We start from the raw sequence: 55,677 nt of genomic DNA, 5'->3' as shown, positions 1-55,677 counted from the left end.
GTGTCTCCTCGGCTCGGCGGGTGCCGTACTTCGCGGTGGTGCTCGGGGGTGACGCCTCGTCCTGCGGGGACACCCCTGCCCGTCCCCGCTCCGGCTGCGACGAGGAGGGTTCCCCAAGCAGGCCGGCTTCGGTGGAGGGCGGTGGGGTGGGGACACGGCGGAGTGTCCCCGCAGGACGAGCGCGCGACCCCCGAGTACAACCGCGATCGCTCGAACGCGCCGAGCCGAGGAGACACTCCGGCGGGGCACCACCCCACACAGAACCGACACCGACCAGCAAAATCCAGCCCCGCCGGCGCTTGAGGCGCGGGGTCCGGGGCAGCGCCCCGGCAGCCACCGGCCGGACCGGCCACCCCGGCGGGAGCCGAGGGTCAGGGGAGGACGGCCACCCCGTCCAGTTCGACCAGCGCCGCCTCGTCCCAGAGCCGCACCACTCCCACCACCGCCATCGCCGGATAGTCACGGCCCGCCAGCCGCCGCCAGATGCGGCCCAGTTCACCCGCATGCACCCGGTACGCGGCCACGTCCACCGCGTACACCGTCACCCGCGCCAGATCCCCCGGCGCACCGCCCGCCGCGGCCAGTGCCGACAGCAGGTTCGCGAGGGCCGTCTCGAACTGCTCCGGGAGGGTCTCCCCCACCACCTTTCCCGCGCCGTCCAGCGCCGTCTGGCCCGCCAGGAACACCAGCCGTGCGCCCGTGGCCACCACCGCGTGCGAAAAACCCGTCGCCGGCGACAACTCCGCCGGGTTGATCCGGTCCAGGCTCACCGCCCGGCCCCCAGCGCCCCGTACAGCTCCTTCGCGATGATCGTGCGCTGCACCTCGCTCGCCCCCTCGTAGATCCGCGGCGCCCGCACCTCCCGGTAGAGGTGCTCCAGCAGGTGCCCCCGCTGCAGGGCGACCGCCCCGTGCAACTGCACCGCCTGGTCCACCACGTACTGCGCCGTCTCCGTCGCCAGCAGCTTCGCCATCGCCGCGCGCCGCGGCACGTCCGCCGCGCCCCGGTCGTACGCCCCCGCCGCCGCGTACACCAGCAGCCGGGCCGCCTCCGTGCGGGTGGCCATCTCGGCCACCCGGTGGGCGACCGCCTGGAGGTCGCTGAGGGTTCCGCCGAACGCGGTCCGCCCCGCCGTGTGGGCGAGCGTCGCGTCCAGCGCGGCCCGGGCCATGCCCACCGCGAACGCGCCGACGCTGGGCCGGAAGAGGTTCAGGGTGTCCATGGCGACGCGGAAGCCCCGCCCGGCTTCGCCGAGCAGGTCCTGCGGCCCGACCGGGACCCCGTCGAAGCGGAGGGACCCGATCGGGTGTGGGGAGAGCATCTCCAGCGGCTGCCCGCCGAGGCCCTCACGGTCCGCGGGCACCAGGAACGCCGAAACCCCTCTCGCCCCCGGCCCTTCACCCGTACGGGCGAAGACGGTGTAGAAGTCCGCCTCGGGGGCGTTGGAAATCCAGCACTTCTCCCCCACCAGCCGCCATCCGCCCGCCGGATCCGGCTCCGCGGCGAGCGCCAGCGCCGCCGCGTCCGAGCCCGCCGCCGGCTCGCTCAGCGCGAAGGCGGCCACGGCTCGGCCCGTCCGCACCCGCGGAAGCCACCGCTCGCGCTGTTCCTCGCTCCCCGCCCGCAGGACCGGATACGCCCCGAGCCCCTGGAGGGCCAGTGCCGTCTCGGCCTCCGTGCAGCCGTAGGCGAGGGACTCGCGCAGCAGACACAGTTCCAGTGCACCTGAGGTGAACACCCGCTCCAGCAGGCCCAGTTCACCCAGCTCCGCCAGCAGCGGCCTGTTGACCCGGCCCGGCTCCCCCTTCTCCGCGAGCGGCCTCAGCCGCTGCGCCGACAGTGCGCGCAACCGCCCGCACCACTCCTCCTGGTCCACCCCGAGCGCGAATCCGGTCATCGGACATCCCCGCATCTATCGCGTCCTGTTGACTGCCGTCACCATCACGATACGCTCCAAGGAGTACCTCACGGCGGTCGCCGGGAGAAACGACCGCACGGCCGGCCCACCCGTTCCACCCCGCTCCGGACCGCTGCAAGGGGGGCGAACCCGCCTTGGACCTCAAGCCTTCCGCTCACGTCGACACCTTCGCCCGCGACCGTCTGCCACCCCCGGACGCCTGGCCGGAGCTCCTCTTCGATCTGCCCGAACTGGCCTATCCGGACTCGCTGAACTGCGGCGCCGAGCTGCTCGACGGCACCATCGCCCGGTTCGGTCCCGCGGGCGCCGACCGCCCGGCCCTGTACGACGGCACCGGCGAGGTGTGGACGTACGGCGGTCTGCGCGAGCGCGTGGACCGCATCGCCCACGTCCTGACCGCCGACCTCGGCGTCGTCCCCGGCAACCGGGTGCTCCTGCGCGGGCCCACCCACCCCTGGCTCGCCGCCTGCTGGCTCGCGGTCATGAAGGCGGGCGCGGTGGCCGTCACCGTGCTCCCGCAGCAGCGCGCCCAGGAGCTGGCGACGGTGTGCGAGATGGCCGGGGTACGGCACGCCCTGTGCCATGCGGACGTGCTGGACGACCTGGTGAAGGCGGAGGTCCCGGGCCTGCGGATCACCGCCTACGGCGGCGGCGCCCCGGACGACCTGCTGCGCCTCGCCGAGCGCCACGACGCCCCCTTCCCCGCCGTCCCGACCTCCGCCGACGACGTCGCGCTGATCGCCTTCACGTCCGGGACCACCGGACGGCCCAAGGGCTGCATGCACTTCCACCGCGATGTGCTCGCCGTCGCCGACACCTTCTCCCGCCACGTGCTGCGGCCCCGCCCCGACGACGTCTTCGCGGGCAGTCCGCCGCTCGGTTTCACCTTCGGCCTCGGCGGACTCGTCGTCTTCCCGCTGCGTGCCGGAGCGTCCGCGCTGCTGCTGGAGGACGCCGTGCCGCGCCGGCTGCTGCCCGCACTCGCGGAGCACCGGGCGACGGTGCTGTTCACCGCGCCCACCGCCTACCGCACGATGCTGGACGCCCTCGGCCCGTACGACGTGGGCATGTACGACCTGTCCGCGCTGCGCCGCTGCGTCTCGGCCGGGGAGAACCTGCCCGCCGCGACCTGGCAGGCCTGGTACGAGCGGACCGGCCTGCGCATCATCAACGGCATCGGGGCGACCGAGCTGCTGCACATCTTCATCTCCGCCGCCGACGAGGACGTCCGGCCCGGCGCGACCGGCCGGGTGGTGCCCGGCTGGCAGGCCCGTGTGGTGGACCGGGCCGGGCGGCCCGTCCCGGACGGCGAACCGGGCCTGCTGGCCGTGCGCGGGCCGGTGGGCTGCCGCTACCTGGCCGACCCTCGGCAGGCGGAGTACGTAAAGGGCGGCTGGAACCTGACGGGCGACACCTACGTGCGGGACCCCGAGGGCTACTTCCGCTACGTCGCCCGGGCCGACGACATGATCGTCTCGGCGGGCTACAACATCGCGGGCCCGGAGGTGGAGGAGGCCCTGCTGCGCCACCCGGACGTCGTGGAGGCCGCGGTGGTCGGCCGCCCGGACGAGCGACGCGGACAGGTCGTCGTCGCGTACACAGTGGTCCGCGAGGGGGCGGTGCTGACGGAGGACGCCCTGCGCGCCTTCATGCGGGCGGAACTGGCCCCGCACAAGTGCCCGCGCTCCTTCGTCTTCGTCCCCGCGCTCCCCCGCACCGCGACGGGCAAGCTCCAGCGTTTCCGGTTGCGCGATCAAGGACGGCGGTGTGACGGCCTAGAGTGAAGCCGTGGTCGAGCAGCACACTCCGCGATCCCTGATCGTCACGTTCTACGGCGCCTACGGGCGGGCCTTCGAAGGGCCGGTCCCGGTGTCCGCGCTGGTCCGCCTGCTGGGCGCGGCCGGTGTGGACGCCCCGTCGGTCCGCTCGTCGGTGTCCCGGCTGAAGCGGCGCGGCTTCCTGCTGCCCGCGCGGGCCGCGGACGGAGCGGCGGCGTACGAGCTCTCCGACGGGGCGCGCCGGCTGCTGGAGGACGGCGACCGCCGGATCTACGGCGGCCCGCAGGCGTCGGACGCCTGGCTGGTGGCGGTGTTCTCCGTGCCCGAGCAGGAGCGGAGCAAACGGCACCTGCTGCGTTCCCGACTGGCGGGGCTCGGCTTCGGCGCGGTGGCGCCGGGCGTGTGGATCGCCCCGGCCCGGCTCTGGGAGGAGACCGCCCACACACTGGAGCGGCTGCACCTGACGCCGTACGTGGAGTTGTTCCGCGGCAGTCACCTGGGCTTCGCCCCCACCGCGGAGGCGGTGGCCCGCTGGTGGGACCTGGCGGCGCTGGCCAAGCAGCACGAGGAGTTCCTCGACCTGCACGAACCGGCCCTGCGGGCCCTGCAGACGGGCCCCCGGCCGGCGCCCGAGGAGGCCTACCGCGGCTACCTCTTGGCCCTGGACAGCTGGCGCCGCCTGCCGTACGCCGATCCGGGACTGCCGCGCGAGCTGCTCCCGGCGGGCTGGCCGGGAGACCGGGCGGCGGCCGTCTTCGCGGAGCTGCACGCCCGGCTGCGGGACGCCGGCGCGGAGTTCGTGCAGCTGTAGGGCGTCGTGCGGGCGGCAGCCGACCGGGGGCCCGCGGGAGCGGGGCCGGGGGTCAGCCGCGGCCCGTGGGGGGTTTGCGGCTGCCGGCGCGGTAGGGGGCGGGCCAGGGGGCGGCCGGGCCCTCGTAGGACTGGTCCGCGGCCGCGTGCAGGGTCCAGTGGGGGTCGTAGAGGTGGGGGCGGCCGAGGGCGCACAGGTCGGCGCGCCCCGCCAGCAGCAGGGAGTTGACGTCGTCCCAGGAGGAGATGGCTCCGACGGCGATGACGGGCACGTTGAGGGCGTTGCGGATCCGGTCGGCGTAGGGGGTCTGGTACGAGCGGCCGTACTCGGGGGCCTCGTCGGCGACGACCTGGCCGGTGGAGACGTCGATGGCGTCCGCGCCGCGGGCGGCGAAGGCGGCGGCGATCTCCACGGCCTCCTCCGGTGTGGTACCGCCGGGGGCCCAGTCGGTGGCGGACAGGCGCACGGTCATGGGGCGCTCCTCGGGCCAGACGGCGCGGACGGCGTCGAAGACCTCCAGCGGGAAGCGCAGGCGGTTCTCCAGGGAGCCGCCGTAGGCGTCGTCGCGGTGGTTGGTCAGGGGCGAGAGGAAGCCGGAGAGCAGGTAGCCGTGGGCGCAGTGCAGTTCGAGCAGGTCGAAGCCGCAGTCCGCGGCGCGGACGGCGGCCGCCGCGAAGTCGGAGCGCAGTGCGGCCAGGTCGTCGTGTTCCAGGGCGCGCGGGAGCGCGGAGACACCCGGCCGGTAGGGCAGGGCGGAGGCGGCGACCAGCGGCCAGTTGCCGTTCGGGAGGGGGTCGTCCATGCCCTCCCACATCACCTTGGTGGAGCCCTTGCGGCCGGCGTGGCCGAGCTGGACGCCGAGGGCGGTGCCGGGTGCCGAGGTGTGGACGAAGTCGGTGATCCGGCGCCAGGCGGCGGCCTGCTCCGGGGTGTAGAGGCCGGCGCAGCCGGGGGTGATGCGCCCGTCCTCGCTGACGCAGACCATCTCGGTCATGACCAGGCCGGCACCGCCGAGGGCCCGGGCGCCGAGGTGGACGAGGTGGAAGTCGCCGGGGACGCCGTCCCGGGCGGAGTACATGTCCATCGGGGAGACGACGACCCGGTTGCGCAGGGTGAGGCCGCGCAGGGTGAGCGGGGTGAACATGGGCGGGGTGGACTCGTCGGGGCAGCCGAAGTCCGCTTCGACGGCGCGGGTGAACCGCTCGTCGCGCAGCCGCAGGTTGTCGTGCGTGACGCGGCGGCTCCGGGTGAGGAGGTTGAAGGCGAACTGCCGGGCCGGCTGGTCGACGTATCCGGCGAGTTCCTCGAACCAGCGGCTGCTGGCGGCCGCGGCGCGCTGGGTGCTGGCGACGGCCGGGCGGCGGGCCGCCTCGTACGCGGTGAGGGCGGCCGGTACGTCCCCGCGGGCGGTGTCGACGGCTTCGGCGAGGGCGAGGGCGTCCTCCACGGCGAGTTTGGTGCCGGAGCCGATGGAGAAGTGGGCGGTGTGCGCTGCGTCGCCGACGAGGGCCACGTTGCCGTGCGACCAGCGCTCGTTGACGACGGTGCGGAACTGCGTCCAGGCCGAGCGGTTGCCGCGCAGGGGCCGGCCGCGCAGAGCCTCGCTGAAGATCTTGGCGCAGCGGGCCGCCGACTCGTCCTCGTCGCACAGGTCGAGGCCCGCCGCCCGCCAGACCTCCTCCCGCATCTCGACGATGACGGTGGAGGCGTCCGCGGCGTACGGGTAGGCGTGCAGCTGCATGACTCCGTGCTCGGTCTCCGCGACCTCGAAGCGGAAGGCGTCGAAGGCGAAGTCGGCGGCGAGCCAGATGTAGCGGCAGCGCCCGGGGGTGAGAGTCGGCCGGTAGTGGGCGGCGTCGGCCTCGCGGATCGCACTGTGCACGCCGTCGGCGGCGACGACCAGGTCATGGGTGCCGCGCAGGTCGGTGACGTCGGGGGCCCCGGCGCGGAAGCGGAGGCGGACGCCGAGTCCGGCGCAGCGTTCGTGCAGGATCTCCAGCAGCCGTCGCCGTCCGATGGCGGCGAAGCCGTGGCCGCCGGAGGTCAGCAGCCGTCCGCGGTGGACCACGTCGATGTCGTCCCAGCGGACGAACTCCCGGCTCAGGGCGGCGTGGACGACGGTGTCGGCCCGTTCGATCCCGCCGAGCGTCTCGTCGGAGAGGACCACGCCGAAGCCGAAGGTGTCGTCCGGGGCGTTGCGCTCCCAGACCTCCACCGTGTGGCCGCGGCGGGCCAGCAGTGCGGCGGCGTACAGTCCTCCCGGTCCGCCGCCGACGACGGCGACCCGCAGTGCGCTGCCGTGCTGCACGGCTCGTCACCTGCCCTTCCACTCCGGCGGCCGCTTCCCGGTGAAGGCCGCGTGGAACTCCGCGTAGTCCTGGCCGTTCATGAGCAGGGCCTGGGTGGCCGCGTCCAGCTCGACCGAGGCGGCGAGCGGCATGTCGAGTTCGGCGGTGAGCAGCGCCTTGGTCTGGGCGTGGGCGAGGGAGGGGCCCGCGGCGAGGCGGGCGGCGAGTTCGGCGGCCCGTACGTGGGCCTTGCCCTCTTCGGTGAGTTCGCTGAGCAGGCCGATCCGCTCGGCCTCGGCGGCGTGGACGGGTTCGCCGAGCATCAGCAGGCGGGTGGCGTGGCCGAGGCCGACGACGCGGGGCAGCAGGTAGGCGGCTCCCATGTCGCCCCCGGAGAGGCCGACGCGGGTGAAGAGGAAGGCGAAGCGGGCGGTGGGGTCGGCGATGCGGAAGTCGGCGGCGAGCGCGAGGACGGCGCCGGCGCCGGCGGCCACGCCGTGGACGGCGGCGATCACCGGGAAGGGGCATTCACGGATGGCGCGGACCACCTGGCCGGTCATCCGGTTGAAGTCGAGGAGCTGGGCGGTGTCCATGGCGAGGGTGGCGCCGATGATCTCGTCGACGTCCCCGCCGGAGCAGAAGCCGCGGCCCTCCCCGCCCAGGACGAGGGCGCGTACGGAGCGCTCGCGGGACAGTTCGGCGAGCAGGTCGCGCAGGTCGGCGTAGGCGCCGAAGGTGAGTGCGTTGATCTTCTCGGGGCGGTCGAAGGTGACGGTGGCGACGCCGTCCTGCCGGGTGAGGCGCAGGTGGTGCCATCGTTCGGTCGCTGGTGTGGAACCGGTGAAGGGGCTCACCCCACCGACGGTATCACCGGATTCTGACCGCCGTCAGATAAACGCTACAAGCGCCCCGGCGGGGCGGGCGTCCCGCGATGCGCGGGACGCGCACGCCCCCGTATGACTATGCGTCACCCGGGCCGGGGCGGCCGAGGGTGGCGACGAGTACGGCCTTGATGGTGTGCAGCCGGTTCTCGGCCTCGTCGAAGACGACGGAGTGCTCGGACTCGAACACCTCGTCCGTCACCTCCAGCGATGCGAGGCCGTGGCGCTCGTGCACCTCCCGGGCCACCTTGGTGCCGAGGTCGTGGAAGGCCGGCAGGCAGTGCATGAACTTCACGTCCGGATTCCCGGTGGCCCGCAACACGTCCATCGTGACGGCGTAGGGCGCCAGGGCCGCGATCCGCTCGTCCCAGACCTCCTTGGGCTCGCCCATGGACACCCACACGTCGGTGACGACGAAGTCGACCTCGGCGACCCCCTTGTCGATCTCCTCGGTCAGGGTGATGCGCGCACCGCTGTCCGCCGCGAGCCGGCGCGCCTCGGCGACCACGTGCTCGGCGGGCCAGTAGCTCCTGGGCGCGACGATCCGTACGTCCATGCCCAGCAGCGCCCCGGTCACGAGGTAGGAGTTGCCCATGTTGAAGCGGGCGTCGCCGAGGTAGGCGAAGGAGATCCGGTGCAGCGGCTCGGTGCTGTGCTCGGTCATGGTGAGGACGTCGGCCAGCATCTGGGTGGGGTGCCAGTCGTCGGTCAGGCCGTTGAAGACCGGCACGCCGGAGTGCGCGGCGAGCGCCTCGACGGCATCCTGGCTGTCACCGCGGTACTCGATCCCGTCGAACATCCGGCCCAGCACCCGAGCGGTGTCGCGGACGGACTCCTTGTGCCCCATCTGGGAGCCGGCCGGGTCGAGGTAGACGGTGTGGGCGCCCTGGTCCGCAGCGGCGACCTCGAAGGCGCAGCGGGTGCGCGTCGAGGTCTTCTCGAAGATCAGCGCGATGTTGCGGCCCCGGAGGTGCTGCTGCTCGACCCCGGCCTTCTTGGCCGCCTTCAGGTCGGCGGCGAGCTCGACCAGGCCGCGGAACTCGGCGGCCGTGAAGTCGAGCTCCTTGAGAAAACTGCGGCCTTTGAGGTCGGGGGCCATGGGGTCGCTCCAGCGTCACGGTGACAGGGGGTGCTGGAAGTGTATACGACACCTTGTATTGATATACAGACCGGTGGGTGGTCCGCGGGTGTGATCTGTCCCGGCCCGGCTCCCGGCCCCGGCCCCCGGCCCGCCGGTCAGACGGCGTCCCGCTCCACCGGACAGCTCATGCAGCGCGGCCCGCCGCGGCCCCGCCCCAGTTCACTGCCCGGGATCTCGATCACCTCGATGCCCAGCTTGCGCAGGTGCGTGTTAGTGGTGACGTTGCGCTCGTAGGCGACCACCACGCCCGGTTCGACGGCGAGCACATTGCACCCGTCGTCCCACTGCTCGCGCTGGGCCGAGTGCACGTCCTGGGTCGCGGTCAGCACCCGGATCGCGTCGAGCGAGAGCGCCGCCGCGATGGCCCGGTGCATGTGCTCCGCCGGGTGGTCGGTCACCTTCAGCTCGTTGCCGCCGTCGCCGGGCTCGATCGTGTAGGAGGGGAGCATGCCGAGGCCCGCGTACTGAGTGAACGTATCTCCGTCCACCATCGTCATCACGGTGTCCAGGTGCATGAAGGCCCGGTGCTTCGGCATGTCGAGGGCCACGATCGAGGTCGCCGAGCCGGCGGCGAACAGGCCCCGCGCCAGCATCTCCACCGCCTGCGGCGTGGTCCGCTCGCTCATCCCGATCAGCACCGCGCCGTTGCCGATGACGAGGACGTCCCCGCCCTCGATCGTGGAGGGGTAGTCCGCCTGCCCCTGCGACCAGTAGTGGAAGGCACCGGAGGCGGTGAAAAGCGGGTGGTGCCGGTAGATCGCCTCGAAGTGGACGGTCTCGCGCTGCCGGGCGGGCCAGCGCATCGCGTTGATGGACACCCCGTCGTAGATCCAGGCCGAGGTGTCGCGGGTGAAGAGGTGGTTGGGCAGCGGCCGCAGCAGGAAGTCGTCCAGGTCCAGGACGTGGAAGCGCACGGACACCGGCTCGCCGTGCCGTTCCAGGAACTCCCGCTTGGTCATCCCGCCGACCAGCGCCTGGGCCAACTCCGCCGAGGTCAGCCCGTCGAAGGCGGCCCGCAGGTGGTCGGTGGCGAGCGGACCGTACTCCTTCTCGTCGAACACCCGGTCCAGTACGAGCCGCCTCGCCTCCGGGACGTCGAGGACCTCGCACAGCAGGTCACCGAAGAGGTGGACCTCCACACCCCGGTCCCGCAACACGTCCGCGAAGCCGTCGTGCTCCTGGCGGGCCCGGCGCACCCACAGCACGTCGTCGAAGAGGAGCGCGTCCTTGTTGCCGGGTGTGAGCCGCTTCAGCTCCAGGTCGGGCCGGTGGAGGATGACGCGGCGAAGCCGCCCGGTCTCGGAGTCGACATGGAATCCCATGCCGTACACGTTCGCAGACCGGGCGGCCTTTTGAGGCGGCGTCGGCTCAGCGGGGCAGGGCGACACCGAGAAGGGCCTGCGGCGCTCCGGTGACCTCCGGCGCGAGGAGACCCAGCTTGGGCGCGGTCAGGTTCGGCAGCCCGAAGTTGGACCCGTCCGGCATCGTGAGCGGCGCACCCACGCGCGCGCCGGGGGCGCGCGTACGGACGGTGGTGGCAGGCGCCTCCAGGGAACCCTCGCCGTCCGTCTCCGGGCGGCCCGCCAGGTTCGGCAGCGGGGAGGTCACCAGGGTCTCGCCCAGCTCCGTGGCCACCGGGACCGCCGGGAGCAGCGGAGTGGGGAGCATGTCGCCCTTGTGCATGCGGGGGGCCTCGGGCGCTCCGACGACCGGCAGCGGCACCGCGGTGGCGATCCGCGGGACGTCCAGGCCCGTCGTGGTCTCCACACCTTCCAGCGGGACACCCACCGGCACCCCGTCGGCCACGGCCGGGGTGGCCACACCGGCCGCGGCCATACAGGTCAAGAGCGCCGCAATGCTTCCGCGCGCGGTCATCTTCATAGGTGATGTTCCGTCCTTCCAGGGTGGCGGTCATTCCGCTGCCCTGGATGAACGATCCCGCCGGCGGTTTCCCCGGCGTTCTCCGCGAAAGTTCCCCCATACGACCTAATTCGGGGCCGTACGGGGGCTCCGCCTTTACGCCCGCCCCCGCACGGTGGCCGGCGCCGCCGTGCTCACAGCCGCGGGTCGACCGGCTCCGACTCCAGCGCCAGCACCGCGAAGACCGGCTCGTGGACCCGCCACAGCGGCTCCCCGGCCGCCAGCCGGTCCAGTGCCTCCAGCCCGAGCGCGTACTCGCGCAGGGCGAGCGAGCGCTTGTGCCCGAGGTGCCGCTCCCGCAGCCGCTCCAGCTGGTCCGGGCGCGTGTACTCCGGGCCGTAGATGATCCGCAGGTACTCGCGTCCGCGCACCTTGACCCCGGGCTGGACCAGCCGTCCCCCGCCGTCGCGGGCGTAAGCCTGCATCGGTTTGACGACCATGCCCTCGCCGCCGGCGGCCGTCAGCTCCAGCCACCAGTCGGTACCGGCCCGTACGGAGTCCTCGTCGCCGGTGTCGACCACGATCCGGCCGGTGCCGCGCAGCAGGCCGGTGCCGCCCGGGGCGGCCGGGTCGTCGGCCGCGACCAGCCGGTCCAGCCAGGCCAGCTGCCGGGCGTGGGGGACGGCGGCCAGCGAGGTGCCGGCCGCCGCCAGCAGCTGGAACGGCGCGAACCGTACGCCGTCCAGCCCGTCGGTGGTCCAGCAGTAGCGGCGGTAGGCATCGGTGAACGCCGCCGCGTCGGCGGCGCGGCCGCGCTGGCGCTCCAGCAGCGCGCCGGTGTCGGCGCCGCGCGCGGCGGCCGCCTCCAGGGCCGCGAGGGCATCGGGGAAGACGGCGCGCGAGGCGGCGCCGACGGCCGCGTACTGGCTGCGCAGCAGACCGCCCGACTTCAGCGACCAGGGCAGGAGTTCCCCGTCGAGCAGCAGCCAGTCGGTGCCCAGCTCCTCCCACAGCCCGGCGGCGGTGACCGCCGCGCGCAGCCGCGCCAGGACCTCCTCGGTGACGTCGCCGTCGTGGAAGAAGGGCCGGCCGGTGCGCGTGTAGACAGAACCGGTCGGGCCGTCGACGCCGAACCGCTCGCGGGCCGCGCCGGCGTCGCGGCAGAGCAGGACGGTGGCGCGGGAGCCCATGTGCTTCTCCTCGCACACCACCTGGGCGATGCCGTCCTTGCGGTACTGGGCGAAGGCCTCGGCCGGGTGCTCCAGGTAGCCGTCCTCGCGGGAGGTCGCGGTCGGCGCCATGGTCGGCGGCAGGTACGGGAGCAGCCGCGGATCCACGGCGAAGCGGCTCATGACCTCCAGGGCCGCTGCCGCGTTCTCCTCGCGGACGCCCACGTTGCCCAGGTGCCGCGTCTCGACGACGCGCCGCCCGTGCACGTCGGCCAGGTCGACGGGACGGCCGTCGTGCCCGCCCGGCACCTCGGCGGCCAGCGGCTTGACCGGCTCGTACCAGACCTTCTCGGCGGGTACGTCGACCAGTTCGCGCTCGGGCCAGCGCAGGGCGGTCATCCGGCCGCCGAAGACGGCGCCGGTGTCGAGGCAGATGGTGTTGTTGACCCAGGCGGTGTTCGGCACCGGGGTGTGTCCGTAGACCACGACGGCCTTGCCGCGGTAGTCCTCCGCCCACGGGTGGCGCACGGGCAGGCCGAACTCGTCGGTCTCGCCGGTGGTCTCCCCGTACAGGGCGTGCGAGCGGACCCGCCCGGAGGTGCGCCCGTGGTACTTCTCGGGCAGGCCCGCGTGGCAGACCACCAGCTTCCCGCCGTCGAGGACGTAGTGGCTCACGAGGCCGCGGATGAACTCCCGGACCTCCTCGACGAACTCCTGCGGCTCGCGGGAGAGCTGCTCGACGGTCTCGGCGAGACCATGGGTCAGCTGCACCTTGGAGCCCTTGAGGTAGCGGCCGAGCTTGTTCTCGTGGTTCCCGGGCACGCACAGGGCGTTGCCGGACCCGACCATTCCCATCACGCGGCGCAGGACGCCGGGGCTGTCGGGGCCGCGGTCGACGAGGTCGCCGACGAAGACGGCCGTGCGGCCGTCGGGGTGGACGCCGTCCTCGTAGCCGAGCTTGCCGAGCAGGGTCTCCAGCTCGGAGGAACAGCCGTGGATGTCACCGACGATGTCGAAGGGGCCCGTGAGGTGGGTGAGGTCGTTGTACCGCTTCTCCAGGACGACCTCGGCGTTCTCGGCCTCCTCGACGGAACGCAGCACGTGCACCTTGCGGAAGCCTTCGCGCTCCAGACCGCGCAGGGAGCGCCGCAGGTCGCGGCGGTGCCGCTGGATGACCGCGCGGGGCAGGCCGACCCGGTCGGGGCGGGCGGCGTTGCGCTCGGCGCAGACCTGCTCGGGCATGTCCAGGACGATGGCGACGGGCAGGACGTCGTGCTCGCGGGCGAGCGCGACCAGCTGCCGGCGGGCGTCGGCCTGGACGCTGGTGGCGTCGACGACGGTCAGGCGGCCGGCGGCGAGGCGCTTGCCGGCGATGTAGTGCAGGACGTCGAAGGCGTCCCGGCTGGCGCTCTGGTCGTTCTCGTCGTCGCGGACGAGGCCCCGGCAGTGGTCGGAGGAGATGACCTCGGTGGGCTTGAAGTGCTTGCGGGCGAAGGTGGACTTGCCGGATCCGGTGGCGCCGATGAGGACGACGAGGGACAGGTCGGTGACGGGAAGTGTGCGCTTGTTCTCGGTGGTGGTCATGCTGCCTCGCCCTCCTTCGGGGAGTCGGTGGTGGTGCCGGGGGTGGCGGTCTCGGCGGTGGCCCGGGTGAAGACGGCCATCTGCGTCGGCGGCCCGACCTCGGGGTCGTCGTCGCCGACGGGGACGTACGCGACCGTGTAGCCGAAGCGCGCGCCGACCCGGCCCGCCCATGCGCGGAACTCCGCGCGGGTCCACTCGAAGCGGTGGTCGCCGTGCCGGACGTGCCCGGCCGGCAGGGTCTCCCAGCGGACGTTGTACTCGACGTTCGGGGTGGTGACGAGGACCGTGCGGGGACGGGCCGCGCCGAAGACCGCGTACTCCAGCGCGGGCAGCCGCTCCAGGTCCAGGTGCTCGATGACCTCGCTCAGCACGGCGGCGTCGTAGCCGGCCAGCCGTTTGTCGGTGTAGGCGAGCGAGCCCTGGAGCAGGGTGACACGCGAACGCTGCCGCTCACCCATCCGGTCCAGCCGCAGCCGCCGGGCGGCGACGGTCAGGGCGCGCACGGAGACGTCCATGCCGACGATCTCGGTGTAGGCGGGATCCCCCAGCAGTGCCTGCACCAACTGGCCCTGGCCGCATCCGAGGTCCAGCACCCGCTGGGCTCCGGCGGCGCGCAGAGCGGCGAGGATCGCCCCGCGCCGCTGCACGGCGAGCGGTACGGGCCGCTCCTGCGTGTCGCGGGTCTCGTCGACCGCGTTGTCGAGTTCCTCGACCTCGCTGCCGTCGGACTCGGCGAGCCGCAGCAGCTCCAGGCGCTCGATGGCGTCCTGGGTCAGCCGCTTGTGGCGGGCGAGGTAGCGCGAGGTGATCACTGCGTGCTCGGGGTGCGCGGCGAGCCAGCCGTCCCCGGCGCGCAGCAGTTTGTCCACCTCGTCGGCGGCTATCCAGTAGTGCTTGGCGTCGTCGAGGACCGGCAGGAGCACGTAGAGCTGGCGCAGGGCGTCGGCGAGGCGCAGCTCGCCCTCCAGCACGAGGCGTACGTAGCGGGAGTCCCCCCAGGCCGGGAACTGCTCGTCGAGCGGCACGGCCTCGGCCTGTACGAGGTCCCAGCCGAGCGGGCCGAACAGCCGGTGCACCATGGCGGCGCCGCCGCGGGCCGGCAGTACGGGGATCTCGATGCGCAGCGGGCGCTCCCGGTCCGGGAGTTCGGGGCGCAGGACGCACTGCCCCTTCAGGGCGGTGCGGAACACCGCGCCGAGCGCGACGGCGAGCAGCGAGGACGCGGCGTACGGCCGGTCGTTGACGTACTGCGCGAGCGCGGCGTCGGGCGCTCCGCCGCGGCCCTTGCCCTTCCCGCGGCGGACGAGCGCGACGGGGTCCACCTCCAGCAGCAGGGCCGCCGTGCACCGCTGGGCCGTCGCCTCGGGGTAGAACACGTGGGCGGTGCCGTGGGACTGGCTCTCCACGCGGACCCGGTCGGGGTGCTTGTGCAGCAGAAAGCCCAGGTCAGTGGCCGGACTTCCGGCGGTCCCGGTGGTGGTGATCGTAAGGAACATGCGCTTCAGCATGACGGCCGGCCCCTGCCCCGGCCAACGGATTTTGAACCTGGTGGTGCCCGGCACCGGCTGCCCCGCACGGCCCGGCGCCCAGCTGCACCCGAGGCCCGCGGCGCCCGCGCCCACCCCCGCGCCCGCTCCCGCGCCGGCCCGGACGACCGCCCCGGCGTCCGACGGCGACGACACGGGCGGGGACGGCAGCGTCTCCTACGCGAACTGCGCCGCCGTGCGGGCGGCGGGCGCGGCCCCGATCCGCCGGGGGGACCCGGGCTACGGGCGGCACCTCGACCGCGACGGCGACGGCATCGCCTGCGAGCGTCAGAGCCTGTCCGACAGATGGTGTCGGGTGTCCTGGCGGTCCCGGCTCCGAGGGGCAGGCGGGTCCCGGGCCGGACCCTACGGCCGGGTCGTTCCGCCTGGCACCGGCGTGGCCTGGTGGTAGGAGAGCCGGAACTGCCCGGCGGCGTCGCGGCGCCAGATCGACGAACGGCGGGCGTGGCGGTCCTCGATGCGGGTCTCGTAGGTGAGGTGGACGATCCCGGGGGCGAGGACCGTGCCCTCGAAGCGCTCTGCGGTGATGGGAGTGCTGCTCTCGGAGCCGCCGTGAAGCGTGGGCAGGGCAGCGACCATCTCCTCATGCGTCCACCGCCGTCCGGAGGCGCCGACCTCGATGAAGTCGAGGTCGAAGAGGGCTTCGGCGAGGGGGCCGGAGAGGCGGACGGAGGGGTCGTGGAGGCGTTGCTCCAGGACGATCGCCTCGGTGACGTCGGGATGCTGTTGGAGGGCCTCGGGCACGTGTTGGTTGTTCTGGATCATGGCGCCATGATGCCCGGGCGTGGCCGGCGGGCCTTGGCTGCTTTCAACGGTCGTGGGCGGCCGTGGCGGAATCACCGGCCGGTGATCAACGGGGTGCTGCGGCGGTTGCGGACCGGTGCTCGGGTCCACCGTGCCGCACCCATCCTCTGGCTCCGCGAACCATCCAAGATCCTTCGTCAGGCGCCCCCCCAGGGCTCTCTGCCGGGTCGTGACCGACCCGCGCCGTCCGGCAGGATCCGACAGAGGCGACCCGGCCCGGGCCTGGCCTGTCCGTGTCGGGAGGTGTCCGCGGGGGAGCGCCGGCCGCCCGGCGGCAGGCGGGGGATTCCGAACTCCCCCTAAGCCCGACGGCCGCGCCCGCCGTGTTCCTGGGCCAGGTGCGCGATGTCGGTGGGGCCGATGCGGCAGCAGCCGCCGATGAGGCGGGCTCCGGTGCGGTGCCAGGCGGCCGTGGGCCAGGGGGGCGTGACGGCGGGTGGGTGCCAGGTGGCGGTGGCCGCGTCCCAGACTGAGCCGTCGTTGGGGTAGGCCAGCAGGGGCTTGGTGGTGACCGTGGCCGCCGCCTCCAGGGCGGGCAGGACCTCCGCGGGGTCGCAGCAGTTGACGCCGACCGCGACGACCTGCGGGGCGCCGGCGGCCAGGGCGAAGGCTTCGGGCAGCGGACGGCCCGAGCGGGTGCTGCCCCCGGCCACGGTGTAGCTGAGCCAGGCCGGGGCGCCGGTCTCCGCCAGCACGGTGATCACGGCCTCGGCCTCGTCGGGATCGGGGAGGGTCTCGACGGCCAGGACGTCGGGGCCCGCGGCGAGGAGGGCCTCGATGCGGGGGCGGTGGAACGCCGCGAGCGCGCGCACGCCCAGGCCGTACCGGCCCCGGTACTCGGAACCGTCGGCGAGGACCGCTCCGTACGGGCCCACCGAGGCGGCCACCCACACGTCGTGGTCGGCGGCCTCCGCGGCCCGGGCGGCGAGCGCGACGCTGCGGTGCAGCAGGGCGGTGGTGGCGTCGCGGTCGCGGCCCCGGGCGGCGAATGCCCCGTAGCCGATCTGGTAGCTCGCGGTGATCAGCACCTCGGCGCCCGCCTGCGCGTACGCCGTGTGGGCGGCCTCGACCTGCTCCGGCCGCTCGTCGAGGACGCGGGCGGTCCAGAGGCCGCCGGTCAGGTCGCAGCCCTGGGCGGTGAGCTGGTTGCTGAGCCCGCCGTCCAGGACGACGGTCCGGTCGGCCAGGGCTTCGGCGAGCGGGCCGGACGCGCGCGGCATCGGTGTCCCCCGGCCCTAGCGGACCTGCGAGAGCACCTGGGCGGAGATCAGCTCCAGGTGGTCGAGGTCGTCGAGGTCGAGCAGCTGGAGGTAGATGCGGGAGGAGCCGATGGCCGCATAGGCGCCGATCTTGTCCACCACCTCGGCCGGGGAGCCCGCCAGACCGTTGGCCTTGAGCTCGTCCACGTCACGGCCGATCGCGGCGGCCCGGCGGGCCACCTCGGCGTCGTCCTTGCCCACGCACACCACGAGGGCGTTGGAGTGGAGGAGTTCGCCGGGGCGGCGGCCGGCCTGCTCGGCCGCCTCCCGGACCCGGCCGAACTGCCGCTCGCTGTCCGCGATCGACGCGAACGGCATGTTGAACTCGTCCGCGTACCGCGCGGCGAGCCGCGGGGTGCGCTTGGCTCCGTGCCCCCCGACCAGGACCGGGACCTTGGCCTGGACGGGCTTGGGGAGGGCGGGCGAGTTCTCCACGCGGTAGTGCTCCCCCGCGTAGTCGAAGGCGGCGCCCGGCGCGGTGGCCCACAGGCCGGTGACGATGGCCAGCTGCTCCTCCAGCCGGGACATCCGGTCCGCCGGGAAGGGGATCCCGTAGGCCTTGTGCTCCTCCTCGAACCAACCTGCGCCCAGGCCCAGTTCGACGCGGCCGCCGGACATCTGGTCCACCTGCGCCACCTGGATGGCGAGCACGCCGGGCAGCCGGAAGGTGCCGGCCGTCATCAGGGTGCCGAGGCGGATCCGGCTGGTCTCGCGGGCGAGGCCGGCGAGGGTGATCCAGGCGTCGGTGGGGCCGGGCAGGCCGTCGGCCGCTCCCATGCGCAGGTAGTGGTCGGAGCGGAAGAACGCATCGAAGCCGAGGTCCTCGGTGGCCTTGGCGACGCTCAGGAGGGTGTCGTAGCTCGCGCCCTGCTGGGGTTCGGTGAAAATGCGAAGATCCATACCTCCATCCTGCCCCGCCCGCCCCGCCATGGTGAATCTCCGTCAACCCCTCGTGTCGGGCCGCGAGGGCGCCAGTGACCGGCCCCGACGGAGATCGTTGGCCCGGACGGCGCCGGACCGCCCGGCCCGCGCGCCGGCGGCTTTCCCGCCGGTGCGGCCACCGCCCCCTTCCCCCTCGGAAGGGCCAGGGCCGAGGAGGCCGCCATGTCCCACGAGGACGTGCCGGAGACCCCCCGACAGACCGGCTGGACCGGGCAGGCAGGACATGACGCACCGCCGGAGCCCACGGCGCCCGCCCGGAGCGGCGGCGCCCCGAAAGGCCTGCTGCAGCAGATGGAGGAGCTGATGGCCGCGCTGAACGCCGACCTCTCCCAGCTCGACGCCGATCTCCAGTCCTCCGCGGTCCGCACCGCCGACAGCGAGCGCCCGTCCCCCCGGCCCTCCTGACCGTGATGCCGGTGCCGCCGCACCCGGCGGGACCCCGGCAGGTACCGCACACGCCCTCTACCGGGCCCGGCCGTGCTTCGCGCCCCTACCCGTGCCTGTACCCGCACTCCGTGCCCCGCCGGCCCTGTCCCACCGACGCGATCCCCGGACCGCCGCCGGTCCGGCCGCGGCCCGGTCGCGGGCCGTGTCCGGCTCAGGCCACGCCCGAGGCGGAGCCCCGTTCGCGCACGGTCATCCGGCGCAGGATCGCCCGCACCCGGTCGCTGGACTCGTCAGCCGCGTCGATCGACTCTATGCACTGCCAGTACAGGGCTTCGTCGTCGGTGCCGCACGCCACCCCGACCAGGGCTATCCCCACTTCGCCGAGCAGCGCCTGGAGTCCCAGCAGCGCCTGCCGGACGTCCGCCACCCCGCTCAGCTGTGCCGCCCGCGGCGGGTACGCAGGCGCGCTGCCCTCGCCGCGCAGGGCCGCCCGGTCCAGCACGCCGCACCCTCTGCCTCCCGCTTCCCCCAGTCCCCGTGCCTCCGATCTCAGCTCCGGCGGCCCGGTGACCGCCAGCCAGCTCCCTATCCCCTGTGCGAGGGCCTGGGCCTGCCAGGCCTCGCCCACCATGTCCCACGCAGCCCCGCTCTGTGCCAGCGCGTGCCGGCCGGCCGCGATGAGCCGTACCGCATCCATACGCCGTCCCCCGTCCGCACGACATCCCGCCGTCCTCACCACTACCCAGAGTGAGGGCAACGGGCCGGTAAAGCCAGGGGTATTCGGAAAATGTGGACAGAATCGTGATTGTGGAAGAGTCCATCACTCCGAAGAGTGACGATTCGGTGTCGGATCACCCGTTGGAGGGAAACGCAGTTCATTCCTCTCGATCTTCGCGGCTAGCGCATCCAGCACATCCACCCCGAGAACCTCACAGAACTGCAGCAGGTACGCGAGCACGTCGGCCACCTCGTCGGCCACGCGGTGGGCGGATTCCGGGTTCTCCATGACGTTCGCCGACTGCTCGGGCGTCAACCACTGGAAGATCTCCACCAGTTCGGAAGCCTCCACGCTCAGCGCCACCGCCAGGTTCTTGGGTGTGTGGTAGGGCTCCCAGCCGCGCGCCGCCGCGAACCGGGCGAGCCTGCGCTGCAGCACGTCCAGCCGCTCCTCGGGCCGCCCGGGCGGCCCGGCCTCACGCGACTGCGACTGCGCCCCTGTCTCCGTCTCGTTCATGCCGACAGGTCTACCACCGACACGTCCGGCAGGAGGCGGGCGGCGGCCGCGGTCCCCTCCCCCACGGCCGCCACCAGCCGGACATGGCCGCGGCCGCAGGACAGCAGCGCCAGCCGCAGCAGTTCGGTGCTCTGGCTCGCGTCCAGCCCGCGGTCGAGGCCGTCGGCCAGCACGGTCAGCGCCTGCCGCGCGGACAGCAGTTCGGCGGCCGGGTCCATATCCAGCACGCCGGGACCGGTCAGCAGGACCAACGCCAGGGCCAGGAAGCGGAGTTCACCCGCCCCCAGGCGCGCGAGCTCGGTGGCGGGGCGGCCGGGCCCGCGGTCCAGGACGGCGGTGACGGCGCCGTCCTCGGGAGCGCGCACGTCCAGCCCGGCGACCGGACCCGCGCAGCCGGTGCGGGCGGCCTCGGCCAGCAGCGCGTGGCGGGTCCCGCATTCGTGGCGGGTCCGGCGCAGTACGTCGGCCAGGTTGGCGCAGTCGCCCAGCAGCCGGCCCTCGCCGCGCGCCACGGGCGCCCGCATCCGGTCCGGTCGGGGGTCGCAGGCGAACACCGACCGCAGGGCCACCACCACCTGCTCCGCGGCCGCCAGCACCTGCCGCTGGCCCGCGGTGGAGCCGGCGACCCGCAGCGGGAGCAGTGCGGTGCCCAGCCGGTCGTCGGGCAGCGGGGCGCGGGTGACGCCGACGGCGCCCCCGGTCAGCCAGGCGGCCTGCACCGAGCGCCGGCCCGGGTCGCGCAGGGCGGTGGCGAAGAGGACCTGCCCGCCCTGGGAGAGCCGTTCGCCGACGATCCGCAGGCCGGGCTCGGCCTGGACGGCGAGATCGAGCCGGACCGGTCCGGCCGGGCCGTCGACCGTGCAGCCGAGGCGGAAGCCGCGTCGCCGCTGCGCGTCGGGGAGCGCCCGGTCGGGGATACGGGCGGTGGCGTCCGGGAAGGCCTCGTCGAGGGTGGCGCCGGCGCCGAGGCCGGCGAGGGCGGCATAGGCGTCCAGCGCCTGGGACTTGCCGCTACCGCTCGGCCCCGCGAAGAGGGTGACGGGTCCGAGCGGGAAGGCCGCGGACCGGTGCCTGCCGAAGGCGGACAGCCGCAGCTCGGTGAGCACGGGCCGCGCGCACGGCTGCCGCTGCGCGGGCTCGGCGGGCGGACCGGAGCCGCGGCGCACCGCCTGCGCCGGCACGGCCGGATCGCCGGGGGCTGCGGCATCGCGCGGGGTGCCGGGCCGGCAGGGCGGGTCCGACGGGCTCCGGGGCACCGGCGGCGCGGGATCCGGTCGCGCACCGGCTGCGGGCACGGCCGGTGCACCGACCGGGGCGGTCCGGGCCGGGACGGGAGCAGGAGCCGGCGGCTGCGCGGCGGAGGGCTCGCCGGCCGCAGCGGTCTCGGGCACATGGGTACGGGTGTCGCCCAACGCGACGGCGGTGGCGTCCATGCGCCGGACGGTACGGGCCGCGGGGCCACCCGCGGCCCCGGCGAACCGTTCCTTCGTACGGACCTTCCTACGATCGGGGGACGGCGGCGGCCGCGATCCCCTCGACCTCGGTCCCCACGGGCGCCAGCAGGAAGACGTTCCGGTCGACCCGGTGCATCCCGCTGCCCAGCCCGAAGACCACCCCGCTGCTGAAGTCCAGGATTCGCTTGGCCACTTCACTGTCCGCACCGGTGAGGTCGAGCAGGACCGGGATCTGCGCGATCAGGTATTCGGCCACCTCCCGCGCGTCCGCGAAGATCTGGACTCTGATCACCACGAAGCGCCGCTGCTCCGCCGCCGCCCCGGGCGACTTGGGGATCGTGCGGTGGTCCACCCGGGAGGGCCATTCGTTGCGACTGCGCAGAGGTACCACCTGCGCGAGCCCCTCCCACTGTTCGTCGGTGACGTCGTACCTGCTCACCGGGCCGCCTCGGCCGCGCGCTTCATGTGCATCCCCCCATCCTCTCGCGTTTCACCCGTTCAGCCCAACAACGACACGAACCCCGCCGGGTACGCTCACGCATCAGGATGGATTAGGTTAGGCTTACCTAACACGCTGGAGATGGAGAGACCGCATGCGCCTGTTCGGTGACCCCGCCACGTCGGCCGCCCTGCCCACCGCCGCCGAGCGGATCCGATCGATCCTGGCCGCCGCCCACTCCATGACGGTGGTCACGGACGGACTGCGCACCGAGGTCCGCCACCTCGACGGCGGCGACCCCATGGGCCGACTGCACCTGCACCCCGCCGAGCCCGGCGGCCACGCCGAGTACCGGCCCGCGAGCCACCTGGAGTTCACCGACGTCGCCCCCACCCCCGTACGGGACCGGGTGCGGGCCCGCGTCACCGTGACGGGCCGGCTGCTCACCCCCTACTCCGACCTGTCCGCCGGTTCCGGCGCCGACTCCACCTGCATGGAGTTCGAACGGGCCGAGCTGCGGACGGCGGAGGGCGTCGTGCACGTCGGCCTGGAGGAGCTGGACGCGGCCGACCCCGACCCCCTCGCCCCGTACGAGGCGGGCATGCTCACGCACCTCCTCGACGACCACCGGGACCTGGTCACGCTGCTGCTGCGGCTGGTCCGGCCGGCGACCGCGGCCGCGGTCGTGCGGGCCCTGCCGCTCGCCATGGACCGCTACGGGATCACCCTGCGGCTGGAGGAGCGGCGCGGCCACCGCGACGTGCGGCTTGCCTTCCCCTCGCCCCTGGACGACGTCGAGCAGTCGGGCGCGCAGATGCAGGCACTGTTCAGCGCGGCTCGCCGCCGCTCGCACCGCAACACGCTGCCGGCCTGACCCGCCCGCGGCCGGCGGTCCGGGGCCCTTCGGCGTACGGATCGTCGTCGCCGCCCTCGGCCTGCGGGTCGTCGGCACGCGGCCGGTCAGGCGGTCGTCCGGTACGGGGCGTGCGTCACGAGGCCGCCGCCGCGTACCGGTTGGCGGGCCGGGGCAGGCCGTAGTTCTCGCGCAGGGTGCGGCCGGTGTACTCGGTGCGGAAGAGTCCGCGGCGCTGCAGGATCGGCACGACGTGGTCGACGAAGTCGGTCAGCCCCGTGGGCAGTACCGGCGCCATGATGTTGAAGCCGTCGGCGGCGCCCTGCGTGAACCACTCCTGGAGCTGGTCGGCGATCTGCTCGGGCGTGCCGGCGTAGACCCGGTGGCCGCGGCCGGCGCCGAGGCGGGCGATGAGCGCGCGCAGGTCGAGGCGCTCGCGGCGGGCGAGTTCGGCGACGAGCGTGAAGCGGCTCTTGTTGCCGTTGATGTCCCGCTCCTCGGGCAGGTCGGGCAGCGGGCCGTCGAGCGGCAGGCCGGTGAGGTCCACGCCGAGCATCCCGGAGAGCTGGGCGAGACCGTACTGCGGCACCTGGAGGTCGGTGAGCTCCTGCTCCAGGGCCCTGGCCTCGGCCTCGGTGGATCCGATGACGGGGGCGATGCCGGGCAGGACGAGGAGGTCGGACTCGGCGCGGCCGTGCCGGGCCAGCCGGGACTTGAGGTCCTTGTAGAAGGTCTGGCCGTCGGCGAGGGTCTGCTGGGCGGTGAAGACGGCCTCGGCGTACTGGGCGGCGAACTCCTTCCCGGACTCGGAGGACCCCGCCTGGACGAGCAGCGGGTGGCCCTGGGGGGAGCGCGGGACGTTCAGGGGGCCGGCGACGCCGAAGTACTCGCCGCGGTGCGCGGCGGGGTGCAGCTTGTCGGTGTCGGCGTAGATGCCGGCGTCCTTGTCGAGGACGATCGCGTCGTCCTCCCAGCTGTCCCAGAGCTTGGTGGCGACGTCGAGGAACTCGCGGGCCCGGTCGTAGCGCAGAGCGTGCTCCAGGTGCTCGTCCCGGTTGAAGTTGCGCGCCTCGTCGAGGGTGCCGGAGGTGACGATGTTCCATCCGGCCCGGCCGCCGCTGATGTGGTCGAGCGAGGCGAACGCGCGGGCGACGTTGAAGGGTTCGTGAAAGGTGGTGGACACGGTGGCGATGAGGCCGATGTGTTCGGTGACGGCGGCGATGGCGGACAGCAGCGTGAGCGGCTCGAACCCGCCGAGGGCGTTGTAGCGGGCCTTGCCCCACAGGGCGAGACCGTCGGCGAAGAAGACGGAGTCGAGCCGGCCGCGCTCGGCGGTGCGGGCCAGTTCCTGGAAGTAGGCCGGGTCGGTGACGCGTTCGGGGCTGCTGGCCGGGTGGCGCCAGGCGGCGTCGTGGTGGCCGGCGTTCATCAGGAAGGCGTTGAGGTGCAGGGTCCGGGGAGCGGTCATGGCGGGGTCCTCGTGGTTCGGGTCGCGGCGGGGGCGCGGCGGAAACAGGCGCGGGTGCGGGGTGCGGCAGCGCATGCGGGTGCCGCAGCGGGTGCGTCGGGTCGGGTCCGGGCGCCGCTTCAGGACGGGACGCGCCAGGTGCTCAGTCGGCGTTCGATCGTGACCAGCAGCTGGTTGAAGGCGACGCCGATGGCGGAGATGGTGACGATGCCCGCGTACATCTGCGGGATCGCGAAGTTGAACTGCGAGGCGTTGATCAGGTAGCCCAGGCCGGCCTTCGCTCCGATCATCTCGGCGGCGACGAGGACCAGGATGGAGACGGCGCCGGCGAGCCGGATACCGGTGAAGACGGCCGGTACGGAGGCCGGCAGGATCACCTTCTGGAAGAGCCTGGGGGTGGACAGGTCCATGGAGCGGGCCAGCCGGACGAGGGTGGGGTCGGCGTTCCCGACGGCGCTGATGGTGTTCAGCAGGATCGGCCAGACGCAGGCGTAGACGACGATCGACACCTTCGAGGTCTCGCCGATGCCGAGCAGCAGGACGAACACGGGCAGCAGGGCCAGTGCGGCGGTGTTGCGGAACACCTCCAGCAGCGGGCCGAGCAGCGCGGCGACCGGCCGGTACCAGCCGATGAGCAGCCCCAGCGGGACGGCCACGACGACGGCGATGCCGAAGCCGCCGAAGGAGCGGACCAGGCTGGCCCAGGTGTGCCGGCCGAGCTGGCCGTTACCCAGAAGCTCCCACCAGGCGGCGGCCACTTCACTGACCGGCGGCAGGAAGGTGGGGTCGGCCAGGCCGAGCCGGGGTGCGGTCTCCCAGACGGCGAGGAGCGCGAGGACCGCCGCGGACCGCACGGCGAGGGCGCGCAGCCTGCGCCCCAGTGACCGGAGGGGGCGCCGCCGGGCCGGGCGGCCGTCGCGCGCGTCCCTCGGCCCCGCCGGGCGGGCGGCGCGGCCGGAGCCGCGGGCGTCCTGTGCGGGGGGAGCCGGCGTCGTCGCCGTGGTGAACGCGGCGACGGGGGCCGCCGCGTCGGCGGCAGCCGCGCCGTCGGGGACCGTGGTGTCGGGGGCTGCGGTGTCGGTTCCGGTGCTCATACGGAGGCCTCCTCCTTCTCCAGTTGCCGGGCGCGGGCCACCTCGTCGTGGAGGAGGGTCCAGAGCTCGTGGCGGTAGCGGGCGAACTCGGGACTGGACCGCAGTTCCTCGCCCTGCGGCCCGGCAGCGGTGCCCGTACCGGGGCGCGCGCCGAAGGCGACGGGCACGATCTCCTTGATCCGCCCCGGGCGGGAGGTCATGACGGCCACCTTCTGGCCCAGGTACACGGCTTCCTCGATGCCGTGCGTGATGAAGACGACGGTCTTGCCGGTGCGCTGCCAGATGCGGCGCAGCTCGTCCTGGAGGGACTCCCGGGTCTGCGCGTCGAGGGCGGCGAACGGCTCGTCCATCAGCAGCACGTCCGGGTCGTACGCGAGCGAGCGGGCGATGGCCACGCGCTGGCGCATGCCGCCGGAGAGCTGGTGCGGGTGCCGGTCCTCGAAGCCGCCCAACCCGACGAGGTCCAGGTACTCCCGTGCTCTGGCGGAGCGTTGGCGGCGCGGTACGCCGGTGGCCTCCAGGCCGAACTCGACGTTGCCGAGGGCCGTCCGCCACGGAAGCAGGGCGTACTGCTGGAAGACGATCCCCCGGTCGAGGCCCGGCCCGGTGACCGGCCTGCCGTCGAGCAGGATCCGCCCGTCCGTCGGGGTGGACAGTCCGCCGAGGAGGTCCAGGAGGGTGGACTTGCCGCAGCCGCTGGGGCCGACGACCACGAGGAACTCGCCGCTGCCGACCTCCAGGTCGATGCCGTCGAGGGCGGTGAAGTCCCCGAACGTCTTGCGGACGCCCTCAAAAACGATCTTCGCCATGGCCGTCGTCACCCCTTCCCGTGTCCGTTGAAGTCGTTGGTGTAGAGGTCGGCGGCCTTCAGCCGGCCCTCCTTGATGTCGCCGCGTTCGGCGAGCCAGTCCAGCCACACCTGGAACTCCTTGTCGGACATCCGGCCGCCGGGCTCGGCGACGCCGTAGGAGCGCCAGTACTTGAGGGTGGCGGTGTCCTCGTTGCGGCCGCGCCGGGTGACGATGTCCGTCATGCGGGCGATGACCTCCTCGTGCGGGGTGGTGCGGGACCACTCGATGGCCTTGGCCACTCCGGTGACGAAGGTGCGGACGGTGTCGGGGTTCTCCCGGACGAAGCGCTTCGTCATCACGTAGCTGCCCGCGCTGAACGGGCCGAGCAGCTCGAAGTCGGTGAAGAGCGGGCGGATCCCGCCGGCCGCGAGGGCCTTGTCCCGCAGTACACCGCCGAGCACGGCGACGTCGATCTGCTTCTGTCTGAGGACCTGCTCGGTGTTGACGGGCGGTACGACCAGGGATTCGACCTTGGCCGCGTCCGTCTTCGACACCCCGTTGCGCTTCAGGTAGATCTCCAGCATGGCATGGGCGTGTGCACCCAGGGTGTTCATGCCGACCTTCTTGCCGATCAGGTCGCGGGCGGACCGCAGGGGGCTGTCCTCCAGCACGTAGTAGCCGCTGTAGGAGTGCCGGTCGGAGCCGTAGTAGGAGATGACGGAGGTGATCGGCGCCTTGCTGCCGGCCAGTTTGACGATGGCTCCGTTGAAGGCGCCGCCGAAGTGGATCTGGCCGGTGGCCGCCGACTGGATGTCCTGCGGGCCGCTGATGGTGTTGCCGATCCACTCCAGCTCGACGTCGCCGAGGTGGCCGAGGTCGGCGGCGAGTTCGGGAAGCGTGACGGCTCCCACGCTGCCCTGGTACTTGAGGGTGGTGACCTGGCCGCCGGAACCGGAGCCGGATCCGCCGCGGGCGGTGGCCGTGCCGCAGCTCACCGCGGCCGCCGAGATGCCGAGCAGGGTCAGGAACTGGCGCCGGGAGGTGGTGGTCGGGGTGCGTGCTGCGGGCATGGCGGATCCTTGTCGGTACGGGTCGTCAGGGGCGGGGCCGGCTTACGGGGCGACGGTCAGCGGGCTGTCGGCGAGCAGCGCGGTGCCGGCGAGGGAGGGGGTCTCGGCCGGCGACGGGGTGGTGGCGGTGGCGTGCAGGGCGTCGGCGAACTCGTCGACCGCCTGGAGGAGGTCGATCTCCGCCTCGGGCCGCAGCCGGTCGGGGCCGGAGCCGCGCTCGACGCAGGAGTCCAGGACGAACCGGCCTGCGGTGACGTGCCGGGCTCCGAGCGCGGAGAGCACGGGGCGCAGGGCGTAGTCGATGGTCAGGACGTGGGCGAGGCTGCCGCCGGTCGCGAGGGGCAGAACCGTCTTGCCGACCAGGCCGTCCTGCGGGAGCAGGTCGAGGAAGGCCTTGAGCAGGCCGGTGTACGAGGCCTTGTAGACCGGCGTCGCGATGATCAGGCCGTCCGCCTCGGCGACGGCTTCGAGGGCGCGGCGGATCTCGGGCTCGCCGCGGCGGGCCGCGAGCAGGTCGGCGGCGGGGAGTTCGCGCACGGCCAGGCGGCTGGTCTCGAAGCCGGGCCGGGACCGGGTCAGGTGGCGCAGGGCATGCTCGGCGACGACGGCGGTACGGGAGTGGGCCGAGGGGCTGCCGGTGAGGGCGAGCAGCTTGGGCTTCGCACGGTGCTGGCGGGCGGGGGCGGGTGCGGGCACGGGGGCTCCTTGGGCGGCGTACGGTGTGTGCCGGATCAGACGGCGGGGGCGTCGGAGGTGGAGGCGCCGGAGGCGATGCCGAAGGCGGGGTCCGGGACGGCCTCCGGGCTGATCAGGCGGGAGGGGGTGCCGTCGGGGCCGACCGGGACGTCGCCGTCGACGGTGACGCGGCGCAGGATGCGCTCGTGGTCGTCGGAGTCGTCCACGCCGTAGTGCTGGGTCGCGCGGTTGTCCCAGATGGCGACGTCGCCGGGCTGCCACTGCCGGCGGACGGTGTTCTCGGGGCTCTCGATGTGGGCCTGGAAGAGGTCGAGGAGGGTGCGGCTGTCCCGGCCGGTGAGGCCCTGGATCCGCTGGACGAAGTTGCCGAGCAGCAGGGTGCGTTCGCCGGTCTCGGGGTGGACGCGGACCACCGGGTGCTCGGTGAGGAACGTGGTGGAGGTGAACACCTCGCGGTACTGGGCCAGGGCCTCGGGGAGGGCGTCGGGCCTGAGGGCGGCGTAGTCGTACTCGTTGGAGTGGATCGCGCGCAGGCCGTCGGCGAGGGCGCGCAGCGGGGCGGGGAGTCCCGCGTAGGCGGTGGCCGTGTTGGCCCAGAGGGTGTCGCCGCCGTACGGGGGGATGGTCACGGCGCGGAGGATGGAGAAGGCCGGGTAGGCGGGGACGAAGGTGACGTCGGTGTGCCACTGGTTGGCGCGGGCGCCGTGGTGGGAGTCGATGCCGAGGGCGTAACGGCCGTCCGCGGAAGGGACGGTGGGGTGCGCGACCAGTGCGCCGAGCCGCTCGGCGAAGGCCTCGTGGGCGGCCTCGTCGAGGTGCCCCTGGCCGCGGAAGAAGACGACCTTGTGGGCCAGGAGGGCGTCCCGGATCGCGGCGACGTCGGCCGCGGGCAGGTCGCCGCCGAGCCGGACGCCGGTGATCTCGGCACCGATCCGTCCGCCGATCTTCGTGACGGTGAGGGTGGGGGTGGGGGTGGGGGTGGCGGTGGCCATGGTGACTCCTCGGGTACGGAGCTGCGGAGTGGTCTCCGCAGCGGATGCGGTACTGCGGGTGCGGGGGTGCCGTGGGGGGCGTGCTGTGCGGGTTCGGCGGTCGTGTACGGGCCACGGGTGGGCGGTGGTGCTGCGCCGCGAGCGGGTGCAGCAGTGCCCGGTGCGGTGGTCCGGATTCAGGGGCGTGGGTGGTGCTGTGCGGGTGACGGGGGTGCTGTCGTGCAGGCGGATCACGGGAGCGGGTGCGGGGCGTCGTGGGCCGGGGGTGTTCCGGTACGGCGGTGGACCGCTGGGTGCGGGTGCAGTGCGGAGGGGCGGTGGCCCGGGTGGGTGGTGGACCGAGGGCGCGCAGGCCCCTCGGGCCCGCGGACCGGTGGCCCGGTGGCCGCCGCCCGGGCCGGCCTGCCCGACGGCCACCGGGCCCGCAGGTCACCGGGCCCGTGGAGGTCCGGATGGGGGAACCGCCCGGCGGGCGCACCACCGGCTGTCGTGCGAGCGGGCCGGGGTCCGCCGCGGCCTGTGCACCGTTCGGACGATGAGAACCGTGCGGCCGATGAACCGGGCGTCCGACGGACACCGGACCACCGACCAGCCGGTCCGGGAAGCAGCGGCACGACCGGGGTCCAGGGGGCCGTCCGGCCCTGCACCGCTGCTGCCGCTCCGCCCGGACGGGGATCGGCTTCGACTGATGGTCACCGCACCGCGGGCCGACCGGCCGGGCCGGCCGGGTTGCGGCCGCCGGGGGTGGTGCGCGGGCCGGTTCGGCCCTGGCGCCATCGGGCCGCCTCGGGCCGTGGATCACCGGGGGTGGTCAGGGCCGTCGGGTTCGACGCCGTCGGCCGGTGGCCGGTCGGTCGGTCGGGTCAGGGGCGACAGGGGGCCGGACAGCGGCCCGGACACCGGCCCGGCGCGGTGCAGGGGCCGGGAGTGCGGAGCCGCGGGGCGAGAGGTTCGTTCGCGGACATGTCCCGGAGCGTGTCAGTGCCTCCGACCGGGGTCAACCCCCGTCCACGGCTACCGCCCGCACCCCCCGCCGGACCGCGCGTGCACCCCGTACACCCCTTACGACCTGCCATTTCCCCGAACGCCGCCCAGCAGGCCCCCCGGCCTCCGCGGCCGAAAACCGTGGCCGGATTTCACGCCCCCGCAATGCGGCCGCCACGCGTTCGCCGGATCCGGAGGGCGAGGCGGCCGCGGATCCCGCTCGACCTGCACCGGTGCCGTCGGCGGGCCGTCGCCGTCGGGCTGCACGCCGGCGTGCCCGCGGTGTGCCGCCCGCGTGGTGGCCGGGCCGCATTCCTTCTGTCGGATGTCTGCAATCCGGCGGTCCCGGTCGTGACCGCACCGGCGAGCGTCCTGTGCGCGCGGTACCCGCAGGAGCCGCGGACGGCCGCGCGGGACCTCGCGCACGTCCGCGACGCCCCGAGCGGACCGCGGTCCCGCCGACGGGTCCGGCGGCGCCCCCTGGAGGCCGCCGCAACCGTGCTGCTCAGCCGGGTCTTCCAGGACCCCCTCCGTACGCTCCGAGAGGGGGAGATCACACCCGCCGGTATGGTGCCACCTGAGCGCGCTCCCCTACATTCGAGCCATGACGGTCCTGCCTGACGACGGGCTCTCCCTGGCCGCCGAGTTCCCTGACGCGACGCATGAGCAGTGGCAGCGCCTTGTAGAAGGCGTACTGCGCAAGTCGGGCAAGGAAGCATCCGGCGAGGCCGCAGAAGAAGCGCTGTCCACCCGACTCCAGGACGGGCTCACCACCCGCCCGCTGTACACCGCGCCGTCCGACGCGACGGCCGCCGACACCGGTTTCCCCGGCTTCGCCCCCTTCGTCCGCGGAGGCAGGCCGGAAGGCACCACCGCGAACGGCTGGGACGTGCGCCAGCGCCTCGTGGGCGGCGATCCGCAGCGCCTGAACGATGCCGCCCTCGCGGACCTGGAGAACGGCGTCACCTCCCTCTGGCTCACCGTGGGCCGCGGCGGCATTCCGGTCGACGCCCTCGCCCGCGCCCTGGACGGGGTCTACCTGGACCTCGCCCCGATCGCCCTGGACGCCGGCGCGCAGTACGCCGAGGCCGCCCGTGCGCTGCTCGACCTGTTCGCCGAGCGGTCGGTGGCTCCGGAGGCCGTGCGGGCCTCGCTGGGCGCCGACCCGCTGGGCCACGAGGCCCGTACCGGCGAGGCGCTGGACCCGGCCGCCGCGGTGGACCTGGCCCGCGAGGCCGCCGCCGGTTTCCCGGGGGTCCGCGCCCTGACCGTGGACGCCCTGCCGTACCACGAGGCCGGCGGCAGCGCCGCCGAGGAGCTGGGGCTTTCGCTGGCCACCGGCGTCGCCTACCTGCGCGCCCTCTCCGCAGGTGGGCTGAGCGTCGAAGCCGCGCTCGGACAGCTGGAGTTCCGCTACGCCGCCACCGCGGACCAGTTCCTCACCATCGCCAAGTTCCGCGCGGCGCGCCGGCTGTGGGCCCGGATCGCCGGGGCCTCGGGAGCCCCGGAGGCGGGCGCCCAGCTGCAGCACGCCGTGACCTCGCCGGTGATGATGACCCGCCGCGACCCGTGGGTGAACATGCTGCGCACCACCGTGGCCTGCATGGCCGCGGGTGTCGGCGGTGCCGACGCGGTCACCGTGCTCCCCTTCGACCACGAGCTGGGCCTGCCGGACGCGTTCGCGCGCCGCGTCGCCCGCAACACCTCCACCATCCTGCTGGAGGAGTCGCACCTGGCCCGGGTGATCGACCCGGCCGGCGGCTCGTACTACGTCGAGCGCCTCACCGACGAACTCGCCCACGCCGCATGGGAGTTCTTCCAGACCGTGGAGAAGGCGGGCGGTCTCGCCGCCGCCCTGCGCTCGGGGCTGGTCGCCGAACGCCTCGCCGCCACCTGGGCGGAGCGTTCCCGGAAGCTGGCCAGCCGCCGCGAGCCGATCACCGGTGTCAGCGAGTTCCCGCTGCTGTCGGAGAAGCCGGTCGTCCGCGAGGCCGCGCCGGCCGCTCCTGCGGGCGGCCTGCCCCGCGTTCGGCGCGACGAGGCGTACGAGGCCCTGCGCGCCCGCAGCGACGCGCACCTGGCGGCAACGGGCGCCCGCCCGAGGATCTTCCTGGCCGCGCTGGGCCCGGCGGCGGCGCACACCGCGCGCGCCACCTTCGCCTCGAACCTGTTCCAGGCGGGCGGTGTCGAGCCCGTCCACGACCCGGTGTCGGTCGACCCGCGGACGGCCGCCGCGGCGTACGCGGCGAGCGGCGCGGACGGCATGGCCGTGCTCTGCTCCAGCGACGCACTGTACGAGGAGCAGGCGGCTGCGGTGGCCGATGCCCTGCGCGCCGCAGGTGCCTCCACCGTCTTCCTCGCCGGCCGGCCGGGCACTGCCGAGGCTTCCGTGGACGAGTACGTCTTCGCCGGCTGTGACGCCGTCGCCGTGCTGTCCTCCGTACTCGACCGGATGGGAGTGCCCGCATGAGCATCCCCGATTTCTCCGAGCTGGCGCTCGACCCCCTCACCGCCTCCGGGGCCACCGAGGAGCAGTGGCGCTCCGCGGTGAAGGAGTCCACCGGCACCGCGGCCGCCGACCTGCTGTGGGAGACGCCCGAGGGCATCGGCGTGAAGCCGCTGTACACCGGGCGGGACGTGGAGGGTCTGGACTTCCTGCGGACCTACCCGGGCGTGGCCCCCTACCTGCGCGGCCCGTACCCGACGATGTACGTGAACCAGCCGTGGACGATCCGGCAGTACGCCGGCTTCTCCACGGCCGAGGAGTCGAACGCCTTCTACCGGCGCAACCTGGCGTCCGGCCAGAAGGGCCTGTCGGTGGCCTTCGACCTGCCGACGCACCGCGGATACGACAGCGACCACCCGCGCGTCACGGGCGACGTCGGCATGGCGGGCGTGGCGATCGACTCGATCTACGACATGCGGCAGCTGTTCGACGGGATCCCGCTGGACCGGATGTCGGTGTCGATGACGATGAACGGCGCGGTGCTGCCGGTCCTCGCGCTGTACATCGTGGCGGCGGAGGAGCAGGGCGTCTCCCCCGACAAGCTCGCCGGGACCATCCAGAACGACATCCTCAAGGAGTTCATGGTCCGCAACACCTACATCTATCCGCCGAAGCCCTCGATGCGGATCATCTCCGACATCTTCGCGTTCACCTCGCAGAAGATGCCGCGGTACAACTCGATCTCCATCTCGGGCTACCACATCCAGGAGGCCGGTGCCACGGCCGACCTGGAGCTGGCGTACACCCTCGCGGACGGTGTGGAGTACCTGCGGGCGGGGCAGGCGGTGGGTCTGGACGTGGACGCGTTCGCGCCGCGCCTGTCGTTCTTCTGGGCGATCGGCATGAACTTCTTCATGGAGGTCGCGAAGCTGCGCGCAGCCCGTCTGCTGTGGGCGAAGCTGGTGAAGCAGTTCGACCCGAAGAACGCCAAGTCGCTGTCGCTGCGCACGCATTCGCAGACCTCGGGGTGGTCGCTGACCGCGCAGGACGTCTTCAACAACGTGACGCGCACGTGCATCGAGGCGATGGCGGCGACGCAGGGCCACACCCAGTCGCTGCACACCAACGCCCTCGACGAGGCGCTCGCACTGCCGACGGACTTCTCGGCGCGCATCGCCCGCAACACGCAGCTGCTGCTCCAGCAGGAGTCGGGAACCTGCCGGTCGATCGACCCGTGGGGCGGCAGCGCGTACGTCGAGAAGCTGACGTACGACCTGGCGCGGCGGGCCTGGCAGCACATCGAGGAGGTCGAGGCGGCCGGCGGTATGGCGCAGGCCATCGACGCGGGCATCCCCAAGCTGCGCGTGGAGGAGGCCGCGGCGCGCACGCAGGCGCGGATCGACTCCGGCCGGCAGCCGGTGATCGGCGTGAACAAGTACCGCGTGGAGAACGACGAGGCCATCGAGGTCCTCAAGGTCGACAACTCCTCGGTGCGCGCCCAGCAGATCGCCAAGCTGCGGCGGCTGCGCGAGGAGCGTGACGAGGCGGTCACGCAGGACACGCTGCGGGCGCTGACGAACGCCGCCGAGCGGGGTGACGGCAACCTGCTCGCGCTGGCGGTGGACGCGGCGCGCGCCAAGGCGACCGTGGGTGAGATCTCGGACGCACTGGAGAAGGTGTACGGGCGGCACGCGAGCCAGATCCGTACGATCGCGGGCGTGTACCGCAACGAAGCAGGCGAGTCGCCGTCGGTGGAGCGCACCCGGGCGCTGGTGGACCGGTTCGAGGAGGCGGAGGGCCGTCGTCCGCGCATCCTGGTGGCCAAGATGGGCCAGGACGGTCACGACCGCGGCCAGAAGGTGATCGCGACCGCCTTCGCCGACCTGGGCTTCGACGTGGACGTCGGCCCGCTGTTCCAGACCCCGGCGGAGGTGGCCCGCCAGGCCGTCGAGGCGGACGTCCACGTGGTGGGCGTGTCGTCGCTGGCGGCCGGTCACCTGACCCTCGTCCCGGCGCTGCGCGAGCAGCTGGCGGAGGAGGGCCGCGAGGACATCATGATCGTGGTCGGCGGGGTGATCCCGCCGGCCGATGTCCCGACGCTGCTGGAGATGGGCGCGACGGCGGTGTTCCCGCCGGGGACGGTCATCCCGGACGCAGCCCACGACCTGGTGACGCGGCTGGCCGCCGACCTGGGCCACGAGCTGTAGGCGGGCGCCGGTGCCGAAGATCGACATCGAGGCCTACGCGAAGGGGGTGCTCGACGGCAGGCGTGCGGTCGTCGCCCGCGCGATCACCCTCGTCGAGTCCACCCTGCCGGCTCACCGGGCGCTCGCGCAGAGCCTGTTGACGCAGCTGCTGCCGCATGCGGGGCGGGCACGCCGGATCGGCATCAGCGGGGTGCCGGGGGTGGGCAAGTCCACCTTCATCGACGCCTTCGGCACGATGCTGACAGGGCTCGGCCACCGGGTGGCGGTGCTCGCGGTGGACCCGTCCTCGACGCGTACGGGCGGCTCCATCCTGGGTGACAAGACCCGGATGGAGCGGCTGTCGGTGGATCCGGCGGCGTTCGTGCGGCCGTCGCCGTCGGCGGGCACGCTGGGCGGCGTCGCCAAGGCCACCCGTGAGTCGATGATCGTGATGGAGGCGGCGGGCTACGACGTGGTCCTCGTCGAGACGGTCGGTGTGGGCCAGTCGGAGACGACGGTGGCGGGGATGGTCGACTCCTTCCTGCTGCTGTCCCTGGCCCGGACGGGCGACCAGCTGCAGGGCATCAAGAAGGGCGTCCTGGAACTGGCGGACGTCCTGGCGGTGAACAAGGCGGACGGCCCGCACGAGCGGGACGCGAAGGCCGCGGCGCGGGAGCTGTCGGGCGCGCTGCGGCTGATGCACCCGGTGGACGCGGCGTGGACGCCGCCCGTACTGACGTGCAGCGCGCGGGAGTCGGCGGGGCTGGACGAGGTGTGGAACCGCCTGGAGCAGCACCGGACGCTGCTGGAGGCGGGGGGCCGGCTGGCGGCGAAGCGGGCGGCGCAGCAGGTGGAGTGGACCTGGTCGATGGTCCGCGACGAACTGCTGGAGCGCCTGCGCGCGGACCCGGCGGTACGCGACCTGGCACCGGCCCTGGAGTCCGAGGTGCGGGCGGGGACCCTGACCCCGACCTCTGCCGCGGACCGCATCCTGTCGGCGTTCGGCAGGCCGGGCGCCTGAGGTGGGTGCGGCGGCCCGGCGCCCCTGCGGGGGAGCCGGGCCGCCGTGTCACGCCTCGACGAGGACCGGGGCGGTCGGGGTGAGGGACTCGCGCAGGATGCGGGCCTGTTCCGGGGTGTCGTCGGCGGCGAGGAGGGCCGAGAGGACGGCGATGCGGGCCTGGCCGGCGCGGAGGGTGCCCGTGGGGACGGCGCCGGCGGCGACGAGGTCCACCGCGCCGCCGTGCGTGTAGATCTCGGTGACCGGACCGGCCATGACCCGCGTGGTCAGGGCGACGAGCACGCCGCGGGCGACCGCGGCCCGGACCGCCTCGACGATCTCCGGGGTGGCGTTGCCCGCGCCGGTCCCGATGAGGACGACGCCGCGGGCGCCGGCCTCGACGGCGGCGTTCAGGAGCACGGGGTCGGCGTCGGCGTGGTGCATCACGATGTCGACGCGCGGCGGGAGTTGGGGCATGGCGGGCAGCGGGAGCGGGGCCGGGCGCCGGGGGGTGCGCAGGAGGGTGACCTTGCCGAAGCCGACCTTCCCGAGCAGGTCCTGGGAGGGGTCGGCGAACGCGTCGAGGTCCACGGCCTGCGTCTTGACGGTGCCGCGGGCGGCGTGCACGCGTCCGGCGAAGGCGATCAGGACGCCGAGGCCGCGGGTGGTGGCGGCGGTGAGCAGGGCGTCGTACAGGTTTCCGGGGCCGTCTCCGTCGGCCGTGCCCATGGGCCGCTGCGATCCGGTGAAGACGACGGGACGCGGGTCGTGGTGGTGGAGGTCGACGAGGAACGCCGACTCTTCGAGGGTGTCGGTGCCGTGGGTGACGACGATGCCGTCGACGCCGGGGTCGGCGAGCACCTCGTGCACGGTGCGCAGGAGGGTGAGCTGGTGGGCCGTGGTGAGGCGGGGGCTGTTCACGCTGAACAGGTCGACGACCTCGACGGTCATGCCCTCGGGCAGCGGCGCCGTGGCGATGACCTCGTTGCCGTCGGCGTCCGCGGCGAAGCCGGAGCCCTGCCAGCGGCTGGCTATCGTGCCGCCGGTGCTGATGACGACGATCCGTCCCATGCTGGGTGCCGCCCTTCCGTCACTCGTACATATGTGCTCAAAGCAGCAATGATAGAGCGATCTTCACGCAATAGGCTTGCGTCTTCCATCGAGGTGTTCGCGAGACCTTGGGTGATAATTGCGCCATGGACGCCATCGACCGCGATATCTTGCGCGAGCTCCAGGCCGATGGGCGGCTGAGCAACCAGGAACTCGCCCACCGCGTGGGGCTGACCCCGTCCCCGTGCATGCGCCGGGTGCGGCAGCTGGAGCAGGACGGTGTGATCCAGGGCTACCGCGCCGTGATCGACCCCGAGGCGGTCGAGCGCGGTTTCGAAGTGCTCGTGTCGGTCGAGGTGCGCCGCGACCGGGAGGCGGTGGAGGCCTTCGAGGCCGCCCTCCAGGACATCCCCGACGTGATCGAGGCCTACCGCCTCTTCGGGAGCCCCGGCTGCCTGCTGCGGATCGCCGTCGCGGACCTGCGCGCGTACGAGCGGCTGTGGATCGAGAAGCTCACCGCCCTGACCGGTATCACCGAGGTCAACTCGCAGATCATCATGAAGCGCATCAAGGAGCCGACGGGCCTTCCGGTCGACCGCTGACCCGTCCGGCCGGCGGGAACGCCCGTGCGCCGACGGCCCTTTCGGGTCGTCGGCGCAGGCGTCGCGTCCCGCCGGGCCGGGGTCAGCGCAGGGCGCCGGCCTCCTGCTCGCTGCGCTGGTGGGGCAGGACCGGGGTGGTGCGGTTGAGCTTCTCACCCTCGACGTCCATGTTCGGCAGCATCCGGTCGAGCCAGCGGGGCAGCCACCAGGCGGACCGGCCGAGCAGCGCGAACAGGGCGGGCACGAGGGCCATGCGGACGACGAAGGCGTCGAAGAGGACGGCGACGGCGAGGCTGAAGCCGACCATCTTCACGAAGACGTTGTCCTCCATGATGAAGCCGGAGAAGACGCTGACCATGATGATCGCGGCGGCGCCGACCACCCGGCCGCCGTAGCGGAATCCGGTGACGACCGCTTCCTTGGGCTGCTCCCCGTGGACGTAGGCCTCCCGCATCCGGGTCACGAGGAAGACCTCGTAGTCCATCGCGAGGCCGAACACCACACCGATCATGAAGATCGGCAGGGTGCTCATGATCGGACCGGGCTGTTCGACGCCGAAGAGGTCCCCGAGCCAGCCCCACTGGAAGACGGCCACGACCGCACCGAGGGCCGCGCTCACGGAGAGCAGGAAGCCCAGGGCCGCCTTGAGCGGGACGAGCAGCGAACGGAAGACCAGGACGAGCAGGAGGAAGGCGAGTCCGACGACCAGCCCCAGGTAGGGAAGCATCGCGTCGTCGAGGGTCTGGGAGAAGTCGATGAACAGGGCGGTCTGGCCGGTCACCAGGATCTCGGCGCCGCCGTTGCCCGCTCCGAGGGTGCCGGCGGCGCCCCGGATGTGCCCCACGAGCTCCTCGGTCTCGGTCTCGGTGGGTCCGGTCTTCGGGATGACCGTGAGCACCGCCGTGTCGCCCTTGTCGTTGGGCGTGGCCGGGGTGACGGTGGCGACGCCCTCGACCGCGGCGAGTTCCTTGCCGACGCCGCCGGCGGCGGCCGCGGCGTCCTTGGCCCGGACCGTGACCGTCAGCGGACCGTTGAACCCGGCGCCGAAGGACTCGGACAGCATGTCGTAGGCCTTGCGCTGGGTGGTCTCCGGCGCCATGGTGCCCTCGCCCGGCAGGCCGAGCTGGAGGCTCGCCGCCGGTACGGCGACGGCGCCGAGGCCGACGACGCCGAAGAGGAGGACGACGAGCGGTCGGCGGACGACGAAACGTGCCCACCGGGTGCCCAGGTTCGGCTTGTGGCCCTTGGCGGCCCGCTGGTCGGCCTTGCGCTGCTGGCGCTCGGTGAGCGGCTTGCCGCTGTACTGCTTGCGGTCCCGACGGGGCATGACCTTGATCGGTGCGAAGCCGAGGAGGGCCGGGACGAAGGTGATGGCGATGAGGACCGCGACGGCGACGGTGCCGGCCGCGGCGAGACCCATCTTGGTGAGCATCGGGATGTTCACCACGGTGAGGCCGGCCAGGGCGACGATGACGGTGAGCCCGGCGAAGACGACGGCGGAGCCTGCCGTCCCGACGGCCCGTCCCGCGGCCTCCTGGCGTTCGCGGCCCTCGGCCATCTCGGAGCGGTAGCGGGAGACGATGAACAGGGCGTAGTCGATGCCGACCGCGAGGCCGATCATCAGCGCGAGGGTGGACGTGGTGCTGGACAGGCCGAGGGTGCTGCCGAGTGCGGTGATGGCCGCGCCGCCGATGGCGACGCCGAGGATGGCCGTGAGCAGGGGCATGCCCGCGGCGATCATCGAGCCGAAGGTGAGGACCAGGACGATCGCGGAGATCAGGATGCCGATGCCTTCGGCTCCCCCGCCCGGTGCTCCGTCGACCTTGACGGCGTCACCGCCGGCCTCGACGACGAGGCCGCTCGCCCGGGCGTCCGCCAGGACCTTGTCGAGGCCGTCGTGGGCCTTGTCGTCCAGTTTGAGCGCGGTCAGCTTGTAGGTGGCGACGGCATAGGCCGTGGTGCCGTCCTGGCTGATGGCGTTGGTCTGGAAGGGGTCGGACGCGGAGATCACGTCCGGTGCCTTGCCGAGCGCCCCGACGAGGGTCTCGACCTTGGCCTTCTGGGCGGGCTCGGAGAGCTTCTCGCCGCCGGGCGTACGGACCACCACGCGGGCGGTGGCCCCGTCCACGCTCATGGCCGGGAACTTTTCCTTCAGCAGGTCGAAGGCCTTCTGGGACTCGGTACCCGGCATCGAGAAGGTGTCGGCGGGCGGCGCCGGCGCGGTGGAGGCCGCGAAACCGACCCCGACCAGGACGGCGACCCACAGCAGGGCGACCAGGCCTCGTCGCCGGAAGGCGAAGCGGCCCACTTTGTAAAGGAAGGTGGCCATAGCGAAAAGAACTCCTGTGCGAATCAGGGGGCGAGCGGGGCGGTCGGTGCATTCGGGGGGTGGTCGGCACGGTCGGCCGGAGGTCCGGCCTCGGAGGGCGCCGTCCGTGACGCCATCATGGCACAGACATGGCGCCACTGTCGTGCCATTTCCGCGCCACCGAGGCGGAGTGGCCGGAAGAGGCTGCTCGGTGCACGGCTTCACGCAGCCGCCGGCGCAGGCGGGCGACCACCTGCGACCTGGGGGATCGCCGCCACGGGCACGGTCCGGTTCACCCAGCCGACCGACAGTCGGGGCGAGTTGGTACCGGCCACGGCGCCCGCGCCAGCCGGTGCCGTACGGCGCCATGGGGCGGAGCCATGTGACGCCATCATGGCGTCATCTCCAGGCGGCGGCGCAGCCGGTTCTCCTCCGGCAGCGCCGCCACCGGCCGGTCTGCGGCTGCGGCCCGGCGCGGCCGGCCCGCTCACGGCCGCGCCTCGTCCGGCTCCGGATCGGGCACGATCACCGTGCCCGCCCCCTCGTCCGTGAACATCTCCAACAGCACCGCATGCGGAACGCGCCCGTCGATCACGCGCGCGGCGCCGACGCCACCGCGCACGGCGCGCAGGCACCCGGTCATCTTGGGGACCATCCCGTCGGCGAGCTCGGGGAGCAGCTTCTCCAGTTCGCGCGCGGTGAGCCGGGTGATGACCTCACCCCCCGCCGGCCAGCCCGCGTACAGGCCCTCGACGTCGGTGAGCATCACGAGCGCCTCCGCCTTCAGCGCGGTGGCCAGAGCGGCCGCCGCCGTGTCGGCGTTGACGTTGTAGACGTGGCCGTCCTCGGCACTGCGGGCGACGGACGAGACGACCGGTATCCGGCCGTCCGCGAGCAGCGCCTCGACGGCGCCGGTGTCCACCCGGGTGATGTCGCCGACCCGGCCGATGTCCACCGGTTCACCGTCGACCCAGGGCACGTGCCGGACGGCGGTGAGGGTGTCGGCGTCCTCACCGGTCATGCCGACGGCCAGCGGGCCGTTCGCGTTGATCAGCCCGACGAGCTCGCGCTGGACCCGGCCGGCGAGCACCATGCGGACCACGTCCATCGCCGGTGGCGAAGTGACCCGCAGTCCGGCTCTGAACTCACTGGCCAGGCCGCGCCGTTCGAGTTCGGCGCCGATCTGCGGGCCGCCGCCGTGGACGACCACCGGCCTGAGGCCCGCGTAGCGCAGGAAGACGACGTCCCGGGCGAAGGCCGCGGTCAACTGCTCGTCGACCATGGCGTGCCCGCCCAGTTTGATCACCACGGTGCGGTTCTGGTGACGGGTCAGCCACGGCAGCGCGTCGCAGACGGACCGCGCCTTGTCCAGGGCGGACCGCTGATGGCGGGTCAGCCGGATCTCATGTGCGGGGGAAAGGGAACGGCCGGTCGCGCTGGCGACGCTCATCGGCACAACTCCTTCTGTGGAGGGCTCGGCTCCGGCTCCCGGGGACGTGAAGGACCACGGCACGGGGCCGTGGTCGCCCGTCCAGCATTGCGCGCGAGAAGGCGGGACGGGAAGTGCATTCCCGGGAACTCGACCGGAACCGCGGACATTCGGTGCTCGGTGTCCGGCACCGTTCAGGCCGTCCCGTCAACAGGACGACGGGACGGGCGGGCCGAAGGGACCGGAGGTGCACCGCATGCGGCCGACGGTCTCCACGCGGCGTCCGAAAGGTGCCATGATCGGGCACGGCGGTCTCGCCAACTCCCTCCCCATTGATGGATGACGGTCCTTTCCCGGCCGGGAAGCGGGCCGTGAACGGCTTGAATTGGAGTGGATTCATGAGCAGCAACCCGTTCGACGACGCCGACGGCCGGTTCTACGTCTTGGTGAACGACGAGGGGCAGCATTCGCTGTGGCCGTCGTTCGCCGAGGTGCCCGCCGGCTGGCGCGTCGTTTTCGGCGAGGAAAGCCGCCAGCTGTGCCTGGAGCACGTCGAGGCGAACTGGACCGATCTGCGGCCGAAGAGCCTGCGCGACGCGATGGACGCCGACCGGGTGGCCGTCGACGCCGCGTGAGCGTACGGCACGGCTCCGCGCATTCCGCATGCGTCTGAACGCACGGACCGGGGAACGCGGAATGCAGAAAGCGGAATGCGGGTGACGTCGGAAAGGGTGGGCCCCGGTGCTGTTCGTCCAGCACCGGGGCCCACCCTTCGGTCGTGCCGGGCGTACGGGTCAGGCCCGCACGGCCGTGCCCGCGGCCTCGACGGCCCGGGTCCCGGCCAGCTCCTGCTCGGCCCTGCGCAGGACGATGGAGTCGGCGATCTCCCCGCTGCGCACGGCGATGTTGGACAGCAGCGACGACGACAGGCCGTGGGTGTGCTCGGTGCCGCCCTGGAGGTAGATCCCGCAGGACGGCCCGGACGCGGTGACGAGGCGGTAGTCGCGCTCCACCCGGTGCCGGCCGCTCTCGTCCCGCAGGAAGTGCCGGTCGAAGTCGCCGAGCAGGCCGGAGGGGTCCATGCCCTCGTAGCCGGTCGCGAACACGAGCGCGTCGACGTGGAGTTCCTGGGGCTCGCTGTCGAGCAGCGAGCGCAGGGTGAGCCGCGTCTCGTTGCCGACCCTCGCGACGTCGGCGACCCGGGTGAGGTTGAGGAAGTGCAGGCGCTTGTCGCCGCGCACCTCCTCCTCGTACGAGCGCTGGTGCAGGGCGCGGATCACCTCGTCGTCGACGACGGAGTAGTTGGTGTTGCGGTGGTAGTGCCAGAAGGCCTCCCGCGCCTGATCGGTGCCGAAGTAGTACTCGTCGACGGCCGCCGGGTCGAACACCTGGTTGGCGAAGGGCGTGTCGTCCGCCACGGAGTAGCCGTAGGACGGGATGACGGCGCTGACCCGCGCGTGCGGGAGCATGTCGTACAGGAAGCGGGTGATCTCGGCCGCGCTCTGGCCGGCTCCGACCACCGCCACGCTCTTGAGTTCGTCGGGGTCGAGGCTGCGGAACCGCTCCAGGAACTGCGAGCTGTGCCAGACCCGTTCGTCGGCGGTCACCCCGGCCGGGAGGCGGGGCACCAGGCCGGTCGATATCGCCACGTTGCGCGCCCTGACCAGCCGGACGTCGCCGCCGGCGCCCCGCACCTCCAGCCGGAGGTGCTCGGGGGATCCGGCGCCGGCGTCACCGGAGGGCCGGATCGCGGTGACCTCGCAGCCGTAGGACACCCGGTCGGCCAGGCCCGCCGCCGCCCATTCCAGGTACTGGTGGAATTCCTGCCGGGTCGGGAAGAAGTCCTGGTTGTTGACGAACTGCACCAGGCGGCCGGCCTCGTGCAGATACGAGACGAAGCTGAACCTGGACACCGGATTGCGGAAGGTGGCCAGGTCCTTCAGGAAGGAAATCTGCATGGTCGTCGACGGCAGCAGCATATTGCGATGCCATCCGAACGACTCCTGACGCTCGAAGAACGCGGCCTTGACCGGACGCTCCGGAACGTTGGCCCGGTGCTCTTCCAGAGCGATGGCGAGCGACAGGTTGGACGGGCCGAAGCCGATGCCGACCACGTCGTGAATCTCTTGGTCATGCGTACCCGTTGTACCCATAGACAATTCTCCCGCTAGCGTCTTGGAATCTCGTCCGGTGATCCGGGAGACCTTTGTTCAGTATTGCGCCGAAGAACGTCCCGGCGCCAACCTGAAGGCATCAGCAAAGCAATCCGAACGGCCTTTGATGCGGACCGGATACGGAAGACCGCGTATCCCCGTCCCGGTGACGGGACAGCGATACGGCCGGTCCGGATTTCCATGCATTCGAGTACCGCGTGCCGACCGAGAGGTGAATTCCGGATGTTCGTCCCGAGCAACTACCGTGAACCGGACAGTTCATGGATGACCGATCTGATGCGCGACAATCCCCTGGCACTGGCCGTGACGAACGGGACGGCCGACTGCGGCCCGTTCGCCACCCATCTTCCGGTCATCGCCGATCCGCAGGCGAACGAGGAATGGGCCCCCGATCTGTCCGGCGGCAGGCTCCTCGGCCACATGAACAAGGCGAATCCGCACTGGGCCGCACTGAAGACGGGCGGTGTGGTCCTACTGGCCTTCACCGGCCCGCATTCCTATGTCTCTCCCACGGTGTACGAGAAGTCACCGGCGGCCCCGACGTGGGATTTCACCTCCGTGCACGTGCGCGGCGTGGTGGAGAAGATCGAGTCGAGCGAGGAGACGATGCAGGTCGTGCAGTCCACCGTGCGCGCCTTCGAGGAGGCGAAGTTCGGAACGGGCTGGGACATGACCGACTCGGTCGGCTACTTCCACCAGCTGCTCCCCGGCGTGGGCGCCTTCCGGATCACGGTGACCGGCGCCGAGGGCATGTTCAAGCTCAGCCAGGAGCAGCCGGCCGAGGTGCGCGGCCGGGTACTGGACTCCTTCACCCGCAGCGGGTGCACGCGGCAGCGCGACACGGCCGACCTCATGCGGCAGCTGCCCTGATCCGCGGGCGGCGGCCCGCCGGGTCCCCGGGCCCGCACTCCCCCGCGAGTGCGGGCCCGAGGGCCCCACGGCCGTGGGCGGCGTTCAGGCATCGGGGGCCGGTCCCTGGGGGGCCGCCGCCTGCGGCAGCCCCCTGCCCGCGGCCGGCTTCGGCCCTTCGAGCTCCAGCGGTCCCGCGGGCCCGGCCGGTATCCCCGTCGGCTCCGCGGGCGTCCCCACCAGTTCCGCCGGCCCCTGCACGGCTTCGCCCAGCCTGCCGAGCTCCGCCAGGGCCTGCTGCGCCGCGCTGTCCAGGGTGACGAGCACCCACCGCTCGAAGTCCACACCGGCCTGCTCGGCCGCCCGGTGCCACCACTGCAGGCGGCTGCCGGGCACTTCGAGCCTCCGCGTCGGTTCCGCGGAGATCCGGGGCTGCGTCCGGTTCTCCCGCGCGGCACGGATGGCGCTGCGCAGTTGCTTGGTGGTCCACCGGCGCTGCTCGGCGCGGTCGAGCCAGGCCTCCTGCTCGTCGTGCGGCAGGGACGCCAGCTCGGCGTGGTGCTGGAAGCTGAGCGCGCCGCGCCGGCGGCCGAAGTCGAACCGCCGGGACACCCACGCGTAGTTGCGCAGGGTCTGGTACTGGAGCCCCGCGGCCCGGATCCCGCGCTGGTAGCGGTCGGTGTAGTGGTCCTTGCCGTACACGAGCCAGTCCCCGAGCCACCACGAGGAGGAATCCACGATTCCGGACAGCTGTCGGCCGGCCTTCTCCCAGTCGTCGAAGGACATCCCCGCCGGCATCTGCAGTCCGACCTTCGTGGTCAGTACCTGACCGCGCCGCGGATCCTCGCCCACGGCCCTGCGCGGCCTCGGCGCCTGGTCGGGGCCCGTGCGGATCTGCCCCGTTCTCGATCCCTCGATGTCGCCGGCCTGAATCACCATCATGCCTCCCTGAGACGGGGTCCACAGAACAGGTGTGGAGGCTCGCAGCACGTGCTAAAGGCGTGCCAAAGTCGCCCGCGGCCCGCAGCGGAGCGTCCTGTCGACGGGACGGCCGGCCGCCCCGTCGAACAACTGAGCAGTCGTTGCCCGCCGGCTCCGCCTGTCGCCGCCGTTCTGTTCTCCGCCTCCGGGGCGAGCGGTATGTTCATTCTCGGCCAGAGTTTCTCCGCAGCGGCTCAGCAGAATTCCCATCGCCGCCGGCTCGGCTTTTCTCGCGAGGCATCACAGGTGAAGCGGAACGGCTATGGCCATTTCCTCTCGTCCGCACTGCGCCTCCCTATTCAGCTCATTCAGTCGATTCAGCAGGAGCAGGAGGATCGGAAGATGACGCACTCCCCGGCCCACAGGGCGCCCGTCTCGTCGCGCGCGGCGCGGCTCAAGGGCAGCGGCCTGACCGAGGTGTTCATGCTGGCGCGGACCCGTGACGCCGTCGATCTGGCCGTCGGCACCCCCGGCCACCCCAAGACCTCCGCCGACATGATCGAGGAGGCCGCCCGGGCCGTGCGGGCCGGCCACAACCAGTACGAGCACCCCAACGGCGACGCCCTGCTGCGCCGGCGGATCGCGGAGTCCCTGGGGACCCCGACCGACCCGGACACCGAGGTCACCGTCACCGCGGGCGCGACGGAGGCCCTCTTCGTCGCCCTGCTGGCCACCGTCGACCCCGGTGACGAGGTCATCCTGCTCGACCCGGGCTTCGACCACTTCACCGCCGCCGTCGAACTGACCGGTGCCGTACCCCGGTACGTACGGCTGCACGCGCCCGAGTGGCGCTTCGACCCCGCCGAGCTGGCCGCCGCCTTCTCCCCCCGCACCCGGGCCGTCCTCCTGAACACCCCCGGCAACCCGACCGGCCGGGTCCTCACCGCACAGGAGCTGGACGAGATCGCCGCGCTGTGCGAGCGGTGGGACGCCACCGTGATCTCCGACGAGGTCTACCGGTCCTTCACCTTCGACGGCCGCCCCCACGTCTCCGTCGCCGACGTGCCCGCACTCGCCGGGCGCAGCATCGTCGTCGGGTCCCTGTCGAAGAGCCACGCCGTCAGCGGTTGGCGGCTGGGCTTCCTGCGGTCCGATCCGGTGCGCACCGCCGCCCTGCGCCAGGTGCACGAACTCACCACGCTGGGCGCCGCCGTCCCGCTCCAGGTGGCCGCGGGACGCACCGCCCACCGCGTCGACCTGCCGGCCGCCTCGGCCGAGATGGCCGAGCGGCGCGACCTCGCCCAGGACGTCTTCTCCCGCATGGGCATGAAGTTCGCCCCGGCGGAGGGCGGCTGCTTCCTCTTCGCCGACATCTCCCCGCTCACCGGCGGCCGGCAGGACAGCCTCGGCTTCGTCCGCGAACTCCTGGACCGCACCGGCGTGCTGGTCGTTCCCGGCACGCCCTTCTTCGCCGATCCCGCCGCCGGGGAGCAGTACGTGCGCATCGCCTTCAACCGGCAGGCCCGCGTCCTGCGCGAGGCCGAGCGCCGCCTCCTGAACACCTGACCACCGAACCACAACGGGGAGGAAAGGCATGAAGCACCGCAGCGCCGGCCCGCTGGGCCCGCTTCCGGAGTTCCTCGGTCAGTACGTGGCCGGGGAGGGGCAGGTACCGGACGGCATCGACGTCGTCCCGTTCTTCACGCCCGCCGGGGACAAGATGTGGCTGGTGTGCGACTACGCGCTGGCCCGCCGGGTCCTGACGGACCGGCGGTTCAGCCGCGCGGAGGCCGTCACGCCGCGGGCCCCGAAGCTCAACGACGCCCAGCCCGTGCCGAATTCCATGATGAGCATGGACGGAGCGGACCACTCCAGGCTGCGGCGCGTCGTGACCAAGGCGTTCACCACGGGCCGCGCCGCCTCCCTGGCGCCGGCCGTCGAGGAGCTGGCCGACCGCCACCTCGACGCCCTGGCCGCGTCGGGGCCCGGCTCCGATCTGATCGAAGTGCTCGCCGCACCGCTGCCGCTGGCCGTGCTGTGCTCGCTGCTCGGGATACCGCCCGAGGACGCCGCCCGCTTCCGCGACTGGGTCGAGGTCCTCTTCGACATCTCGGCCAGCACCCCGCAGGAGAAGGCCAGGCGCCGCCTGGAACTGATCGACTACATGGCCGACCTGATCGACCGCAAACGCCGCCGGCCGCAGGACGACCTCCTCACCTCCATGATCGCGGCGCACGAGCAGGGTGACCTGTCCATGGGCGAACTGCTCACCATGGGGCTCACCCTGCTGATGGCCGGCTACGAGACGGTGGTCGGACAGCTCGGCCTGTCGGTGCACGCCCTGCTCCGCGACCCGGCCGCGTACCGGGAGCTGTGCGGGCGGCCCGACCGGCTGGCCCCGACGGTCGAGGAGCTGCTGCGGCTGACCCCCTCGACCCCGATCAGCTTCCCCCGGGTCGCGGTGGAGGCCGTACCGCTCGGCAGCGTCACGGTCCAGGCCGGGGAGGGCGTCATCGTCTCCCTGCTGCACGGGAACCGGGACGGCAAGACCTTCGCCGAGCCGGAACTGCTGGATCCGCAGGGGCACGACGCCGCGCACCTGACGTTCGGCCACGGGGTGCACCGGTGCCTCGGCGCACCGCTGGCCAGGCTCCAGCTGCAGATCGTGCTGGAGCGGCTGATGCGCCGGTTCCCCACCCTGCGGCCGGCCGCCGGCCCCGACGCCGTGGTCTGGAAGGACGGCCTCGGAACGCGGGGGCTGGCGCGGCTGCTCGTGGACTGGTGACCGAGCCGCCGCGCGCGCCGCGGGCCGGTCGTACAGGCGGGTCGCCTCCCGGGTGTTCCGGGCGTCCCCCTCGAAGTGCTGCTCCCCGGAACACCTTTGGACTTGGAGTGAGGATCCGCATGTCTGTCGAGACCACCCGCCGCGACGCCGAGTTCGCCGGGGCCGTCGGGGAGCCCGTCGCCGTCGTCGGACTGTCCTGCCGCGTCCCGGGAGCGGACGGGCCCGTCGAGGGCTTCGACCCGTCGTTCTTCGGGATCGAGCCCGCGGCTGCCGCATCGGTGGACGCGCGCCATGGGCTCCTGCTGCAACGCTGCTGGGAGGCCCTGGAGGAGTCCGGTACCGTGCCGGGCTCGCTGCGCGGGGCCGCCGGTACGGGTGTCTTCCTCGGCCAGGACGACGAGGGCGGGGGCGAGGGGCCCGCCGCCGCGGTCGCGGCCGTGTACGGCCTGACCGGTGCGCACCGGACCGTGTACGCGGGAGCGGCGTCGGCCCTGGCGGCGGTGCATGCGGCCGTCGGGAGCCTGCGCAGCGGCGAGAGCACGATCGCCCTCGCGGGCACCGCGGACGGGGCCGTCGTCGTCCTCAAGTGCCTCGCGCGGGCCGAGTCCGACGGCGACCGGATCCTCGCCGTGCTCGCTGCCACGGGCCCCGCCACCGGCTCCGACCCCGCGCCGGACGAGGGCTCCGGGGACGGCGGCGCCGGTGACCGCCTGGGTGAGGTGCTGCGGGCGGCCGGCGCCGGGCGGCGCTCGGTGGTGCGGGCGGCCGACGGCGACGGAGCCGTGTGGGCCGTCGAGGCCGACGGCCCGCCCCGGGAGCGTGCGCAGGACCGGGCCGACAGGCGGCCGGCCGCCTATCGGGGAGGGGTGGTGCCGTGGGTGCTCTCCGGGCACACCCCGGGCGCCGAGCGGGCCCGGGCGCACCAGCTCCTCGCCCGGCTCACCGAGGACACCGGCACTCCCTCCCCCGTGGCCGACATCGGGCACTCCCTGGCCGTGTCCCGTACCGCGTTCGCGCACCGCTCGGTCCTGCTGGCCGCGACGGGGGCGGAGTTCGCCGAGGAACTGGCCGCGCTCGCCGAGGGCCGCCGCGGACCCGGACGGGTCGGCGGCACGGCCGCCCCGCGCGAACGGGCCGTCTTCGTCTTCCCCGGCCACGGCGCGCAGTGGCCCGGCATGGCCGCCGACCTGCTCGACGGCTCCGACGTCTTCCTCTCCAGTGTCCGGGCCACCGCCGAGGCCCTCGCCCCCTACGTCGACTGGTCCCTGGAGGACGTGCTGCGCGGGGTGCCCGGCGCGCCTTCCCTCGACCGCGTCGACGTCGTCCAGCCCGCGCTGTTCGCGGTCTCCCTCGGCCTTGCCGCGCTCTGGCGCTCCTTCGGCATCGAACCGGCCGCCGTCGTCGGCCACAGCATCGGCGAGATGGCCGCGGCCGTCGTCGCGGGCGGGCTGACCCTGGCGGACGGTGCCCGGGTCAGCGCCCTGTGCGGGCGGGCCCAGGCACGGCTCGCCGGCCGCGGCTCCATGCTGTCGGTGCTCCTGCCCCTCGACGAGGTGCGGTCGCGGACGGCGCCGTACGCAGGACGGCTGTCCGTCGCGGGCGTCAACGGCCCGCAGTCCGTCACCGTCTCCGGTGCGCTCGACGCCGTCGAGCAGCTCGGCGCGGAACTCACCGCCGACGGCGTACGGGTGCGGCGGGTCGCCATCGACTACGCGGCGCACTCCGCGCACATCGACGAGATCCACGACGAGCTGCTCACCGTGCTGGCCCCGGTCCGGCCGCGCCGGGGCACCGTCCCCTTCCACTCCGGGCTGACCGGCGCGCTGCTGGACACCCGCTCGCTCGACGCCTCGTACTGGTTCCGCAGCCTGCGCGAGCCCGTGCTGTTCGAGCGCTCGGTCCGGTGCGTCGCCGACCACGACCTGTTCGTCGAGGTCGGTCCCCACCCGGTGCTGACCCTGCCGCTCGGGCAGACCCTGGAGGCCACCGGATCCACCGCCGCCACCCTCGGATCGCTGCGGCGCGGTGCGGACGGCCCGCAGCGCTTCCTGACGTCCGTGGCCGAGGCGTACGCGCACGGGGCCCCCGTCGACTGGAGCCCCGTCTTCTCCGCGGACTGCGCGGTCGTCGGCCTGCCCACGTACCCGTTCGGCGCCGACGCCACCGCCGCCCGCGACCCCTTCGGGATGGGCGGGGACCCGGAGCGCACGGCCCGCTTCCTCATGGACCTGGTGCGCAACGAGGTGGCCCTGGTCCTCGGGCGCGGCACGGGTGCGGACGTCGACCCGGCCCGCACCTTCCAGGAGCTGGGCTTCGACTCGGCGACCGCCGTGGAACTGCGCAACCGGCTCGTCGCCGCCACCGGCCTGCACCTGCCCACCACCGTGCTGTTCGACCGGCCCACCCCCGAGAAGCTGGTCGCCCGGCTCGCCGAGCTGTCCGGGACGGCGCTGCCCGCGCACCAGCCGGCCTCCCGGGCCGTCGCACGCCGCGACCACGGCTCCGACGAGCCGATCGCGATCGTGTCCATGGCGTGCCGTTTCCCCGGCGGGGTGACGTCCCCGGAGGACCTGTGGAAGCTGCTCGTGGAGGAGCGCGACGCGGTCTCCGACTTCCCCGGCAACCGCGGCTGGGCGCTGGAGACCCTCTTCGACGGGGACCCCGACCGCGCCGGCACCTCGTACACCCGCCAGGGCGGCTTCCTGCACGACGTGGACCGGTTCGACGCCGAGTTCTTCGGGATCAGCCCGCGTGAGGCCGCCGCCATGGACCCGCAGCAGCGCATGGTCCTCGAAACGGCGTGGGAGGCCGTGGAGCGCGCCGGGATCGACCCGGCCGAGCTGCGCGGCAGCGGGACCGGTGTGTACGTGGGCGCGATGGCCCAGGACTACGGCCCGCGCCTGCACGAGGCGGGCGAGGGAGTCGGCGGTTACCTGCTGACCGGCACGTACACGAGCGTGGTCTCCGGCCGCGCCTCCTACACCCTCGGTCTGGAGGGCCCGGCCGTCACCGTCGACACGGCGTGCTCGGCATCGCTGGTGGCACTGCACACGGCGGCCCAGGCGCTGCGGGCCGGCGAGTGCGAACTGGCGCTGGCCGGCGGGGTGACGGTCATGGCGACGCCGGGCATGTTCGTCGAGTTCAGCCGGCAGCGCGGACTGTCCGTGGACGGCCGCTGCAAGTCCTTCGCGGAGGCGGCGGACGGTACGGGCTGGGGCGAGGGCGTGGGCATGCTGCTCCTGGAGCGGCTCTCCGACGCCCGGCGCAACGGCCACGACGTCCTCGCGGTCATCCGCGGATCGGCCGTCAACCAGGACGGCGCCAGCAACGGGCTGAGCGCCCCCAGCGGCCCCTCCCAGGAGCGGGTCGTCCTGGAGGCCCTCGCCGCCTGCGGCCTGTCCGCGGCGGACGTCGACGCGGTCGAGGCGCACGGCACGGGGACCCGGCTCGGCGACCCCATCGAGGCGCAGGCGCTCCTTGCCACCTACGGCCGGGGGCACGACGCCGAGCGGCCGCTGTACCTGGGCTCGCTGAAGTCCAACATCGGGCACACCCAGGCCGCCGCCGGCGCGGGCGGCGTCATCAAGATGGTGATGGCCCTCCGCCACGGCCTGCTGCCGCGCACCCTGCACGTGGACGCGCCCACCTCGCACGTGGACTGGTCGAGCGGAGCGGTCGCGCTGCTGACCGAGGCCACGCCGTGGCCGGAGACCGGCCGGCCGCGCCGGGCCGGCGTCTCCTCCTTCGGAGTCAGCGGCACCAACGCCCACCTGGTACTGGAGCAGGCGGCGGAGCCGGCCGCCGACACACCCCCGCACACCGACACACCTGCGCACGCCGGGACCGCGCCCGTGCCCTTCCTCGTCTCCGCGAAGACCGAGCAGGCGCTGCGGGCCCAGGCGGGCCGGCTCCTGGAACACCTGAGCGCCGACCCCGGCGCCCGGCTCGCGGACGTCGGCCTCTCCCTCGCCGTGGGCCGCGCGCACTTCGACCGGCGGGCCGCGCTGGTGGCGGCCGACCGTGCCGAGCTGGAACAGGGCCTGCGGGCCCTGGCCGACGGCGGCACCGCCCGCGGGCTGGTGACCGGGCAGAGCCGGCCCGCGGCCCGGCCCGTGTTCGTCTTCCCCGGCCAGGGCGCGCAGTGGGCGGGCATGGCGGCCGGCCTGCTGGAGTCCTCCCCCGTCTTCGCGCGCCGGATGGCCGAGTGCGCCGAGGCCCTGGACCCGCTGGTGGACTGGTCGCTCCTGGACGTGGTCCGCGGCGCGCAGGGGGCTCCCGGCTTCGAGCGCGTGGACGTCGTCCAGCCCGTCCTGTGGGCGGTGATGGTGTCGCTGGCGGCGGTGTGGCGCTCGCTGGGCGTCGAACCGGCCGCCGTGGTGGGGCACTCGCAGGGCGAGATCGCGGCGGCCTGCGTGGCGGGCGTGCTCAGCGTCGAGGACGCGGCCCGGGTGGTGGCGCTGCGCAGCCGCGCCCTGACCGTGTTGTCGGGCCGGGGCGGCATGATGTCCGTGGCGCAGCCGGCCGCGTGGGTGCGGGAGCGGCTCGGCGCCTGGCCGGGCAGGATCTCCGTCGCCGCGGTCAACGGACCCGCCCAGACCGTGGTCTCCGGCGATCCGGAGGCTCTGCGGGAACTGCTCGCCCAGGTCAAGGAGGAGGGGGCGCGGGCCCGTCTGGTCGACGTGGACTACGCCTCCCACTCGGCCCACGTCGAGGAGCTGGAGGGTGAACTGGCCCGGCTCCTCGACGGCATCGAGGCGGGCCCGGGCGACGTAGCGGTGCACTCCTCGCTGACCGGGGCCCTGCTGCCCGACGCGAGCGTGATGGGCGCCGGCTACTGGTACCGCAACCTGCGCGAGACCGTGCAGTTCGAGCAGGTGGTCGGGCAGCTGATCGCTGCCGGGCACCACACCTTCATCGAGGTCAGCCCGCATCCGGTGCTCACCATCGGAGTGCAGGCGGCACTCGACGCCGCGGGCGTGCGGGGCGCCGCCCTGGGCACGTTGCGGCGCGACGAGGACGAGGCCGCGCGGCTGCTGCTCGCGCTCGGCGAGGCGCACTGCCACGGCGTCGGCATCGACTGGTCCGCCGTGTTCGCCGGTACGGGCGCCCGGCGGGTGCAGCTGCCGACGTACGCCTTCCAGCGGAGCCGGTTCTGGCTCGACACGCCGGTGACGGCGGACGACCCGGCCGGTCTGGGCCTCACCGCGGCGGAGCACCCGCTGCTGGGCGCGGTGACCAGCCTCGCCGACCGCGAGGGGGTGCTCTTCACGGGCCGTGTCTCCCGCCGTACGCACCCGTGGGTGGTGGACCACGCGGTCCTCGGCACGGTGCTGCTGCCCGGCACCGCCCTCGTCGACCTGGCCGTCTCCGCGGGCGACCGCTTCGGCCACGACCAGCTGCGGGAGCTGGTCCTGGAAGCGCCGCTGATCCTCCCGGAGGAGGGCGGCGTCCACCTCCAGGTGGCGCTCGGCCCCGCCGAGGAGTCCGGCACCCGGTCCGTCACCGTCCACTCCCGCCCCGAGGGCGCGGCCGACGCGGAGTGGACCCGGCACGCCTCGGGCGTCCTGGCAGCCGGCGAGCCGCCGGTGCCCGCCGCCGCGCCCGCCTGGCCGCCGCGCGGGGCACGGCCGGTCCCGCTCGATGACGTCTACGACCGTCTCGCGGAGCGCGGTTACGAGTACGGGCCGGTCTTCCAGGGACTGGAGCGGGTCTGGCTGTCGGAGCCGGGTGCGCACTCCGGTGCGGCGGGCGGGGAGCGGTTCGCCGAGGTCTCCCTCACGCCGGAACAGCACGCGGACGCCGCCTTCGCGATCCATCCGGCGCTCCTCGACGCGGCCCTGCACGCCGTGCTCCTGGGCGACGGCACCGAGCTGACCATCCCGTTCTCGTTCAGCGGGGTCACCCTGCACGCCTCGGGCGCGACCGCGCTGCGCGTGCACGTCGTTCCGGTCGACGCGAACACCGCCGCGCTGACGGCGACCGACCCGGAGGGCCGGCCCGTCGTCACGGTCGACCGCATCACGCTGCGTCCGGCCGGCGACCTGCGTGCGGCCGCGCAGGGCGCGGGGCGCAGCTCCGGCCTGCACCGGCTGGTGTGGCAGCCCCTCCCGCGGACCCAGGACGAACGGACCGCCGAGACCGCCGCCGGGCTGTGGGCCGTGCTCGGCTCCGACCCGCACGGGCTGGCCGGGGCCGTCGCCGGCGACACGTACGCCGATGTGGCGGAACTGCGGGCCGCACTGGGCGACGGCGCCCAACTGCCCTCCTCGATAGCCCTGTCCGACGAGTTCCCGGACGCGCACGAAGCGGTCCGCCGCACGCTCGCCCTCCTTCAGGAACTCCTCGGCGACAGCGAGCTGGACTCCACCCGGATCGTCCTGCTCACCCGCCGCGCCACCGCGCTCACCACCGACCAGGACATCCGCGACCTCCCCGCGGCGGCCCTCACCGGTCTCGTCCGCACCGCGCAGAACGAGTACCCCGGCCGTCTCGCCCACCTCGACATCGACGAAGCCGACCCCGGGCGGCTCGCCGCCGCGGCCCACACCGCGGCCACCGGCCCCGACACCCAGTTCGCCCTCCGCGACGGCCGGCTCCTCACCCCCCGCCTCGACAGCGTCCCCGCACCCACGGCCGAGACCGGCCTCGACCCCGAAGGCACCGTCCTCATCACCGGCGGCACCGGCGGACTCGGCCGGATCCTCGCCCGCCACCTGGTCACCCGCCACGGCGTCCGCCACCTCCTCCTCACCAGCCGCAGCGGACCGGACGCCCCCGGAGCCGGTGAACTCACCGCCGAACTCACCGCCGCCGGCGCCCACGTGACCGTCGCCGCCTGCGACACCGCCGTGCGCCAGTCACTGCAGAACCTCCTCGACACCATCCCCGTCCAGCACCCCCTCACCGCCGTCTTCCACGCCGCAGGAGCCCTCGACGACGCCACCCTCGGCAACCTCACAACTACGCCGCCGCCAACACCTACCTCGACGCCCTCGCGCACCACCGCCGCCACCACGGCCTCCCCGCCACCAGCCTCGCCTGGGGCCTGTGGGACACGGCCAGTGCCATGACCAGCGGGCTGAGCGACCTCGACGTCAAGCGGTGGGCCCGCAAGGGCGTGCTGCCGATCTCCGCCGAGCGCGGTATGGACATCCTCGATGCGGCCCTCACCTCGGCGGAGCCGCTGCTCGCCGCGGCCGACCTGGACCTGCGGGTCCTGCGCTCCCCGGACCGGTCCGCGCCGGCCCTGCTGCGCACCCTCGTCCCGGTCCCGCGCCGCCGGGCCGCCGCAGCCGCGGCTTCCCCCGCGGGCGGTACGGGCGGCGGCTCGTGGTCCGAGCGCACCGCCGCGCTCACGCCGGCCGAGCGGCTGCGTACGGTGGGCGAGCTCGTACGGACCACGGTCGCCGCGGTCCTCGGCCTCGCGGGCCCCGAATCCGTCGACGAGGACACGGCGTTCAAGACCCTCGGCATGGACTCGCTGACCGGGTTGGAGCTGCGGCGCCGGATCGTCGAGGTCACCGGGATCACACTGCCGGCGACCGCCGTCTTCGACCACCCCACGCCCACGGCCCTGGCGGCGTTCCTGGCGGGCGGACTCGCCGGGCCGGCGGGAGCGGCCGAGACGGCTCGTGGCGGGCGGCAGCCCGCGGTGCGCGACGCCTCCGACCACCAGGACCCGATCGTGATCGTCGGCATGGCCTGCCGCTACCCGGGCGGCACCCGCTCCCCGGAGGACCTGTGGCGGCTCGTCGCCGACGGCACCGACGCCATCGGCCCCTTCCCCACGAACCGCGGCTGGGCCCTGGACCGCCTCTTCGACGGGGACCCCGAACGTGCCGGCCACTCGTACGCCCGCAACGGCGGCTTCCTCTACGACGCCGACCGTTTCGACGCCGAGTTCTTCGGGATCAGCCCGCGCGAGGCCGCCGCGATGGACCCGCAGCAGCGCCTGCTGCTGGAGACCAGCTGGGAGGCGGTGGAGAGCGCGGGCATCGGGCCGGCCACCCTGCGCGGCACCCGTACCGGTGTCTTCAGCGGTGCGATGTACAGCGAGTACGCCTCCCACCTGCGCAACGCGCCGGAGGCGGTGGAGGCCTACCGTACGACCGGCAACACGCTCAGTGTGGCGTCCGGCCGGGTCTCGTACGCCCTGGGCCTCCAGGGTCCGGCGATCACGGTCGACACGGCGTGCTCGTCCTCGCTGGTCGCCCTGCACCTGGCCGCGCAGGCCCTGCGCCAGGGCGAATGCGGTCTGGCCCTCGCGGGCGGCGTGACGGTGATGGCGGTCCCGGACCTGTTCGTGGAGTTCAGCCGGCAGCGCGGGCTGGCGGCGGACGGCCGCTGCAAGTCCTTCGCGGACGCGGCGGACGGCACCGCCTGGAGCGAGGGGGTGGGCGTGCTGCTCCTGGAGCGGCTCTCCGACGCCCGCCGCAACGGCCACCGCGTCCTGGCCGTCGTCCGCGGCTCGGCCGTCAACCAGG

The 55,677-nt window shown here is 73.6% G+C and carries 41 protein-coding genes and 1 pseudogene; 15 read left to right on the top strand and 27 right to left on the bottom strand.

Features of this window, described 5'->3' with window-relative positions:
* Positions 1 to 371: 371 nt before the first annotated feature.
* Positions 372 to 770 carry a RidA family protein gene (locus IF89_RS0128355; RefSeq protein WP_030774033.1) on the bottom strand — a complete coding sequence of 133 codons (399 nt, stop codon included), beginning with the start codon at positions 768 to 770 and terminating at the stop codon, positions 372 to 374.
* The gene (locus tag IF89_RS0128350; protein WP_030774030.1) at positions 767 to 1,897 is read right to left on the bottom strand and encodes an acyl-CoA dehydrogenase family protein; all 1,131 of its coding nucleotides are present in this window, start codon (positions 1,895 to 1,897) and stop codon (positions 767 to 769) included. The genes IF89_RS0128355 and IF89_RS0128350 overlap by 4 nt, the downstream gene beginning before the upstream one ends.
* A 155-nt stretch (positions 1,898 to 2,052) precedes the next feature.
* Here IF89_RS0128350 and IF89_RS0128345 point away from each other — a divergent pair, with 155 nt between their 5' ends.
* Together IF89_RS0128345 and IF89_RS0128340 are read left to right on the top strand one after the other, a co-directional pair.
* Complete coding sequence (locus tag IF89_RS0128345; RefSeq protein WP_030774022.1) at positions 2,053 to 3,702, top strand: AMP-binding protein; 1,650 nt, start codon at positions 2,053 to 2,055, stop codon at positions 3,700 to 3,702.
* A 4-nt stretch (positions 3,703 to 3,706) separates the two neighbouring features.
* Entirely contained in the window at positions 3,707 to 4,507 is an 801-nt protein-coding gene (locus IF89_RS0128340) for a PaaX family transcriptional regulator C-terminal domain-containing protein (RefSeq protein ID WP_030774019.1), read from the top strand.
* A gap of 52 nt (positions 4,508 to 4,559) precedes the next feature.
* Here the strand turns inward: IF89_RS0128340 and IF89_RS0128335 are convergent, their stop codons facing one another.
* The 7 genes from IF89_RS0128335 to IF89_RS0128305 form a co-directional block, all read right to left on the bottom strand.
* A complete protein-coding gene (locus tag IF89_RS0128335) occupies positions 4,560 to 6,815 on the bottom strand; it encodes a bifunctional salicylyl-CoA 5-hydroxylase/oxidoreductase (RefSeq protein WP_051807736.1) in 2,256 nt (751 codons plus the stop codon).
* 6 nt (positions 6,816 to 6,821) lie between these two features.
* Positions 6,822 to 7,649 carry an enoyl-CoA hydratase family protein gene (locus IF89_RS0128330; protein ID WP_030774015.1) on the bottom strand — a complete coding sequence of 276 codons (828 nt, stop codon included), beginning with the start codon at positions 7,647 to 7,649 and terminating at the stop codon, positions 6,822 to 6,824.
* 106 nt (positions 7,650 to 7,755) lie between these two features.
* On the bottom strand, positions 7,756 to 8,775 hold the full coding sequence (gene argF, locus IF89_RS0128325; RefSeq protein ID WP_030774013.1) for an ornithine carbamoyltransferase: 1,020 nt from the start codon (positions 8,773 to 8,775) through the stop codon (positions 7,756 to 7,758).
* 137 nt (positions 8,776 to 8,912) lie between these two features.
* Positions 8,913 to 10,139: an arginine deiminase gene (locus IF89_RS0128320; RefSeq protein WP_030774010.1), complete on the bottom strand. Its 1,227-nt coding sequence runs from the start codon at positions 10,137 to 10,139 to the stop codon at positions 8,913 to 8,915.
* Positions 10,140 to 10,185: 46 nt separating this feature from the next.
* Positions 10,186 to 10,692, bottom strand: a complete 507-nt coding sequence (locus IF89_RS0128315) for a hypothetical protein (RefSeq protein ID WP_234327895.1) — start codon at positions 10,690 to 10,692, stop codon at positions 10,186 to 10,188.
* A 179-nt stretch (positions 10,693 to 10,871) separates the two neighbouring features.
* Positions 10,872 to 13,430 carry a polynucleotide kinase-phosphatase gene (locus tag IF89_RS0128310; protein WP_030774005.1) on the bottom strand — a complete coding sequence of 853 codons (2,559 nt, stop codon included), beginning with the start codon at positions 13,428 to 13,430 and terminating at the stop codon, positions 10,872 to 10,874.
* Positions 13,427 to 14,926 (bottom strand): 3' terminal RNA ribose 2'-O-methyltransferase Hen1, encoded by a 1,500-nt coding sequence (locus tag IF89_RS0128305; protein WP_030774004.1) that lies wholly within the window; start codon positions 14,924 to 14,926, stop codon positions 13,427 to 13,429. The genes IF89_RS0128310 and IF89_RS0128305 overlap by 4 nt, the downstream gene beginning before the upstream one ends.
* Here IF89_RS0128305 and IF89_RS49655 point away from each other — a divergent pair.
* Complete coding sequence (locus tag IF89_RS49655) at positions 14,925 to 15,368, top strand: excalibur calcium-binding domain-containing protein (RefSeq protein WP_420706973.1); 444 nt, start codon at positions 14,925 to 14,927, stop codon at positions 15,366 to 15,368. The two genes, IF89_RS0128305 and IF89_RS49655, sit on opposite strands and share 2 nt — an antisense overlap.
* Here the strand turns inward: IF89_RS49655 and IF89_RS0128300 are convergent.
* From IF89_RS0128300 to IF89_RS0128290, 3 genes are all read right to left on the bottom strand, one after another.
* Positions 15,323 to 15,742, bottom strand: coding sequence for a DUF4440 domain-containing protein (locus tag IF89_RS0128300; RefSeq protein ID WP_051807734.1), 420 nt, complete (start codon positions 15,740 to 15,742; stop codon positions 15,323 to 15,325). The genes IF89_RS49655 and IF89_RS0128300 overlap by 46 nt on opposite strands.
* A 338-nt stretch (positions 15,743 to 16,080) precedes the next feature.
* Positions 16,081 to 17,001, bottom strand: coding sequence for a homocysteine S-methyltransferase (gene mmuM, locus IF89_RS0128295; protein WP_030773998.1), 921 nt, complete (start codon positions 16,999 to 17,001; stop codon positions 16,081 to 16,083).
* 15 nt (positions 17,002 to 17,016) lie between these two features.
* Positions 17,017 to 17,940, bottom strand: a complete 924-nt coding sequence (locus tag IF89_RS0128290) for an LLM class F420-dependent oxidoreductase (protein ID WP_030773996.1) — start codon at positions 17,938 to 17,940, stop codon at positions 17,017 to 17,019.
* 204 nt (positions 17,941 to 18,144) lie between these two features.
* Between IF89_RS0128290 and IF89_RS0128285 the strand changes: the two genes are divergently transcribed.
* Complete coding sequence (locus IF89_RS0128285; RefSeq protein WP_078628570.1) at positions 18,145 to 18,387, top strand: hypothetical protein; 243 nt, start codon at positions 18,145 to 18,147, stop codon at positions 18,385 to 18,387.
* A 193-nt stretch (positions 18,388 to 18,580) separates the two neighbouring features.
* Here IF89_RS0128285 and IF89_RS0128280 read toward each other — a convergent pair whose 3' ends face one another.
* The 4 genes from IF89_RS0128280 to IF89_RS0128265 all read right to left on the bottom strand — a co-directional run bounded on the left by IF89_RS0128280 (position 18,581) and on the right by IF89_RS0128265 (position 21,496).
* Positions 18,581 to 19,066: a DUF6099 family protein gene (locus IF89_RS0128280; RefSeq protein WP_030773990.1), complete on the bottom strand. Its 486-nt coding sequence runs from the start codon at positions 19,064 to 19,066 to the stop codon at positions 18,581 to 18,583.
* A 123-nt stretch (positions 19,067 to 19,189) separates the two neighbouring features.
* Complete coding sequence (locus IF89_RS0128275; RefSeq protein WP_078628569.1) at positions 19,190 to 19,603, bottom strand: nucleotide pyrophosphohydrolase; 414 nt, start codon at positions 19,601 to 19,603, stop codon at positions 19,190 to 19,192.
* Positions 19,600 to 21,036 (bottom strand): hypothetical protein, encoded by a 1,437-nt coding sequence (locus tag IF89_RS0128270; protein WP_030773986.1) that lies wholly within the window; start codon positions 21,034 to 21,036, stop codon positions 19,600 to 19,602. Before IF89_RS0128270 ends, IF89_RS0128275 begins: the two co-directional genes overlap by 4 nt.
* A gap of 67 nt (positions 21,037 to 21,103) precedes the next feature.
* Positions 21,104 to 21,496, bottom strand: a complete 393-nt coding sequence (locus IF89_RS0128265) for a cell division protein SepF (protein ID WP_030773983.1) — start codon at positions 21,494 to 21,496, stop codon at positions 21,104 to 21,106.
* A 154-nt stretch (positions 21,497 to 21,650) separates the two neighbouring features.
* On the opposite strand from IF89_RS0128265, the gene IF89_RS0128260 reads away from it, so the two are divergent.
* Positions 21,651 to 22,370, top strand: a complete 720-nt coding sequence (locus tag IF89_RS0128260; RefSeq protein WP_030773980.1) for a DUF2470 domain-containing protein — start codon at positions 21,651 to 21,653, stop codon at positions 22,368 to 22,370.
* A 115-nt stretch (positions 22,371 to 22,485) separates the two neighbouring features.
* On the opposite strand, the gene IF89_RS0128255 is transcribed toward IF89_RS0128260, so the two are convergent.
* The 6 genes from IF89_RS0128255 to IF89_RS0128230 all read right to left on the bottom strand — a co-directional run bounded on the left by IF89_RS0128255 (position 22,486) and on the right by IF89_RS0128230 (position 28,460).
* Positions 22,486 to 23,817: an LLM class flavin-dependent oxidoreductase gene (locus IF89_RS0128255; RefSeq protein WP_030773977.1), complete on the bottom strand. Its 1,332-nt coding sequence runs from the start codon at positions 23,815 to 23,817 to the stop codon at positions 22,486 to 22,488.
* 119 nt (positions 23,818 to 23,936) lie between these two features.
* The gene (locus tag IF89_RS0128250; RefSeq protein WP_234327894.1) at positions 23,937 to 24,911 is read right to left on the bottom strand and encodes an ABC transporter permease; all 975 of its coding nucleotides are present in this window, start codon (positions 24,909 to 24,911) and stop codon (positions 23,937 to 23,939) included.
* Positions 24,908 to 25,720, bottom strand: a complete 813-nt coding sequence (locus IF89_RS0128245) for an ABC transporter ATP-binding protein (RefSeq protein WP_030773972.1) — start codon at positions 25,718 to 25,720, stop codon at positions 24,908 to 24,910. The genes IF89_RS0128250 and IF89_RS0128245 overlap by 4 nt, the downstream gene beginning before the upstream one ends.
* 8 nt (positions 25,721 to 25,728) lie before the next feature.
* On the bottom strand, positions 25,729 to 26,772 hold the full coding sequence (locus IF89_RS0128240; RefSeq protein ID WP_030773971.1) for an ABC transporter substrate-binding protein: 1,044 nt from the start codon (positions 26,770 to 26,772) through the stop codon (positions 25,729 to 25,731).
* 42 nt (positions 26,773 to 26,814) lie between these two features.
* Positions 26,815 to 27,468, bottom strand: coding sequence for an NADPH-dependent FMN reductase (gene ssuE, locus IF89_RS41025; RefSeq protein WP_051807732.1), 654 nt, complete (start codon positions 27,466 to 27,468; stop codon positions 26,815 to 26,817).
* Positions 27,469 to 27,503: 35 nt separating this feature from the next.
* Positions 27,504 to 28,460 carry a TauD/TfdA dioxygenase family protein gene (locus IF89_RS0128230; RefSeq protein WP_030773966.1) on the bottom strand — a complete coding sequence of 319 codons (957 nt, stop codon included), beginning with the start codon at positions 28,458 to 28,460 and terminating at the stop codon, positions 27,504 to 27,506.
* A gap of 1,588 nt (positions 28,461 to 30,048) precedes the next feature.
* Here IF89_RS0128230 and IF89_RS0128225 point away from each other — a divergent pair.
* From IF89_RS0128225 to meaB, 3 genes are read left to right on the top strand one after another with little or no spacing between them, the layout of a single operon-like run.
* The gene (locus IF89_RS0128225; protein WP_030773963.1) at positions 30,049 to 31,914 is read left to right on the top strand and encodes a methylmalonyl-CoA mutase family protein; all 1,866 of its coding nucleotides are present in this window, start codon (positions 30,049 to 30,051) and stop codon (positions 31,912 to 31,914) included.
* Complete coding sequence (gene scpA / locus IF89_RS0128220; protein WP_030773959.1) at positions 31,911 to 34,097, top strand: methylmalonyl-CoA mutase; 2,187 nt, start codon at positions 31,911 to 31,913, stop codon at positions 34,095 to 34,097. Before IF89_RS0128225 ends, scpA begins: the two co-directional genes overlap by 4 nt.
* 10 nt (positions 34,098 to 34,107) lie before the next feature.
* Positions 34,108 to 35,097, top strand: coding sequence for a methylmalonyl Co-A mutase-associated GTPase MeaB (gene meaB, locus IF89_RS0128215; RefSeq protein WP_030773956.1), 990 nt, complete (start codon positions 34,108 to 34,110; stop codon positions 35,095 to 35,097).
* A gap of 48 nt (positions 35,098 to 35,145) precedes the next feature.
* On the opposite strand, the gene IF89_RS0128210 is transcribed toward meaB, so the two are convergent.
* Complete coding sequence (locus IF89_RS0128210) at positions 35,146 to 36,147, bottom strand: asparaginase (protein WP_030773954.1); 1,002 nt, start codon at positions 36,145 to 36,147, stop codon at positions 35,146 to 35,148.
* Between the two features lie 125 nt (positions 36,148 to 36,272).
* On the opposite strand from IF89_RS0128210, the gene IF89_RS0128205 reads away from it, so the two are divergent.
* Positions 36,273 to 36,728, top strand: a complete 456-nt coding sequence (locus IF89_RS0128205) for an Lrp/AsnC family transcriptional regulator (RefSeq protein ID WP_030773951.1) — start codon at positions 36,273 to 36,275, stop codon at positions 36,726 to 36,728.
* Positions 36,729 to 36,810: 82 nt separating this feature from the next.
* Here the strand turns inward: IF89_RS0128205 and IF89_RS0128200 are convergent, their stop codons facing one another.
* Positions 36,811 to 39,057 carry an MMPL family transporter gene (locus IF89_RS0128200; protein WP_051807729.1) on the bottom strand — a complete coding sequence of 749 codons (2,247 nt, stop codon included), beginning with the start codon at positions 39,055 to 39,057 and terminating at the stop codon, positions 36,811 to 36,813.
* 466 nt (positions 39,058 to 39,523) lie between these two features.
* Entirely contained in the window at positions 39,524 to 40,486 is a 963-nt protein-coding gene (gene argB, locus IF89_RS0128195; protein WP_078628568.1) for an acetylglutamate kinase, read from the bottom strand.
* A gap of 377 nt (positions 40,487 to 40,863) precedes the next feature.
* On the opposite strand from argB, the gene IF89_RS0128190 reads away from it, so the two are divergent.
* The gene (locus tag IF89_RS0128190; RefSeq protein ID WP_030773943.1) at positions 40,864 to 41,100 is read left to right on the top strand and encodes an MbtH family protein; all 237 of its coding nucleotides are present in this window, start codon (positions 40,864 to 40,866) and stop codon (positions 41,098 to 41,100) included.
* Between the two features lie 159 nt (positions 41,101 to 41,259).
* Here IF89_RS0128190 and IF89_RS0128185 read toward each other — a convergent pair whose 3' ends face one another.
* Positions 41,260 to 42,618 carry a lysine N(6)-hydroxylase/L-ornithine N(5)-oxygenase family protein gene (locus IF89_RS0128185; RefSeq protein ID WP_030773940.1) on the bottom strand — a complete coding sequence of 453 codons (1,359 nt, stop codon included), beginning with the start codon at positions 42,616 to 42,618 and terminating at the stop codon, positions 41,260 to 41,262.
* 201 nt (positions 42,619 to 42,819) lie between these two features.
* Between IF89_RS0128185 and IF89_RS0128180 the strand changes: the two genes are divergently transcribed.
* Complete coding sequence (locus IF89_RS0128180; RefSeq protein ID WP_324605366.1) at positions 42,820 to 43,509, top strand: FMN-binding negative transcriptional regulator; 690 nt, start codon at positions 42,820 to 42,822, stop codon at positions 43,507 to 43,509.
* 84 nt (positions 43,510 to 43,593) lie between these two features.
* On the opposite strand, the gene IF89_RS38345 is transcribed toward IF89_RS0128180, so the two are convergent.
* Positions 43,594 to 44,430, bottom strand: coding sequence for an LmbU family transcriptional regulator (locus IF89_RS38345; protein ID WP_199820575.1), 837 nt, complete (start codon positions 44,428 to 44,430; stop codon positions 43,594 to 43,596).
* Positions 44,431 to 44,811: 381 nt separating this feature from the next.
* Here IF89_RS38345 and IF89_RS0128170 point away from each other — a divergent pair, with 381 nt between their 5' ends.
* The 4 genes and pseudogenes from IF89_RS0128170 to IF89_RS44750 form a co-directional block, all read left to right on the top strand.
* Positions 44,812 to 45,975 (top strand): pyridoxal phosphate-dependent aminotransferase, encoded by a 1,164-nt coding sequence (locus IF89_RS0128170; RefSeq protein WP_030773932.1) that lies wholly within the window; start codon positions 44,812 to 44,814, stop codon positions 45,973 to 45,975.
* 28 nt (positions 45,976 to 46,003) lie between these two features.
* Complete coding sequence (locus IF89_RS0128165) at positions 46,004 to 47,194, top strand: cytochrome P450 (protein ID WP_030773928.1); 1,191 nt, start codon at positions 46,004 to 46,006, stop codon at positions 47,192 to 47,194.
* 119 nt (positions 47,195 to 47,313) lie between these two features.
* Positions 47,314 to 54,188, top strand: a pseudogene (locus tag IF89_RS38340) (acyltransferase domain-containing protein); the annotation flags it as partial.
* Positions 54,189 to 54,260: 72 nt separating this feature from the next.
* The coding region (locus IF89_RS44750; protein ID WP_324605365.1) for an acyl carrier protein at positions 54,261 to 55,677 on the top strand (1,417 nt) is incomplete at its 3' end.

The sequence above is a fragment of the Streptomyces sp. NRRL F-2664 genome, assembly GCF_000719345.1.
GTDB lineage: Bacteria > Actinomycetota > Actinomycetes > Streptomycetales > Streptomycetaceae > Streptomyces.
Note: the sequence above shows the minus strand (reverse complement) of the source record. Positions and strands in the feature narration are given on the sequence as shown.

What these genes read in the sequence shown, in the direction of transcription:
- IF89_RS0128350 (WP_030774030.1), bottom strand. Translation starts at nt 1,897, where the DNA reads ATGACCGGATTCGCGCTCGGGGTGGACCAGGAGGAGTGGTGCGGGCGG.
- argF (WP_030774013.1), bottom strand. Translation starts at nt 8,775, where the DNA reads ATGGCCCCCGACCTCAAAGGCCGCAGTTTTCTCAAGGAGCTCGACTTC.
- IF89_RS0128320 (WP_030774010.1), bottom strand. Translation starts at nt 10,139, where the DNA reads ATGGGATTCCATGTCGACTCCGAGACCGGGCGGCTTCGCCGCGTCATC.
- IF89_RS0128315 (WP_234327895.1), bottom strand. Translation starts at nt 10,692, where the DNA reads ATGACCGCGCGCGGAAGCATTGCGGCGCTCTTGACCTGTATGGCCGCG.
- IF89_RS0128310 (WP_030774005.1), bottom strand. Translation starts at nt 13,430, where the DNA reads ATGACCACCACCGAGAACAAGCGCACACTTCCCGTCACCGACCTGTCC.
- IF89_RS49655 (WP_420706973.1), top strand. Translation starts at nt 14,925, where the DNA reads ATGCGCTTCAGCATGACGGCCGGCCCCTGCCCCGGCCAACGGATTTTG.
- IF89_RS0128305 (WP_030774004.1), bottom strand. Translation starts at nt 14,926, where the DNA reads ATGTTCCTTACGATCACCACCACCGGGACCGCCGGAAGTCCGGCCACT.
- IF89_RS0128300 (WP_051807734.1), bottom strand. Translation starts at nt 15,742, where the DNA reads ATGATCCAGAACAACCAACACGTGCCCGAGGCCCTCCAACAGCATCCC.
- mmuM (WP_030773998.1), bottom strand. Translation starts at nt 17,001, where the DNA reads ATGCCGCGCGCGTCCGGCCCGCTCGCCGAAGCCCTGGCCGACCGGACC.
- IF89_RS0128290 (WP_030773996.1), bottom strand. Translation starts at nt 17,940, where the DNA reads ATGGATCTTCGCATTTTCACCGAACCCCAGCAGGGCGCGAGCTACGAC.
- IF89_RS0128285 (WP_078628570.1), top strand. Translation starts at nt 18,145, where the DNA reads ATGTCCCACGAGGACGTGCCGGAGACCCCCCGACAGACCGGCTGGACC.
- IF89_RS0128280 (WP_030773990.1), bottom strand. Translation starts at nt 19,066, where the DNA reads ATGGATGCGGTACGGCTCATCGCGGCCGGCCGGCACGCGCTGGCACAG.
- IF89_RS0128275 (WP_078628569.1), bottom strand. Translation starts at nt 19,603, where the DNA reads ATGAACGAGACGGAGACAGGGGCGCAGTCGCAGTCGCGTGAGGCCGGG.
- IF89_RS0128270 (WP_030773986.1), bottom strand. Translation starts at nt 21,036, where the DNA reads ATGGACGCCACCGCCGTCGCGTTGGGCGACACCCGTACCCATGTGCCC.
- IF89_RS0128260 (WP_030773980.1), top strand. Translation starts at nt 21,651, where the DNA reads ATGCGCCTGTTCGGTGACCCCGCCACGTCGGCCGCCCTGCCCACCGCC.
- IF89_RS0128255 (WP_030773977.1), bottom strand. Translation starts at nt 23,817, where the DNA reads ATGACCGCTCCCCGGACCCTGCACCTCAACGCCTTCCTGATGAACGCC.
- IF89_RS0128250 (WP_234327894.1), bottom strand. Translation starts at nt 24,911, where the DNA reads ATGAGCACCGGAACCGACACCGCAGCCCCCGACACCACGGTCCCCGAC.
- IF89_RS0128245 (WP_030773972.1), bottom strand. Translation starts at nt 25,720, where the DNA reads ATGGCGAAGATCGTTTTTGAGGGCGTCCGCAAGACGTTCGGGGACTTC.
- IF89_RS0128240 (WP_030773971.1), bottom strand. Translation starts at nt 26,772, where the DNA reads ATGCCCGCAGCACGCACCCCGACCACCACCTCCCGGCGCCAGTTCCTG.
- IF89_RS0128230 (WP_030773966.1), bottom strand. Translation starts at nt 28,460, where the DNA reads ATGGCCACCGCCACCCCCACCCCCACCCCCACCCTCACCGTCACGAAG.
- IF89_RS0128225 (WP_030773963.1), top strand. Translation starts at nt 30,049, where the DNA reads ATGACGGTCCTGCCTGACGACGGGCTCTCCCTGGCCGCCGAGTTCCCT.
- scpA (WP_030773959.1), top strand. Translation starts at nt 31,911, where the DNA reads ATGAGCATCCCCGATTTCTCCGAGCTGGCGCTCGACCCCCTCACCGCC.
- IF89_RS0128210 (WP_030773954.1), bottom strand. Translation starts at nt 36,147, where the DNA reads ATGGGACGGATCGTCGTCATCAGCACCGGCGGCACGATAGCCAGCCGC.
- IF89_RS0128205 (WP_030773951.1), top strand. Translation starts at nt 36,273, where the DNA reads ATGGACGCCATCGACCGCGATATCTTGCGCGAGCTCCAGGCCGATGGG.
- IF89_RS0128200 (WP_051807729.1), bottom strand. Translation starts at nt 39,057, where the DNA reads ATGGCCACCTTCCTTTACAAAGTGGGCCGCTTCGCCTTCCGGCGACGA.
- argB (WP_078628568.1), bottom strand. Translation starts at nt 40,486, where the DNA reads ATGAGCGTCGCCAGCGCGACCGGCCGTTCCCTTTCCCCCGCACATGAG.
- IF89_RS0128190 (WP_030773943.1), top strand. Translation starts at nt 40,864, where the DNA reads ATGAGCAGCAACCCGTTCGACGACGCCGACGGCCGGTTCTACGTCTTG.
- IF89_RS0128185 (WP_030773940.1), bottom strand. Translation starts at nt 42,618, where the DNA reads ATGGGTACAACGGGTACGCATGACCAAGAGATTCACGACGTGGTCGGC.
- IF89_RS0128180 (WP_324605366.1), top strand. Translation starts at nt 42,820, where the DNA reads ATGCATTCGAGTACCGCGTGCCGACCGAGAGGTGAATTCCGGATGTTC.
- IF89_RS38345 (WP_199820575.1), bottom strand. Translation starts at nt 44,430, where the DNA reads ATGATGGTGATTCAGGCCGGCGACATCGAGGGATCGAGAACGGGGCAG.
- IF89_RS0128170 (WP_030773932.1), top strand. Translation starts at nt 44,812, where the DNA reads ATGACGCACTCCCCGGCCCACAGGGCGCCCGTCTCGTCGCGCGCGGCG.
- IF89_RS0128165 (WP_030773928.1), top strand. Translation starts at nt 46,004, where the DNA reads ATGAAGCACCGCAGCGCCGGCCCGCTGGGCCCGCTTCCGGAGTTCCTC.